This is a genomic window from Pseudomonas citronellolis (genome assembly GCF_029335315.1).
Classification (GTDB): Bacteria; Pseudomonadota; Gammaproteobacteria; order Pseudomonadales; family Pseudomonadaceae; genus Pseudomonas; species Pseudomonas citronellolis_A.
Genome location: NZ_JARJLT010000298.1, coordinates 1 through 57,671, shown reverse-complemented (window position 1 = coordinate 57,671; position 57,671 = coordinate 1). Strand labels below are relative to the sequence as shown.

The 57,671-nt window shown below is 67.8% G+C and carries 44 protein-coding genes, 2 tRNA genes and 1 pseudogene (1 of these 47 running past the window's edge); 40 read left to right on the top strand and 7 right to left on the bottom strand.

Annotated elements, in window-relative coordinates; all coding sequences use genetic code 11:
- The 7 genes from hflX to P3W75_RS22515 all read left to right on the top strand — a co-directional run.
- Window positions 1-352: the end of a ribosome rescue GTPase HflX gene (hflX, locus tag P3W75_RS22545; RefSeq protein ID WP_276229534.1), read on the top strand. It extends 953 nt beyond the left edge of the window; the window shows 352 of its 1,305 coding nt (coding positions 954-1,305); its start codon lies off the left edge, out of view; its stop codon occupies window positions 350-352.
- 94 nt (window positions 353-446) lie between these two features.
- Complete coding sequence (gene hflK, locus P3W75_RS22540; RefSeq protein WP_276229533.1) at window positions 447-1,616, top strand: FtsH protease activity modulator HflK; 1,170 nt, start codon at window positions 447-449, stop codon at window positions 1,614-1,616.
- Window positions 1,616-2,485: a protease modulator HflC gene (hflC, locus tag P3W75_RS22535; protein ID WP_276229532.1), complete on the top strand. Its 870-nt coding sequence runs from the start codon at window positions 1,616-1,618 to the stop codon at window positions 2,483-2,485. Before hflK ends, hflC begins: the two co-directional genes overlap by 1 nt.
- A gap of 106 nt (window positions 2,486-2,591) precedes the next feature.
- Window positions 2,592-2,777 (top strand): DUF2065 domain-containing protein, encoded by a 186-nt coding sequence (locus tag P3W75_RS22530; protein ID WP_009613466.1) that lies wholly within the window; start codon window positions 2,592-2,594, stop codon window positions 2,775-2,777.
- A gap of 35 nt (window positions 2,778-2,812) precedes the next feature.
- A complete protein-coding gene (locus P3W75_RS22525; protein ID WP_276229531.1) occupies window positions 2,813-3,991 on the top strand; it encodes an ATP phosphoribosyltransferase regulatory subunit in 1,179 nt (392 codons plus the stop codon).
- Window positions 3,992-4,064: 73 nt separating this feature from the next.
- On the top strand, window positions 4,065-5,360 hold the full coding sequence (locus P3W75_RS22520; protein ID WP_276229530.1) for an adenylosuccinate synthase: 1,296 nt from the start codon (window positions 4,065-4,067) through the stop codon (window positions 5,358-5,360).
- Between the two features lie 201 nt (window positions 5,361-5,561).
- Complete coding sequence (locus tag P3W75_RS22515) at window positions 5,562-7,496, top strand: methyl-accepting chemotaxis protein (RefSeq protein ID WP_276229529.1); 1,935 nt, start codon at window positions 5,562-5,564, stop codon at window positions 7,494-7,496.
- A gap of 91 nt (window positions 7,497-7,587) precedes the next feature.
- On the opposite strand, the gene P3W75_RS22510 is transcribed toward P3W75_RS22515, so the two are convergent.
- Window positions 7,588-7,674, bottom strand: a tRNA-Leu gene (locus P3W75_RS22510).
- A 137-nt stretch (window positions 7,675-7,811) separates the two neighbouring features.
- A tRNA-Leu gene (locus P3W75_RS22505) sits at window positions 7,812-7,898 on the bottom strand.
- 206 nt (window positions 7,899-8,104) lie between these two features.
- Between P3W75_RS22505 and rnr the strand changes: the two genes are divergently transcribed.
- The 8 genes from rnr (at window position 8,105) to alr (ending at window position 16,861) form a co-directional block, all read left to right on the top strand.
- Complete coding sequence (gene rnr / locus P3W75_RS22500; RefSeq protein WP_276229528.1) at window positions 8,105-10,852, top strand: ribonuclease R; 2,748 nt, start codon at window positions 8,105-8,107, stop codon at window positions 10,850-10,852.
- On the top strand, window positions 10,849-11,601 hold the full coding sequence (gene rlmB, locus P3W75_RS22495) for a 23S rRNA (guanosine(2251)-2'-O)-methyltransferase RlmB (RefSeq protein ID WP_276229527.1): 753 nt from the start codon (window positions 10,849-10,851) through the stop codon (window positions 11,599-11,601). Before rnr ends, rlmB begins: the two co-directional genes overlap by 4 nt.
- A 273-nt stretch (window positions 11,602-11,874) precedes the next feature.
- A complete protein-coding gene (gene rpsF, locus P3W75_RS22490) occupies window positions 11,875-12,291 on the top strand; it encodes a 30S ribosomal protein S6 (RefSeq protein ID WP_276229526.1) in 417 nt (138 codons plus the stop codon).
- Between the two features lie 29 nt (window positions 12,292-12,320).
- Window positions 12,321-12,551, top strand: a complete 231-nt coding sequence (gene rpsR, locus P3W75_RS22485) for a 30S ribosomal protein S18 (RefSeq protein ID WP_003095634.1) — start codon at window positions 12,321-12,323, stop codon at window positions 12,549-12,551.
- Between the two features lie 35 nt (window positions 12,552-12,586).
- The gene (locus tag P3W75_RS22480) at window positions 12,587-13,456 is read left to right on the top strand and encodes a hypothetical protein (RefSeq protein ID WP_276229525.1); all 870 of its coding nucleotides are present in this window, start codon (window positions 12,587-12,589) and stop codon (window positions 13,454-13,456) included.
- Between the two features lie 21 nt (window positions 13,457-13,477).
- On the top strand, window positions 13,478-13,924 hold the full coding sequence (gene rplI, locus P3W75_RS22475) for a 50S ribosomal protein L9 (RefSeq protein WP_276229524.1): 447 nt from the start codon (window positions 13,478-13,480) through the stop codon (window positions 13,922-13,924).
- A gap of 131 nt (window positions 13,925-14,055) precedes the next feature.
- Complete coding sequence (gene dnaB, locus P3W75_RS22470) at window positions 14,056-15,450, top strand: replicative DNA helicase (protein WP_276229523.1); 1,395 nt, start codon at window positions 14,056-14,058, stop codon at window positions 15,448-15,450.
- A gap of 334 nt (window positions 15,451-15,784) precedes the next feature.
- Window positions 15,785-16,861 (top strand): alanine racemase, encoded by a 1,077-nt coding sequence (alr, locus tag P3W75_RS22465; RefSeq protein WP_276229522.1) that lies wholly within the window; start codon window positions 15,785-15,787, stop codon window positions 16,859-16,861.
- Here alr and P3W75_RS22460 read toward each other — a convergent pair.
- Both P3W75_RS22460 and P3W75_RS22455 read right to left on the bottom strand, forming a co-directional pair.
- Window positions 16,858-18,711: a diguanylate cyclase gene (locus tag P3W75_RS22460; protein ID WP_276229540.1), complete on the bottom strand. Its 1,854-nt coding sequence runs from the start codon at window positions 18,709-18,711 to the stop codon at window positions 16,858-16,860. The two genes, alr and P3W75_RS22460, sit on opposite strands and share 4 nt — an antisense overlap.
- A gap of 168 nt (window positions 18,712-18,879) precedes the next feature.
- The gene (locus P3W75_RS22455) at window positions 18,880-21,144 is read right to left on the bottom strand and encodes an OsmC domain/YcaO domain-containing protein (protein ID WP_276229521.1); all 2,265 of its coding nucleotides are present in this window, start codon (window positions 21,142-21,144) and stop codon (window positions 18,880-18,882) included.
- A 147-nt stretch (window positions 21,145-21,291) separates the two neighbouring features.
- Between P3W75_RS22455 and P3W75_RS22450 the strand changes: the two genes are divergently transcribed.
- From P3W75_RS22450 to P3W75_RS22385, 14 genes are all read left to right on the top strand, one after another.
- Complete coding sequence (locus tag P3W75_RS22450) at window positions 21,292-22,527, top strand: NAD(P)/FAD-dependent oxidoreductase (protein ID WP_430765402.1); 1,236 nt, start codon at window positions 21,292-21,294, stop codon at window positions 22,525-22,527.
- A gap of 146 nt (window positions 22,528-22,673) precedes the next feature.
- Complete coding sequence (locus tag P3W75_RS22445; RefSeq protein ID WP_276229519.1) at window positions 22,674-24,926, top strand: YgiQ family radical SAM protein; 2,253 nt, start codon at window positions 22,674-22,676, stop codon at window positions 24,924-24,926.
- Between the two features lie 270 nt (window positions 24,927-25,196).
- Window positions 25,197-26,447 (top strand): parallel beta-helix domain-containing protein, encoded by a 1,251-nt coding sequence (locus tag P3W75_RS22440; protein ID WP_276229518.1) that lies wholly within the window; start codon window positions 25,197-25,199, stop codon window positions 26,445-26,447.
- Window positions 26,444-27,571, top strand: a complete 1,128-nt coding sequence (locus P3W75_RS22435; RefSeq protein WP_276229517.1) for an SO2930 family diheme c-type cytochrome — start codon at window positions 26,444-26,446, stop codon at window positions 27,569-27,571. The genes P3W75_RS22440 and P3W75_RS22435 overlap by 4 nt, the downstream gene beginning before the upstream one ends.
- A 339-nt stretch (window positions 27,572-27,910) precedes the next feature.
- Entirely contained in the window at window positions 27,911-31,195 is a 3,285-nt protein-coding gene (locus P3W75_RS22430) for a DUF2126 domain-containing protein (protein ID WP_276229516.1), read from the top strand.
- Between the two features lie 50 nt (window positions 31,196-31,245).
- Window positions 31,246-33,744: a circularly permuted type 2 ATP-grasp protein gene (locus tag P3W75_RS22425; protein ID WP_276229515.1), complete on the top strand. Its 2,499-nt coding sequence runs from the start codon at window positions 31,246-31,248 to the stop codon at window positions 33,742-33,744.
- The gene (locus P3W75_RS22420; protein ID WP_276229514.1) at window positions 33,744-34,679 is read left to right on the top strand and encodes a transglutaminase family protein; all 936 of its coding nucleotides are present in this window, start codon (window positions 33,744-33,746) and stop codon (window positions 34,677-34,679) included. The genes P3W75_RS22425 and P3W75_RS22420 overlap by 1 nt, the downstream gene beginning before the upstream one ends.
- Before the next feature lie 310 nt (window positions 34,680-34,989).
- Window positions 34,990-35,841 (top strand): mechanosensitive ion channel family protein, encoded by an 852-nt coding sequence (locus tag P3W75_RS22415; protein WP_276229513.1) that lies wholly within the window; start codon window positions 34,990-34,992, stop codon window positions 35,839-35,841.
- Between the two features lie 280 nt (window positions 35,842-36,121).
- On the top strand, window positions 36,122-36,592 hold the full coding sequence (locus P3W75_RS22410; protein ID WP_276229512.1) for a GspH/FimT family pseudopilin: 471 nt from the start codon (window positions 36,122-36,124) through the stop codon (window positions 36,590-36,592).
- Window positions 36,589-37,137 (top strand): type IV pilus modification protein PilV, encoded by a 549-nt coding sequence (pilV, locus tag P3W75_RS22405; protein ID WP_276229511.1) that lies wholly within the window; start codon window positions 36,589-36,591, stop codon window positions 37,135-37,137. Before P3W75_RS22410 ends, pilV begins: the two co-directional genes overlap by 4 nt.
- Before the next feature lies 1 nt (window position 37,138).
- Window positions 37,139-37,861, top strand: coding sequence for a prepilin-type N-terminal cleavage/methylation domain-containing protein (locus P3W75_RS22400; RefSeq protein WP_276229510.1), 723 nt, complete (start codon window positions 37,139-37,141; stop codon window positions 37,859-37,861).
- Complete coding sequence (locus tag P3W75_RS22395; RefSeq protein WP_276229509.1) at window positions 37,858-38,427, top strand: pilus assembly PilX family protein; 570 nt, start codon at window positions 37,858-37,860, stop codon at window positions 38,425-38,427. Before P3W75_RS22400 ends, P3W75_RS22395 begins: the two co-directional genes overlap by 4 nt.
- A gap of 9 nt (window positions 38,428-38,436) precedes the next feature.
- Complete coding sequence (locus P3W75_RS22390; protein WP_276229508.1) at window positions 38,437-42,078, top strand: pilus assembly protein; 3,642 nt, start codon at window positions 38,437-38,439, stop codon at window positions 42,076-42,078.
- A complete protein-coding gene (locus P3W75_RS22385; RefSeq protein WP_276229507.1) occupies window positions 42,075-42,455 on the top strand; it encodes a type IV pilin protein in 381 nt (126 codons plus the stop codon). The genes P3W75_RS22390 and P3W75_RS22385 overlap by 4 nt, the downstream gene beginning before the upstream one ends.
- Here the strand turns inward: P3W75_RS22385 and P3W75_RS22380 are convergent.
- Window positions 42,452-43,039 carry a TIGR00730 family Rossman fold protein gene (locus P3W75_RS22380; RefSeq protein ID WP_276229506.1) on the bottom strand — a complete coding sequence of 196 codons (588 nt, stop codon included), beginning with the start codon at window positions 43,037-43,039 and terminating at the stop codon, window positions 42,452-42,454. The two genes, P3W75_RS22385 and P3W75_RS22380, sit on opposite strands and share 4 nt — an antisense overlap.
- Before the next feature lie 374 nt (window positions 43,040-43,413).
- Between P3W75_RS22380 and azu the strand changes: the two genes are divergently transcribed.
- Window positions 43,414-43,860 carry an azurin gene (azu, locus tag P3W75_RS22375; RefSeq protein ID WP_276229505.1) on the top strand — a complete coding sequence of 149 codons (447 nt, stop codon included), beginning with the start codon at window positions 43,414-43,416 and terminating at the stop codon, window positions 43,858-43,860.
- 102 nt (window positions 43,861-43,962) lie between these two features.
- Complete coding sequence (trhA, locus tag P3W75_RS22370; RefSeq protein ID WP_276229504.1) at window positions 43,963-44,595, top strand: PAQR family membrane homeostasis protein TrhA; 633 nt, start codon at window positions 43,963-43,965, stop codon at window positions 44,593-44,595.
- A gap of 122 nt (window positions 44,596-44,717) precedes the next feature.
- Here trhA and nadE read toward each other — a convergent pair whose 3' ends face one another.
- Both nadE and P3W75_RS22360 read right to left on the bottom strand, forming a co-directional pair.
- Window positions 44,718-45,545, bottom strand: coding sequence for an ammonia-dependent NAD(+) synthetase (gene nadE / locus P3W75_RS22365; RefSeq protein ID WP_276229503.1), 828 nt, complete (start codon window positions 45,543-45,545; stop codon window positions 44,718-44,720).
- A gap of 67 nt (window positions 45,546-45,612) precedes the next feature.
- A pseudogene (locus P3W75_RS22360) lies at window positions 45,613-46,547 on the bottom strand (LysR family transcriptional regulator); the annotation flags it as partial.
- 158 nt (window positions 46,548-46,705) lie between these two features.
- On the opposite strand from P3W75_RS22360, the gene amaB reads away from it, so the two are divergent.
- The 9 genes from amaB (at window position 46,706) to P3W75_RS22315 (ending at window position 57,658) form a co-directional block, all read left to right on the top strand.
- Window positions 46,706-48,196, top strand: a complete 1,491-nt coding sequence (gene amaB / locus P3W75_RS22355; protein WP_276229501.1) for an L-piperidine-6-carboxylate dehydrogenase — start codon at window positions 46,706-46,708, stop codon at window positions 48,194-48,196.
- Window positions 48,197-48,376: 180 nt separating this feature from the next.
- Window positions 48,377-49,660 (top strand): L-pipecolate oxidase, encoded by a 1,284-nt coding sequence (amaA, locus tag P3W75_RS22350; protein WP_276229500.1) that lies wholly within the window; start codon window positions 48,377-48,379, stop codon window positions 49,658-49,660.
- A gap of 391 nt (window positions 49,661-50,051) precedes the next feature.
- Window positions 50,052-51,188, top strand: coding sequence for a branched-chain amino acid ABC transporter substrate-binding protein (locus P3W75_RS22345; RefSeq protein ID WP_276229499.1), 1,137 nt, complete (start codon window positions 50,052-50,054; stop codon window positions 51,186-51,188).
- 143 nt (window positions 51,189-51,331) lie between these two features.
- Window positions 51,332-52,246 (top strand): ABC transporter permease subunit, encoded by a 915-nt coding sequence (locus P3W75_RS22340; protein ID WP_276229498.1) that lies wholly within the window; start codon window positions 51,332-51,334, stop codon window positions 52,244-52,246.
- Window positions 52,247-52,248: 2 nt separating this feature from the next.
- The gene (gene livM / locus P3W75_RS22335) at window positions 52,249-53,538 is read left to right on the top strand and encodes a high-affinity branched-chain amino acid ABC transporter permease LivM (protein ID WP_276229497.1); all 1,290 of its coding nucleotides are present in this window, start codon (window positions 52,249-52,251) and stop codon (window positions 53,536-53,538) included.
- Window positions 53,535-54,407 (top strand): ATP-binding cassette domain-containing protein, encoded by an 873-nt coding sequence (locus P3W75_RS22330; RefSeq protein ID WP_276229496.1) that lies wholly within the window; start codon window positions 53,535-53,537, stop codon window positions 54,405-54,407. The genes livM and P3W75_RS22330 overlap by 4 nt, the downstream gene beginning before the upstream one ends.
- A complete protein-coding gene (locus P3W75_RS22325; protein WP_276229495.1) occupies window positions 54,404-55,120 on the top strand; it encodes an ABC transporter ATP-binding protein in 717 nt (238 codons plus the stop codon). Before P3W75_RS22330 ends, P3W75_RS22325 begins: the two co-directional genes overlap by 4 nt.
- Before the next feature lie 127 nt (window positions 55,121-55,247).
- Window positions 55,248-56,180: an ornithine cyclodeaminase family protein gene (locus tag P3W75_RS22320; RefSeq protein WP_276229494.1), complete on the top strand. Its 933-nt coding sequence runs from the start codon at window positions 55,248-55,250 to the stop codon at window positions 56,178-56,180.
- A gap of 716 nt (window positions 56,181-56,896) precedes the next feature.
- Entirely contained in the window at window positions 56,897-57,658 is a 762-nt protein-coding gene (locus tag P3W75_RS22315) for an SDR family oxidoreductase (protein ID WP_276229493.1), read from the top strand.
- Window positions 57,659-57,671 lie beyond the last annotated feature (13 nt).

Sequence of the window (57,671 nt, the reverse complement as noted above, 5' to 3'; positions counted from 1 at the left end):
CAAGATCGACCTGTTGCCGGACGATTTCGAAGCGCAGATCCAGCGCGACGAGACCGGCAAGCCGGTGCGGGTCTGGCTCTCCGCCCGCGAGGGACGCGGGCTGGACCTGCTGGAAAAGGCGGTGGCCGAGCTGCTGGGCGACGACCTGTTCGTCGGCACGCTCTGCCTGCCGCAGCGCCTGGGCCGGCTGCGCGCGCAGTTCTTCGAACTGGGCGCGGTGCAGGCCGAGGACCATGACGAGCAGGGACGCGCCGTTTTGCAGGTTCGCCTGCCGCGTGTCGAGTTGAACCGCCTGGTCAGCCGCGCAGGATGGCAGCCGGCGGAATTCATTGCGCAACACACTTTGCAATAAAGCCCGGAACGGTGCTTTTGGCACCGCGCGGGGCATTCTGTAGCATGGGTGGCCGCGCCGTAGGCGCGTTTCGCGTTATCAGATGGAGAGCGCTATGGCTTGGAACGAGCCGGGTGACAACTCGAACAAGAATGATCAGGACCCCTGGGGTGGACGCCGTGGTGGCGGCCGCCAGGGCCCTCCGGATCTGGACGAGGCCTTCCGCAAACTGCAGGACAGCCTCAACCGCATCTTCGGCGGCAAGAAATCCCGTGGCGGCAGCCCGGTCGGCGGCAAGGGCGGTGGCCTGGGCCTGTTCGGCATCGGCCTGGCCGTGCTTGCCGTGCTGTGGCTGTACAACGCCATCTACGTGGTGGACGAGCAGGAGCAGGCGGTGATCCTGCGCATGGGCAAATACCACGAGACCGTGGGGCCCGGCCTGAACATCTACTTCCCGCCGATCGACCGCAAGTTCCAGGAGAACGTCACCCGCGAGCGTGCCTACAGCAAGCAGGGGCAGATGCTCACCGAGGACGAGAACATCGTCGAAGTACCGCTCACCGTGCAGTACAAGATCAGCAACCTGAAGGACTTCGTGCTCAACGTCGACCAGCCCGAGGTCAGCCTGCAGCACGCCACCGAAAGCGCCCTGCGCCACGTGGCCGGTTCCACCACCATGGACCAGATCCTCACCGAGGGCCGCGAGCAGATGGCCACCGACGTGCGCGATCGCCTGCAGCGCTTCCTGGACACCTACAAGACCGGCATCACCGTCACCCAGGTGAACATCCAGAGCGCCGCCGCCCCGCGCGAAGTGCAGGAAGCCTTCGACGACGTGATCCGCGCCCGTGAAGACGAGCAGCGCGAGAAGAACCAGGCCGAAGCCTACGCCAATGGCGTGGTGCCGGAAGCCCGTGGCCAGGCGCAGCGCATCATCGAGGAAGCCAACGGCTACCGCGACGAAGTGGTGTCCCGCGCCCAGGGTGAGGCGGATCGCTTCACCAAGCTCGCCACCGAGTACCACAAGGCGCCGGAAGTGACCCGCGAGCGCCTGTACCTGGACAGCATGCAGGACGTCCTGTCGCAGAGCAGCAAGGTGCTGGTCACCGGCCAGCAGGGGCAGAACAACCTGATCTACCTGCCGCTGGACAAGATGATGGATGGCCGTGGCTCGGCGACCCCGAGCGGCAGTGCGCCGAGCACCACGAGCACCCCGTCCGACCTCGGCTCGCGGGTCGCCAGCGACCTGCAGCAACGTGACATGCGCACCAGGGAGAGCCGCTGATGAGTAACCGATCCCTGATCGCCCTGATCGCTGGCGTGGTGGTCGCCGTGGCGCTGTGGAGCAGCATCTACGTGGTGCAGCAGACCGAGCGCGCGGTGCTGCTGCGCTTCGGCCGCGTGGTCGAGCCGGACGTGCAGCCCGGCCTGCACTTCAAGATTCCGTACGTCAACCAGGTGCGCAAGTTCGACGGCCGCCTGCTGACCCTGGACTCGCCGACCCAGCGCTTCCTCACCCTGGAGAAGAAAGCGGTGATGGTCGACGCCTACGCCAAGTGGCGCGTCGCCGACGCCGAGCGCTTCTACACCGCGACCTCGGGCCTCAAGCAGATCGCCGACGAGCGCCTGTCGCGGCGCCTGGAAGCCGGCCTGCGCGACCAGTTCGGCAAGCGCACCCTGCACGAGGTGGTTTCCGGTGAGCGCGACGCGCTGATGGGTGACATCACCGCCTCGCTCAACCGCATGGCGCAGAAGGAGCTGGGCATCGAGGTCATCGACGTGCGCGTCAAGGCCATCGACCTGCCGAAGGAAGTCAACCGCAGCGTGTTCGAGCGGATGAGCACCGAGCGCGAGCGCGAGGCCCGCGAGCACCGTGCCAAGGGCCGCGAGCTGGCCGAAGGCATCCGCGCCGACGCCGATCGCCAGCGCCGCGTGCTGCTGGCCGAGGCCTATCGGCAGTCGGAGGAAACCCGCGGTGATGGCGACGCCAAGGCGGCCGCCATCTACTCCAAGGCCTACGGCCAGGACCCGGAGTTCTACGCCTTCACCCGCAGCCTCAAGGCCTATCGCGACAGCTTCGCCGACAAGAAGGACGTCCTGGTGCTGAGCCCGGACAACGAGTTCTTCCGTTACCTGGAGAAGTCCAAGCCCTGAGTGGGTTCTCCGGCGGGCGGCAGCGCCCGCCGGAGAAAACGTGTTATCATGGGTCAGCCGGGAAATCCCGGCTTTTTTGCGTCCGCGAGATCTATGTACAAGGGCCATGTGGCAGGAATTCGGCAAAGCGTTCTGTCTGTTGCTGGTGCTGGAGGGCATCCTCCCTTTCCTGTATCCGCGTGGCTGGCGTGAGGCCGTCAGTGGGCTCGGTCGACTCGACGACCGCCGTCTGCGGCTCATCGGTCTGGGCAGCATGCTGCTCGGCACCGGCCTTCTTTACTGGATTCACTAGATGAATTGCCGCCCGGCTGAAAGGGGAGAGGCGACATGGCAACGGTAGACCGCTGGCTGCTGCCAGATGGGATCGAAGAAGTGCTGCCACCTGAGGCGGCGCGCGTCGAAGCAGCCCGCCGTCAGGTGTTGGATCTGTTCCAGCGCTGGGGTTACGAGTTCGTCGTCACCCCGCACATCGAATATCTGGAGTCCCTGCTGACCGGTGCCGGCCAGGACCTGGACCTGCGCACCTTCAAGGTTACCGATCCGGCCTCGGGCCGGCTCATGGGCTTCCGCGCGGACATCACCCCGCAAGTGGCGCGCATGGACGCCCACAGCCTGCGCCGCGAAGGGCCGAACCGCCTGTGCTACGCCGGCAGCGTGCTGCATGCGCGGCCGCGGGCGTTGTCCACCTCGCGCAGCCCGATCCAGCTGGGCGCCGAGCTTTACGGCGACGCCAGCCCGGCGAGCGACGTCGAAGTCATCAGCCTGATGCTCGACATGCTGGCCATGGCTGAGGTCCCGGATGTGCACATGGACCTCGGTCATGTCGGCATCTACCGTGGCCTGGCGCGCGCCGCCGGGCTTTCCGGCGAGGCCGAGCAGGCGTTGTTCGACGCCCTGCAGCGCAAGGCCGTCGACGAAGTCGCCGCGCTCACCGAAAACCTGCCGGGCGAACTCGCCGGCATGCTCCGCGCCCTGGCCGAGCTGTGCGGCAGCCGCGATGTGCTGGCCCAGGCCGCCGAAGTGCTGGCCGGCGCGCCGGACGCGGTGAAGGCGGCCCTGGCCGACCTGGTCGCCATCGCCGACGCTCTCGCCCAGCGCTTCCCGCAGCTGCCGCTGTACTTCGACCTCGGCGAGCTGCGCGGCTATCACTATCACACGGGGGTGGTGTTCGCCGCCTTCGTGCCCGGCGTTGGCGAGTCCATCGCCCAGGGTGGTCGCTATGACCACATCGGCGCCGATTTCGGCCGTGCGCGGCCGGCCACCGGCTTCTCCACCGACCTCAAGACCCTGGTAACCCTGGGGCGGGTCGACCTGGACGCGCCGGTCACGGGCATCTGGGCGCCGGCCGAAGGCGCCGGCCTCTGGCAGGCGGTGCAGCAGCTGCGCCGCGACGGGAAACGCGTGGTTCAGGCGTTGCCCGGGCAGGATGCGGCTTCGGCGCGCGAGGCGGGTTGCGACGCGCAACTGCGGCTGAGCGAAGGCAAATGGCAGGTGGCGCCCTTCTGACCCTGCGGGGCGGGCGTCGCGAGATTCCGCCGGCCGAGGCCGGCACCGAATATCCAAGATGGGGACAAGTGTTATGGGTAAGAATGTCGTAGTCCTGGGCACCCAGTGGGGTGATGAGGGCAAAGGCAAGATCGTTGACTTGCTCACCGACCAGGCCGCCGCCGTGGTGCGCTACCAGGGTGGCCACAACGCGGGCCACACCCTGGTGATCGATGGCGAGAAAACCGTGCTGCACCTGATTCCGTCGGGCATCCTGCGCGAAGGCGTGCAGTGCCTGATCGGCAACGGTGTGGTGCTGGCGCCCGACGCGCTGATGCGCGAGATCGTCAAGCTGGAAGAGAAGGGCGTACCGGTGCGCGAGCGCCTGCGCATCAGCCCGTCCTGCCCGCTGATCCTGTCGTTCCACGTCGCCCTCGACCAGGCGCGCGAGCGCGCCCGCGGCGACGCCAAGATCGGCACCACCGGTCGCGGCATCGGTCCGGCCTACGAAGACAAGGTCGCTCGTCGCGGACTGCGCGTCGCCGACCTGTTCCATCGCGAGCGCTTCGCCGCCAAGCTGGGCGAGCTGCTGGACTACCACAACTTCGTCCTGCAGAACTATTACAAGGAGCCGGCCGTCGACTTCCAGAAAACCCTGGAAGAGTGCATGGGCTACGCCGAGCAACTGAAGCCGCTGCTGGCCGACGTCACCTCGACCCTGCACGACCTGCGCCGCGCCGAAGAGAACATCATGTTCGAGGGCGCCCAGGGTTCGCTGCTGGACATCGACCACGGCACCTACCCGTTCGTCACCAGCTCCAACACCACCGCTGGCGGCACCGCCACCGGTTCCGGCTTCGGCCCGCTGTACCTGGACTACATCCTGGGTATCACCAAGGCCTACACCACCCGTGTCGGCTCTGGCCCGTTCCCGACCGAGCTGTTCGACGACATCGGCGCGCACCTGGCCAAGGTTGGTCACGAGTTCGGCGCCACCACCGGCCGCGCCCGTCGTTGCGGCTGGTTCGACGCCGTGATCCTGCGTCGCGCCATCGAGATCAACAGCCTGTCGGGCCTGTGCCTGACCAAGCTGGACGTCCTCGACGGCCTGCAGACCGTGCGCATCTGCACCGGCTACAAGAACGCCGCCGGTGAGCTGCTGACCGACGCGCCGACCGACGCCGACAGCTACATCGGCCTGCAGCCGGTGTACGAAGACCTGCCGGGCTGGAGCGAATCCACCGTCGGCGCCCAGACCCTGGAAGCCCTGCCGGCCAACGCGCGCGCCTACATCAAGCGCATCGAGGAGCTGGTCGGTGCGCCCATCGACATCATCTCCACCGGCCCGGATCGCGTCGAGACCATCGTCCTGCGCCACCCGTTCGCCTGATCCCGCGCGGCATTAGCCGCGCAGGTCACGGAAAGCCGTTTCTCCCGCTGGGGGAAACGGCTTTTTCGTTTGTGCGCGCGGTGCTCTCCTGTCGGTAGCCTTGCGCCCCTGCTGGGAGGCATCGGCTCACGGCACGCCCCTTGCTGGTAATTCGGATCGGCGCATTCCGCGCCAGCAATCCGTTATCCGGGGAGGCACGCCGTGTCCGCCATCCTTTCGCTGTTGCGCAGTCGTTTGCTGCGTCCCGTATTCATCGCTTTGGGCGTGGCGCTGCTGGTGCAGTTGCTGATCGCCCTGTGGCTGACCCGTGCCACCGTCGACCAGTTGGTAACCGACCTGGGCGCGAGCCTCGGCGGCCAGTCGCAACGCCTTGCCGGCGAGCTGGAGCAGGCCGGCGGCGAGCTGAGCTCCGGCCTTGCCGAGCTTTCCGCGCGCACCCGCGAACGCTTGGGCGCCGCGTTGTCGGCTCGCCTGGAAGAGGAGCGCGGCGAGACCCGCCAGAGCCTCGAGCAGAGCCTGCGGCAGTCCGCCGACCAGCTCGCGCAACTGCTGGCCGCCGTGGCGCCCAAGGCCATGTGGGACAACGACGTGCCGACGCTCTCCGAGTACGCCCGGCGCGCGCAGGCCAACCCCAATGTGCTCTTCGTGGTCTATGACGACCCGCAAGGGCAGCACCTGACCCGCTACCTCAATCGCGAGGACCCGCGCATCCAGGCCCTGCTGGCCAAGGGGCAGGGCGAGCGCGCCCTGGACAAGGTGCTCGAGGCGGCGGCGCATGACGATTCGGTGATTCTCGCCAGCGTGCCCATCAGCCCCAATGGCGTGGTGATAGGTACGGTGCGCCTGGGCATTTCCACAGCCGGGGTGGAAAAGCAGGTGGCCGAGCTGGACAAGCGTTTCTCGGCGCTGATCGCCAGTGGCGACCAGTTGGTGGCGGACAGCCTGGCCGGCGCCGCGGCGGACAGCAACAAGGCGCTGGGCGCGCGCCTGCAGGCCGCTCGCCAGGCCGCCAGCGAAATGAGCCGAGGCGCCCAGGGCGCGGTGGAGGCTTCCGCCGGCAGCCTGCGTTGGCGCATCGGGCTGGGCCTGCTCCTGGTCGGTTTCGGCGTGCTGCTGGTGCTGGCCGTGGTGTTGGGTCGCCGGGTCGTGGTGCGCCTGCGCTTGCTGATCGACGCGTTGAACGAACTTGCGGCCGGAGATGGCGACCTGACCCGCCGCGTGCGCCTGGACAGTCGCGACGAGGTCGGCGAGATGGCGACGGCGGTGAACCGTTTCGTCGACAAGTTGCAGCCCATCGTTCGCGAGGCGGGGCAGGTGGCCCAGCGCACCGGCAGCGAGATCGCTGCGCTGGCCAGCCGCAGCGCCAGCGCCGAGGCGGCCGCCGATCGCCAGCGCAATGAGGTGGCCGGTAGCCTGGAGGCGCTCTCCGGCATGGCTTCGGAGGCCCAGCTGGAGAGCCAGGCCATGCAGGAAGCGCTGGAGCGGGTCGCTGCGATTCGTCGCGCGGCGGACGACAACGCCGCCATCGCCCGCCGCGTGGGTGGGCTGATCGAGGAGCTGGAAGCGCGGGTGCAGGGTGGCGCCGAGGTGATCGAAAAACTGGCGCGGCAGAGCGAGCAGATCGAGGTGGTGCTGTCGGTGATCCATGGCATCGCCGAGCAGACCAATCTGCTGGCGTTGAACGCGGCCATCGAGGCGGCGCGGGCGGGTGAGAGCGGTCGCGGTTTCGCCGTGGTGGCCGACGAGGTGCGCGCGCTGGCGAGCAAGACCCAGCAATCCACCGGTGACATCCAGACCCACATCGACGCCCTGCAGCGTGGTGCGCGGGAAGCGGTGACGGCGATCGGCCAGGCCCGCGAGCATGCGGTCCAGGGGCTGGCCGCGTTGCACGATAGCGAACGCTTGCAGCGCGATGTCCAGCGCGCGGTGGAGGAGGTGCATGGCGCCATCGACTCGGCGGCGCGGGCCGCCGAGCAGCAGGTGGCGGGCGCCGTCGCGGTGCGCGGGCGGGTGGAGGTGATCCATGCCGAGGCCGGACGCGCCGCGGAGGCGGTGGCGGCGACCGCCAGCAGCGGGCGGGTGCTCGACGACCTGGCTGCGCAGCTGCGCGCCAGCCTGGGGCAATTCAAGGCGTAAGGCGGGGAGGGCCGGGCGCGATGCCCGGCCCGGTTTTTCCAAACGACGAAAACGAAAAAGCCGAGCAGTGCTCGGCTTTTTCGTTTGAAGATGGTGCCCAGGAGAAGACTCGAACTTCCACGGTGTTGCCACCGCTAGGACCTGAACCTAGTGCGTCTACCAATTCCGCCACCTGGGCATGCTTTTCAGCATGGGGTGCGATGATCGCTCATCGTCTTGCGGTATTGCAACCTTTCGGTCGCTTCGGCGTTTCAATGTTCGGTTTCAGGGTTCCGAACCGCCGCGATACAGCCAGAGGCTCTATCGTTGAATAAGTGGTGCCCAGGAGAAGACTCGAACTTCCACGGTGTTGCCACCGCTAGGACCTGAACCTAGTGCGTCTACCAATTCCGCCACCTGGGCACTGGATGCGATGATTGCTCATCGTTTCCGTGTTACAACGTCTCAGTGACGCTGTGGGCGCGAACTATACGGAGCCCACTTTCGGTTGTAAACCCCTGATGCGATAAAAAATTTATTCTTGGGCCAAAGCTGACCGGCGAGCGGATTTCGCGCTTCAATAAGCAAATGGCGCCCACATCTATAGACGAAAAGGTGATTTCACCCTGATGGCCGATTGGCAAAACCTCGATCCCGAGGCCGCACGCGAAGCGGAAAAATACGAAAACCCCATCCCCAGCCGCGAACTGATCCTGGCGCACCTCGCCGAACGCGGCGCGCCGGCAACCCGCGCGCAACTGCTGGAAGAATTCAAGCTCGCCGACGAGGAGTCGGAAGAGGCCCTGCGCCGTCGCCTGCGCGCCATGGAGCGTGACGGCCAGCTTATCTATACCCGTCGCGGCGCCTACGCCCCGGTGGACAAGCTGGACCTGATCCGTGGCCGCGTCGCCGGCCACCGCGACGGCTTCGGCTTCCTCATTCCCGACGACGGCAGCGACGACCTGTTCCTCAGCCCGACGCAGATGCGCCTGGCGTTCGACGGCGACCGCGCCCTGGCGCGCGTTTCCGGCTTCGACCGTCGCGGCCGTCGCGAAGGCGCCATCGTCGAAGTGATCGAGCGCGCCCACGAGACCCTGGTCGGCCGCTACTTCGAAGAGAGCGGCATCGGCACCGTGGTCGCCGACAACCCGAAGATCCAGCAGGAAGTGCTGATCCCGCCGGGCAAGCACGGCGCGGCCAAGCACAACCAGTTCGTCCAGGTGCGCATCGACCAGTGGCCCAGCGTGCATCGCCAGGCCCAGGGCGAAGTGGTGGAAGTGCTCGGCGACTATATGGCGCCGGGCATGGAGATCGAAGTCGCCCTGCGCAGCTACGACATTCCCCACGTCTGGCCCCAGGGCGTCGAGGTCGAGGCGGCCAAGCTCAAGCCCGAGGTGACCGAGAAGGACAAGGAGAAGCGTGTCGACCTGCGCGCCCTGCCTTTCGTCACCATCGACGGCGAGGACGCCCGCGACTTCGACGACGCCGTCTACGCCGAGAAGCGCAAGGGCGGCGGCTGGAAGCTGTTCGTCGCCATCGCCGACGTCTCCCACTATGTAAAGGTGGGCTCGGCGCTCGACGAGGAGGCGGCCAAGCGCGGCAACTCGGTGTATTTCCCCGAGCGCGTGATTCCCATGCTGCCGGAAGTGCTGTCCAACGGCCTGTGCTCGCTGAACCCGCTGGTCGATCGCCTGGCCATGGTCTGCGAGATGAACCTGTCCAAGGCCGGCAAGATGACCGGCTTCCAGTTCTACGAGGCGGTCATCCACTCCCACGCGCGGCTCACCTACACCAAGGTCAGCCAGTACCTGGAAACCCCGGAAAGCCCGGAGGCCCAGCGCCTGGCCGAGCAGCTGCCGGAGGTGGTGCCGCACCTGCGCACCCTCTATGACCTCTATAAGGTGCTGGTCGCCGCCCGCCACGTGCGTGGCGCGATCGACTTCGAGACCCAGGAAACGCGCATCGTCTTCGGCGCCGACCGCAAGATCTCGGAAATCCGCCCGACCCAGCGCAACGACGCGCACAAGCTGATCGAGGAATGCATGCTGGCCGCCAACGTGGCCACCGCCAAGTTCCTCGAGAAGCTGGAAATCCCCGCGCTGTACCGCGTCCACGACGGCCCGCCGCAGGAGAAGCTGAACAACCTGCGGCAGTTCCTCGGCGAGCTGGGCCTGACCCTGTATCGCGGCAAGGGCGATCCGACCCCTGGCGATTACCAGGCACTGCTCGAATCCATCCAGGGTCGCCCGGACTTCCGGCTGATCCAGACGGTGATGCTGCGTTCGCTGAGCCAGGCGGTGTACAGCCCGGACAACAACGGCCACTTCGGCCTGAACTACGAAGCCTATACCCACTTCACCTCGCCGATCCGCCGTTACCCGGACCTGCTGGTGCACCGCGCCATCCGCAGCGTGATCCGCTCCAAGCGCGAGACCGACCTGGTGCAGCGCGCCGGCGGCACCGCCATGGCCAAGGCGCGCATCTATCCGTACGACGAGCCGCGCCTGGAGCAGCTCGGCGAGCAGTGCTCGGTCACCGAGCGGCGCGCCGACGAGGCCACCCGCGACGTCACCAACTGGCTGAAATGCGAGTACATGCGCGATCGCGTCGGCGAGACCTTCGACGGCGTGATCACCGCGGTCACCGGCTTCGGCATCTTCGTCGAGCTGACCGACATCTATGTCGAGGGCCTGGTCCACGTCACCGCGCTGCCGGGTGACTACTACCACTTCGACGCCGTGCACCACCGCCTGTCCGGCGAGCGCACCGGGCGCAGTTTCCGTCTCGGCGACACGACCACCGTGGTGGTGGCGCGGGTCGACCTGGACGAGCGCAAGATCGACTTCGAGCTGGCCGACAACGTCCTCAGCGCGCCCATCGGCCGCAAGAAGCGTGGCGACAAGGCCGAGACCCAGCCCGCCAAGGCGGCCGCCCCGGCCAAGGCCGGCAAGACCGCCAAGCCGGCCCGCGCCAAGGGCCAGCCGCGCGAGCTGGAGCTGGAAGTGGCGCCGCCGCCGCTGTCTTCGACGCCGCCGCGCAAGCGCAAGGTCGGGGTGGTCCAGGCGCTGCCTTCGGTGGCGCCGGAAATGCTCGCCCAGGCCGACGAGATGCTCGGCAACACCGACGTGAACAGAAGTCGCGCGCTGAAGAAGGCGCTGATCGATGAGTCCAAGGTGGGGGGCAAGCGGCCGCCGGCCAACGCCCAGGGCAAGCCGGCTAAGGACGCCCGTGCCCGCGTCGGCGCCGGTGCTGACAAGCCGCGCAAGCCGTCGAAGCAGAAGGCCAAGGCCGCCAAGCCGAGCAAGCATCGCAAGGGGCCGGCCAAGCCCAAGGCGAGCGGCGCGGCGTCGGCGGGCAAGCGTAAGGCGAAGCCATGAGTCAGTGGGAGAAGGTCTACGGCGTGCACGCCGTGGAAGCGTTGCTGCGTCATCACCCGAAGCGGGTCAAGCAGCTGTGGCTGGCCGAAGGCCGGCATGATCCGCGGGTCCAGGCCCTGGTCGAGCTGGCTGGGCAGGTGCGGGTGCCGGTGGGCACCCGCGAGCGCAAGGAGCTCGACGAGTGGGCCGAGGGCGTGCACCAGGGCGTTGTCGCCGAGGTCAGCCCTAGCCAGGTGTGGGGCGAGAACATGCTCGAGGAACTCCTCGAGCGTACGCCGGGGCCGGCATTGCTGCTGGCCCTGGATGGCGTCACCGACCCGCACAACCTCGGCGCCTGCCTGCGCACCGCCGACGCCGCCGGCGCGCTGGCGGTGATAGTGCCGAAGGACAAGTCGGCGACCCTCAACGCCACCGTGCGCAAGGTCGCCTGCGGCGCCGCCGAGGTGATCCCGCTGGTGGCCGTGACCAACCTCGCGCGCACCCTGGAGAAACTCCAGCAGCGCGGCCTGTGGGTGGTCGGCACGGCCGGCGAGGCGACCCAGATGCTCTACGAGCTGGACCTCACCGGCCCCACCGTGCTGGTCATGGGCGCCGAAGGCAAGGGCATGCGCCGCCTCACCCGCGAGCACTGCGACTACCTGGCCAAGCTACCCATGGGTGGCAGCGTCAGCAGTCTGAACGTGTCAGTGGCCACCGGCGTGTGCCTGTTCGAGGTCGTCCGCCAGCGCCACGCGAAAGCCGGCGTCTAGACGCCTCCTGTGCAGGCGCGAGCTTGCTCGCGAGCCGGGGCGGCGTGGCGCTGGTCCTGTTCGCGAGCAAGCTCGCTCCTGCGAGGGTTCCTCGGCCAGGCGAGCTGTACAAATAATCGTCAATTCGCCTTGCGCCGGCCCATCCCTTTCCCTAGAATGTCGCCCCTTGCCGCCAGGGCGGGCGTTCGCGCGTCCACCCGTCGGCAAGTCACAAAGACATTCACTCCTTGCCTGATCGCATAGTCGGCAGGCTGCAACCCGTAAGGAGCATTTATGCGTCATTACGAAATCGTGTTCCTGGTTCACCCGGACCAGAGCGAACAAGTCGGTGGCATGGTAGAGCGTTACACCAAAGTCATCGAAGAAGACGGTGGCAAGGTTCACCGCCTGGAAGACTGGGGCCGTCGTCAGCTGGCTTACGCCATCAACAACGTGCACAAGGCTCACTACGTTCTGCTGAACGTCGAGTGCACCGCCAAGGCCCTGGCCGAGCTGGAAGACAACTTCCGCTACAACGACGCCGTCATCCGTAACCTGGTGATCCGTCGCGACGAAGCCGTTACCGGCCAGTCCGAAATGCTGAAGGCCGAAGAGAGCCGCAACGAGCGCCGTGAGCGTCGTGAGCGTCCTGACGCCAACGAAAACGAGTCCGCTGACGGCGATGACAGCCGCGACAGCGCCGACGAGTAATCCCGGAACAGTATTGAGGAGCCGATAACATGGCACGTTTCTTCCGTCGTCGTAAGTTCTGCCGTTTCACCGCTGAAGGCGTCAAGGAGATCGATTACAAAGATCTCAACACCCTGAAGGCCTACGTTTCCGAAACCGGCAAGATCGTTCCGAGCCGCATCACCGGCACCAAGGCCAAGTACCAGCGTCAGCTGGCGACCGCCATCAAACGCGCTCGCTACCTGGCCCTGCTTCCCTACACCGACAGCCACGGCCGTTGATCGGGCAGTCGACGAAGCTTTGATGGATAGATCGCATGCGCGCATTGGCTGATTTCGTCATGCGAGGCCGCATGCAGGCGACCCTGGTGGTCGTCGCAGCCGCGGTACTGCAGCCGTTCTTCTGGCTCGGTGCCGCCGCCGGCAGCCTGGTGCTGCTGCGTCGGGGAACCAGCGATGCCATTGGCATCCTGGCCTGGGCGCTGCTCCCGGCCCTGGCCTGGTGGTACCTGGGCGACCCTACGGTCACCCTGGTGATGCTGGGTTCGGCGGCTCTGGCGCAGGTGTTGCGCACCAGCATGTCCTGGAATCGGGTCATGCTGGCCAGCGTGGTGTTGGGCGTGTTCTACGTGTTGCTGTTGAGCACGGTGTCCGCGGGGCTGGTTGAAGGCCTGGCGGAGGCGTTTGGCAAGGTGCTGCCACAGGTACTGTCGGAAGCGAAGCTTTCGGCGGACCAGCAGGCCGAGCTGCAAGCGGGACTGCTGCCGGCCGTAACCGGTCTGCTGGCGGCCTCGATGCAGGTGATCAGCCTGTTGTGCCTGATGCTGGCGCGTTACTGGCAAGCGGCGCTGTACAACCCGCAAGGGTTCAGCCGCGAGTTCCGCGCCTTGCGCCTGTCGGCGCCGGTGGCCATCGCGCTGCTGCTGGGTGTGCTGGTGGTGCCGTTGTTCGGCCCGCAGTTCGCCGTGGTAGCGCCGCTGTGCGCCGTACCGCTGCTGTTCGCCGGGCTCGCGCTCGGCCACGGGCTGGTTGCGCTGAAACGCCTGCCGGGGTTCTGGCTGGTGCTGTTGTACGGCCTGGCCCTGGTGCTGGGAAATGTGATCTGTCTGGTTGCTGTCGTCGATAGTCTGTTCGATTTTCGTGGTCGCCTGGTTCGTCGCCAGGGCTCCACGAACGGTGAAGGTTAAAAGTTAAGAGGTAAGACTCAAATGGAAGTCATCCTGCTGGAAAAGATCGCCAAACTGGGCAACCTGGGCGACAAACTGAACGTCAAGGGCGGTTACGCCCGTAACTACCTGCTGCCGCAGGGCAAGGCAACTGCCGCCACCCCGGCCAACGTCGCTGCTTTCGAAGAGCGCCGCGCCGAGCTGGAAAAGGCTGCTGCCGACAAGCGTGCTGATGCTGAAGCCCGCGCTGCCCAGCTGGCCGAACTGATCGTTACCATCGGCGCCCACGCTGGCGACGAAGGCAAACTGTTCGGTTCGATCGGCACCCGCGACATCGCTGACGCCGTTTCCGCTGCCGGCTACCCGCTGGAGAAGTCGGAAGTGCGTCTGCCCAACGGCGCCCTGCGCACCGTCGGCGAATACGACATCGAAGTGCAACTGCACACCGACGTCGAAGCGACCCTGCACGTGGTCGTTGTCGCCGGCTAAGCGCTCCGTCGCTGCGACTTCGCGTGCACCTTGCGTGCGCGCGGCAGTCGGCTAACATCGGGCACGGTATCGTCTGACGGTACCGTGCCCTTTGTTTTTTCCGCTTCCCCTGATTTCTGCACAGCGAGCCCATGAACGACATCACCGTCCCCGAGCAGTACGACCTGCAAACGGCAGCCCTCAAGGTGCCGCCGCATTCGATCGAAGCCGAGCAGGCGGTGCTGGGTGGCCTGATGCTCGACAACAACGCCTGGGAGCGGGTGTCGGACGCGGTGTCCGACGGCGATTTCTATCGCCACGACCATCGCCTGATCTTCCGCGCGGTGTACAAGCTCGCCGAAGGCAACCAGCCGATCGACGTGGTGACCCTGTCCGAGCTGCTGGAGCGCGAAGGCCAACTGTCGCAGATCGGCGGCCTGGCCTACCTGGCCGAGCTGGCGAAGAACACCCCGTCGGTGGCGAACATCAAGGCCTACGCGCAGATCATTCGCGAGCGCGCCACCCTGCGCCAGCTGATCGGCATCAGCAGCGACATCGCCGACAGCGCCTTCAACCCCGAGGGCCGCAGCGCCAACGAGGTGCTCGACGAAGCCGAGCGGAAGATCTTCGAGATCGCCGAGGCGCGCCCGAAGACCGGCGGCCCGGTGGGCATCGGCGACATCCTGGCGAAGACCATCGACCGCATCGACCACCTGTTCAACACCGACGAGGCGCTGACCGGTATCTCCACCGGCTTCACCGACCTCGATGAAAAGACCAGCGGCCTGCAGCCGGCCGACCTGGTCATCGTCGCCGGCCGTCCGTCCATGGGTAAGACCACCTTCGCCATGAACCTGGTGGAGAACGCCCTGATGCGCAGCGACAAGGCGATCCTGGTGTACTCCCTGGAGATGCCCTCCGACTCCATCGTGATGCGTATGCTCGCGTCGCTGGGGCGCATCGACCAGACCAAGGTCCGTTCGGGCAAGCTGGACGACGACGATTGGCCACGCCTGACCTCGGCGGTGAACCTGCTCAACGACCGCAAGCTGTTCATCGACGACACCGCCGGCATCTCGCCGTCGGAGATGCGCGCGCGTACCCGTCGCCTGTCCCGCGAGCACGGCGAAATCGGCCTGATCATGGTGGACTACCTGCAGTTGATGCAGATCCCCGGTTCCTCCGGCGACAACCGGACCAACGAGATCTCCGAGATCTCCCGCTCGCTCAAGGCGCTGGCCAAGGAATTCAACTGCCCGGTGGTGGCGCTGTCGCAGCTCAACCGCTCGCTGGAACAGCGTCCGAACAAGCGCCCGGTGAACTCCGACCTCCGCGAATCCGGGGCGATCGAGCAGGACGCCGACGTGATCATGTTCGTCTACCGCGACGAGGTGTATCACCCGGAGACCGAGTTCAAGGGCGTCGCCGAAATCATCATCGGCAAGCAGCGTAACGGCCCCATCGGCACGGTGCGCGTGGCCTTCCTCGGCAAGTACAGCCGCTTCGACAACCTCGCGCCGGGCATGTACAACTTCGAAGACGAATAAGCCGCTCCCGCGAGGTGCGGTGTCCACGTCGCTGGATCCCCGCGTTCGCGGGGACGACGCTGGTATAGTCCGCACCCAGGCCAAACCCGTCACTCCCGCGAACGCGGGAGCCCAGCGACTCCGATGATAGGGGCCTCGCGGAGGGCCGGACGTCAGTCGTACTCATGAGCGGGTGCCACGCCCAGCGGAGGAGCGAGCTTGCTCGCGCATGCCTCCAGGCTTCCCCTCTTTCCTGCGCAAGCAACCCACAGATACAGCCGCGTTTTTCCTGCCACGGTGGCGGCGGTGCGGTTATGCTCCCCGCTCTTCGCCCGCAGCCTGAAGCCGGAATCCCATGCGCCCTCTCGTCGCCCATATTGACCTTTCCGCCCTCCAGCACAACTACGCCCTGGCCAAGCGCTGCGCGCCGGGCCGCGAGGCCTTCGCCGTGGTCAAGGCCAACGCCTACGGGCACGGCGTGCGCGAGGTGGTCACCGCGCTGCGCGATGACGCCGACGGTTTCGCCGTGGCTTGCCTGGAAGAGGCCGCCGAGGTCCGCGCATTGCACGCCCACGCGCGAATCCTGCTGCTGGAGGGCTGCTTCGAGCCGAGCGAGTTCCTGGTCGCCGCCCAACTGCGCCTGGATGTTGCCGTGCAGGGGCCGGAACAACTCGCCAACCTGCTCGCCAGCCAGCTGCCGGCGCCGCTCAACGTCTGGCTCAAGCTGGATTCGGGAATGCATCGCCTGGGCTTCTCCGCCGCCGCCGTGCGCGCCGCCTTCGCTGCGCAGCGCAGCGCGCCGCAGGTCGCCGAGCTGAACCTGATGAGCCACTTCGCCTGCGCCGACGAGCGCGGCCATACGCTGACCGAAGACCAACTGGAATGCTTCCTCGGCCTGCTCGACCTGGACTTCGACCAGCGCTCGCTGGCCAACTCCGCCGCCGTGCTGGGCATTCCCGCCGCGCACATGGACTGGATTCGCCCGGGCATCATGCTCTACGGCGCCTCGCCCTTCGCCGACCTGGGCGCGACCGAGATGGGCCTGCGCCCGGTCATGAGCCTGCGCGCGCAGGTCATGGCGGTGCGCGAGGTGGCTGCGGGGGAGAGCGTGGGCTACGGCGCCACCTGGGTGGCCGCGCGGCCGTCGCGCATCGGTACGATCAGTTGCGGCTATGCCGACGGCTACCCGCGCCACGCGCCCAGCGGCACGCCGGTGCTGGTCGACGGTCGCCGCGCGCCCCTGGCCGGGCGGGTGTCGATGGACATGCTGGCGGTGGACCTCACCGACCTGCCGGAGGTCGGCGTCGGCGCCGCCGTCGAGCTGTGGGGCGCGCACTTGCCGGTCGACGAAGTGGCGACCCACGCCGGCACCATCGGCTACGAGCTGCTGACCAAGGTCACCGCGCGCGTCCCGCGCCGCTACCAGTCCTAGACCAGGCGGTCCGACGCCTTCAGCGTCTCCAGCCAGGAATCGCCCTCGTCGTCGCCGGCCAGCGCGTAGCTGGCCCGGCCGCTGCCCTTCACCTCGTACAGCGCCTGGTCCGCCGCCTTGTACAGCTTGGCGAACTGCAGCGCGTGCCGCGGGTAGATCGCCACGCCGATACTCGGGGTGATGCGCAGCTCCAGTTGCTCGAACTGCACCGGCCGCGACAGTTCGCTGAGCAGGCGCACGGCGATCTCGCGGGCGTGGCCCTCGGCGTCGGGACCGGCGATCAGCGCGGCGAACTCGTCGCCGCCCAGGCGCGACACGCAGTCGCTGGAACGCACGCACTGGCGCAGGCGATGGCCGACGTGCTGCAGCATGAAGTCACCGGCATCGTGGCCGTAGGTGTCGTTGATCGGCTTGAAGTGATCGAGGTCGATGAGCATCAGCGCCAGGCTTTCGGCGTGCTGCTGGGCGTGCTGCAGCGCCTGCTCGGCGTGCTCCACCAGGTAGCGCCGGTTGGGCAGGCCGGTGAGCGGGTCGTAATGCGCGGCGTGGCGTAGCTGGGCCTCGCGCTCCAGCAGCAGCTGGTTGGATTCGGTCAGCTCGGCAGTGCGCGCCGCCACCGCCTGGGCCAGATCGGTCTGGGCGCTTTGCAGCAGGGTCATGCGCGCGCTCTTCTCGCGAATCGCCTGTTCCTGGGCCAGGGCTTTTTCGCGCTTGAGTTCCTGGATGCGCGAGGTCAGGGCGAAGGAGAACAGGATGGACTCCATGGCCACCGAGACCGGGAACAGGTAGGCGGTGGTCGGCGACGGTTGCACCACGCCGAGCGCGCGCATCACCGAGATGCTGACGCTGGACAGCACCAGGCCGAAGCCCACCAGGTACAGGCGCGCCGGGAACGAGCCCTGCAACGAGCGGGTGACGGCCGCGCCGAGCGCCGCCGGGACGCCGACCAGGGTGGTGACGGCCAGGACCAGGCCGGCTTCGTAGCGGCCGACAAAGGCGTTGAGCAGCACCGAGGCGACGTAGATGGAGCAGTTCAGAGTCAGCATGTGGTGCGCCCAGGGCACGTTGCGCCGGGTCTGCAGCAGGGTCTGGGTGAAGCGGGTGACGCACAGGCCCCACAGCGAGGGCAGGGTGATGCGGTTCAGCCACCAGGGCACGGCGTCGCCGGGCCAGAGGTACTCGAAGGCGTGGCCGGTCATGCCCATGCTGAACAGCAGGGCGAAGCCGGTGGTGAGCACGTACCAGAGGTAGGCGCGGTCGCGCAGGCTGACCAGGATGAACAGGTTGTACAGCAGCAGCGCAGCGATCAGGCCGTAGACCACGCCGAGGAACAGGTTGGTCTCCGCGCGGTGATCCTGCAGGCCGTCCAGCGACCAGATGCGCAGCGGGAAGGAGTTGCCGGCCGGGTCCTGCGCGCGCAGGTAGAGGCGCAGCGGCCCCGTACCTTCCGGAAGGCGGAATACCGGGCGCCGGTAGGTGCGGTCGCGGCCCTCGGCGAAGGGCTCGGCCTCGCCCGAGCGCAGCTCGCGATAGCCGCCGTGGCCATCGGGCAGGTACAGGCTCAACTGCTGCAGGTTGACCGCATCCACCTCCAGCCACCAGCCACCCTCGGGCGTGGCGCGCCGCTCCAGGTCAAGGCGCAGCCACCAGGGGTTGGGGCTCTGGCCGACGCTGGTGCGACCGTTGGCGGGTTGGAAGTCATCGTCATGGGCGCGCACCTGATCGAGATCGAGGTGCTGGCCGCGATCCTCCAGCAGCACGACGGCATCGTTCAGCGAGCTCCCGCTGGAAGCCTCGTCGAGCGCCAGAGGCTGGGCCCAAACCTGCGCGAGCGGCCACAACAGCAGCATCACTACAACCGATAGCCAGCGCACGACGCACACTCCCTGTGTCCGGCTGAGTGGCCGGGACTTTGTTTTTAGTGGACGCAGTATAGCCACTGGCCACTTCCCTGTGCGCGCCATTCACCGCTTTGTGCGCGGCCGGCCTGGCGTGGGCGCCGGGCCGGCCGGTGAGGCTCACTTCGGCCTGCGAATCGCCAGGCGGCGTGGCTTCAGGCCGGCGCCGGCTTGGGCTTCGCTGCCCTGCGTGGGTACCATCCGGGCCCGCGCCGCGTGCAGCTTCTTGTAGCTTTCCAGCAGGCGCAGGTGCCGGTCGAGGCCTTCCAGCTGCAGGTTGGTCGGGGTCAGGCCATAGAAGCGCACGCTGCCGTCCAGCGAGCCCAGCGCGGCGTCCATGCGCTCGTCGCCGAACATGCGGCGGAAGTTGGCCTCGTAGTCGGCGATTTCCAGGTCGTCATCCAGCTGCACCTCCAGCACCAGGTTCAGGGCCTGGTAGAAGAGGCCGCGCTCGACGGTGTTGTCGTTGTACTGGAGGAACATCTCCACCCGCTCCTTGGCCTCGTCGAAGCGCTCCAGGGCGAGGCAGATCAGCAGCTTGAGTTCGAGCAGGGTCAGTTGGCCCCAGACGGTGTTGTCGTCGAACTCCACGCCGATCAGCGTGGTGATGTCGGTGTAGTCGTCCACCTCGCAGCCTTCCAGGCGCTCCAGCAGCGCTTCCAGGCGGGCGTCGTCCAGGCGGTGCAGGTTGAGGATGTCCTCGCGGAACGCCAGGGCCTTGTTGGTGTTGTCCCAGATCAGGTCCTCGACCGGATAGATTTCCGAGTAGCCCGGCACCAGGATGCGGCAGGCTTTGGCGCCCAGGTGCTCGTAGACCGCCATGTAGGCTTCCTTGCCGATGTTGGCGAGGATGCCGAACAGGGTCTGGGCCTCTTGCAGGTTGGAGTCCTCTCCTTGGCCGGAGAAGTCCCACTCGACGAACTCGAAGTCGGATTTTGCGCTGAAGAAGCGCCACGACACCACGCCGCTGGAGTCGATGAAGTGCTCGACGAAGTTGTTCGGCTCGGTCAGCGCGGCGCTCTCGAAGGTCGGCTGCGGCAGGTCGTTCAGGCCTTCGAAGCTGCGGCCCTGGAGCAGCTCGGTGAGGCTGCGCTCCAGCGCCACCTCGAAGCTCGGGTGGGCGCCGAAGGAGGCGAACACGCCGCCGGTGCGCGGGTTCATCAGGGTCACGCACATGACCGGGAATTCGCCGCCCAGCGAGGCGTCCTTGACCAGCACCGGGAAGCCCTGTTCTTCCAGGCCGCGGATGCCGGCGAGGATGCCGGGGTACTTGGCCAGCACTTCCTGCGGCACGTCTGGCAGGGCCAGTTCGTTCTCGAGGATTTCGCGCTTCACCGCGCGCTCGAAGATTTCCGACAGGCACTGTACCTGGGCTTCGGCCAGGGTGTTGCCGGCGCTCATGCCGTTGCTGAGGTAGAGGTTCTCGATCAGGTTCGACGGGAAGTACACCACCTTGCCGTCGGACTGGCGCACGAACGGCAGCGAGCAGATGCCGCGCTGTACGTTGCCCGAGTTGGTGTCGTAGAGGTGCGAGCCGCGCAGCTCGCCGTCCGGGTTGTAGATCGCCAGGCAGTGCTCGTCGAGGATTTCCGCCGGCAGCTCGTCCTGGCGGCTGGGCTTGAACCAGCGCTCGTCCGGGTAGTGCACGAAGGGCGCGTTGGCGATCTCCTCGCCCCAGAACTGGTCGTTGTAGAAGAAGTTGCAGTTCAGCCGTTCGATGAACTCGCCCAGCGCCGAGGCCAGCGCGCTTTCCTTGGTCGCGCCCTTGCCGTTGGTGAAGCACAGCGGCGACTGCGCGTCGCGGATGTGCAGCGACCAGACGTTCGGCACGATGTTGCGCCAGGAGGCGATCTCGATCTTCATGCCCAGGCCGGCGAGGATGCCCGACATGTTGGCGATGGTCTGTTCCAGCGGCAGGTCCTTGCCCGGGATGTAGGTGCTGGCGCCGGCGTCGGTGTCGAGCATCAGCAGCGCCTGGGCGTCGGCGTCGAGGTTTTCCACTTCCTCGATGACGAAGTCCGGCCCCGTCTGCACGACCTTCTTCACCGTGCAGCGCTCGATGGAGCGCAGGATGCCCAGGCGGTCCTTCTCGGAGATGTCCGCCGGCAGTTCCACCTGGATCTTGAAGACCTGCTTGTAGCGGTTCTCCGGGTCGACGATGTTGTTCTGCGACAGGCGGATATTGTCGGTGGGGATGTCGCGGGTCTGGCAGTACAACTTCACGAAGTAGGCCGCGCACAGCGCCGAGGAGGCGAGGAAGTAGTCGAACGGACCGGGCGCCGAGCCATCGCCCTTGTAGCGGATGGGCTGGTCGGCGATCACGGTGAAGTCGTCGAACTTGGCTTCCAGGCGAAGGTTGTCGAGAAAGTTGACCTTGATTTCCATGCGGACTTACCAGGATAAAAAATGAAAAGCGTAATGCCCGCCATTATCCGGGCAAACGCGCCCCGGTGATATCCCGGCCGGCGATCCGCGCCCGGCGCCGACGTGCGGCGCGCCGGGAACGCAAACCGCCCCCGCCGTTGGGGTAACATGCGCCGCTTTGTGCGGCCTGCCAGGCCCAACGCTCGCGAGGAAATCACCGTGCTCACGTCCCAGGTCATCATCATCGGCGCCGGCGCCGCCGGGCTGATGTGCGCCATGAGCGCCGCCGCGCGCGGTCGCCAGGTGCTGCTGATCGACCACGCCAACAAGGCCGGCAAGAAAATCCTCATGTCCGGCGGTGGGCGCTGCAACTTCACCAACCTGTACTGCGAGCCGAGCAACTTCCTCTCGCAGAATCCGCACTTCTGCAAGTCGGCGCTGGCGCGCTTCACCCAGTGGGACTTCATCGCCCTGGTGGCCAAGCATGGCGTGCCGTACCACGAGAAGAAGCTCGGCCAACTGTTCTGCGACCACAAGTCCAGCGACATCCTCGAGATGCTGCTGGCGGAGTGCGAGCAGGTGGGCGTGGACCTGCGCCTGAACACCTCGGTCAGCGAGATCGCCCGCGTCGACGGCGGCTACCAGCTGCAGACCAGCCTCGGCATGGCCCGCTGCGAATCGCTGGTGATCGCCACCGGCGGGCTGTCCATCCCGACCCTGGGCGCCACCGGCTTCGGTTACCAGGTGGCCCGCCAGTTCGGCCACGAACTGCTGCCGACCCGCGCCGGGCTGGTGCCGTTCACCATTACCGACCCGCAGCTGAAAACCCTGTGCACGGAGCTGTCCGGCACCTCGGTGGAGGACTGCCGGGTGAGCTGCAACGGCCAGAGCTTCGTCGAGAACATCCTGTTCACCCACCGTGGCATCAGCGGCCCGGCGATCCTGCAGATTTCCTCCTACTGGCAGCCCGGCGACACCATCAGCATCGACCTGCTGCCGGCGCTCGACCTGCCGAGCTGGCTCGCCGAACAGCAGCGCGAGCGCCCCAACAGTGAGCTGAAGACGCTGCTCGCCGACCTCTTCACCAAGAAGATGGCCGGCCTGCTGGCCGAGCAGTGGTTCGTTTCCAAACCGATGAAGCAGTACACCCCGGCCGAGCTCAAGGCCATCGCCGAGCGCCTGGGCGACTGGCAACTGGTGCCGGCGGGCACCGAGGGCTACCGCACCGCGGAGGTCACCCTGGGCGGCGTGGATACCCGCGAGGTGTCGTCCAAGACCCTGGAGTCGCTGAAATCCCCCGGCCTGTACTTCGTCGGCGAGGTGCTGGACGTGACCGGCCACCTGGGCGGCTTCAACTTCCAGTGGGCCTGGGCTTCGGGCTACGCGGCCGCACAGTTCGTGTAGGCCGGGCCGGCCTCGCCAGGGGCCGCCGCGCGGGTCCCGTCACGGCCCAGAATTCCCAGCGCGGGAGTCGGAATTGCTCAAAATTTGTGCTATATTCCGCGCCCGCGTTTTTCCGCGTCCATTATTCGAGATTCCCGGTGCCCGTGATGCAAGCCGCCAAGCCGCTGTTCGACTATCCCAAGTTCTGGGCCGAGTGTTTCGGCCCGGCGCCCTTCCTGCCGATGAGCCGGGAAGAGATGGATCAGCTGGGCTGGGATTCCTGCGACATCATCATCGTCACCGGTGACGCCTACGTCGACCATCCGTCGTTCGGCATGGCCATCATCGGCCGCCTGCTGGAGGCCCAGGGCTTCCGCGTGGGCATCATCGCCCAGCCGGACTGGCGCTCGAAGGACGACTTCATGAAGCTCGGCCAGCCGAACCTGTTCTTCGGCGTGGCGGCGGGCAACATGGACTCGATGATCAACCGCTACACCGCGGACAAGAAAATCCGCAGCGACGACGCCTACACCCCCGGCGGCCTCGCCGGCAAGCGCCCGGACCGCGCCAGCCTGGTCTACAGCCAGCGCTGCAAGGAAGCCTACAGCCAGACCCCGGTGGTCCTCGGCGGCATCGAGGCCTCGCTGCGCCGCATCGCCCACTACGACTACTGGCAGGACAAGGTGCGCCGCTCCATCCTGATGGACGCCACCGCCGATATCCTGCTGTACGGCAACGCCGAGCGCGCCGTGGTGGAGATCGCCCAGCGCATGTCCGCCGGCGAGCCGATCGAGCAGATCACCGACGTGCGCGGCACCGCGTTCATTCGCCGCGACACCCCGGAAGGCTGGTTCGAGGTCGACTCCACGCGGATCGATCGTCCGGGCAAGGTCGACAAGATCATCAACCCGTACGTGAACACCCAGGACACCGCCGCCTGCGCCATCGAGCAGGAGAAGGGTGCACAGGAAGACCCGAACGAAGCCAAGGTCGTGCAGCTGCTGTCGCACCCGCGCCTGGAGCGCGAGCGCACGGTGATCCGCCTGCCGTCCTTCGAGAAGGTGCGCAACGACTCGGTGCTCTACGCCCACGCCAACCGCGTGCTGCACCTGGAGACCAACCCGGGCAACGCCCGCGCCCTGGTGCAGAAGCATGGCGAGGTGGACGTGTGGTTCAATCCGCCGCCCATCCCGATGAGCACCGAGGAAATGGACTACGTGTTCGGCATGCCCTATGCGCGCGTGCCGCACCCGGTGTACGGCAAGGAGAAGATCCCGGCCTACGAGATGATCCGCTTCTCGGTGAACATCATGCGTGGCTGCTTCGGCGGCTGCACCTTCTGCTCGATCACCGAGCATGAGGGGCGGATCATCCAGAACCGCTCGCACGAGTCGATCCTCGCCGAGATCGAGGGGATGAAGAAGGTGCCGGGCTTCACCGGCGTGGTCTCCGACCTCGGCGGCCCGACCGCGAACATGTACCGCATCGCCTGCAAGGACCCGGAGATCGAGCGTCACTGCCGCAAGCCGTCCTGTGTGTGGCCGGGCATCTGCGAGAACCTGAACACCGACCACTCCTCGCTGATCGAGCTGTACCGCAAGGCGCGCGCGCTGCCGGGGGTGAAGAAGATCCTGATCGCCTCCGGCCTGCGCTACGACCTGGCGGTGGAGTCCCCGGAATACGTCAAGGAGCTGGTGACCCATCACGTCGGCGGCTACCTGAAGATCGCCCCGGAGCACACCGAGGAAGGCCCGCTGTCGAAGATGATGAAGCCGGGCATCGGCACCTACGACGCCTTCAAGCGGATGTTCGAGAAGTTCTCCAAGGAGGCGGGCAAGGAGCAGTACCTGATCCCGTACTTCATCGCCGCGCACCCGGGCACCACCGACGAGGACATGATGAACCTCGCCCTGTGGCTCAAGCGCAACGGCTTCCGCGCCGACCAGGTGCAGGCGTTCTACCCCTCGCCCATGGCCAGCGCCACGGCGATGTACCACTCGGGCAAGAACCCGCTGCGCAAGGTCACCTACAAGAGCGACGGCGTGACCATCGTCAAGAGCGAGCAGCAGCGCCGCCTGCACAAGGCCTTCCTGCGCTACCACGACCCCAAGGGCTGGCCGCTGCTGCGCGAGGCGCTGGAGCGCATGGGCCGCGCCGACCTGATCGGCAACGGCAAGCACCACCTGATCCCCACCTACCAGCCCGAGGGCGACGGTGGCTACCAGAGCGCCCGCCGGAAGAACTCCACGCCGGTGGACAGCAAGAAGGCCGGCAAGCCGCTGCTGACCCAGCACACCGGCCTGCCGCCGCGCGCCAGCGACGGCTCCAAGCCGTGGAACAAGGCTGAAGAAGGCAAGGCGACCGGCTACGCCAAGGGCAAGAAACGCACGCCCAAGCGCCAGCCGAACATACCGCGCTGAGTGATCAGACCGACGGGGCCGCAAGGCCCCGTTTTCGTTTCCGCGCGGGACCAGGGCGAGCGCAGACGCTTTTGTAGGAGCGAGCTTGCTCGCGAATGGATTCCGCAGCGGAGCGTTCGCGAGCAAGCTCACTTCCTGCAGGCTCACCCTTCCCACCCTCGTAGGAGCGGACTCCGTCCGCTATAGCCGCCCGCCACCATGGGGCTATTCACGGAAACATTTTGGCACTATAGTTCCAGAATCATAAGAACAACATCCGGAGACCCCGCCATGCGCCGCGCCGCCACCCTGTCGCTTCTCAGTCTCGCCGTGCTCCTGGCCGCCTGCGGCCAGCAGGACAAACCCACCGCCGCGGTCAGCGCGGACTTCCAGAAGGACCTGCAGGAGCGCCTGATCAAGGCCAAGCCCGGCGCGGTCATCGAGATTCCCGCCGGCACCTACCACCTCGACCGCGGCCTCAGCCTCAAGGTCGACGGCGTGACCATCCGCGGCGCCGGCATGGACAAGACCATCCTCAGCTTCAAGAACCAGAAGGCCGGCGCCGAGGGCCTGCTGGTGGACGCCTCGGACTTCACCGTGGAGAACCTGGCGATCGAGGACAGCAAGGGCGACGCGCTCAAGGTGCTGGGCGGCAAGAACATCGTGATCCGCAACGTGCGCACCGAATGGACCGGTGGCCCGTCCACCGACAACGGCGCCTACGGCCTGTACCCGGTGCAGACCGAGAACGTGCTGCTGGAAGGCAACGTCTCCATCGGCGCGTCCGACGCCGGCATCTACGTCGGCCAGTCGCGCAACGTGGTGGTGCGCAAGAACCGCGCCGAGCGCAACGTCGCCGGCATCGAGATCGAGAACACCATCGGCGCCGACGTCTACGACAACGTGGCCACCGACAACACCGGCGGCATCCTCGTCTTCAACATGCCCAACCTGCAGCAGCCGGGGCGCGGCACCCGCGTCTACAACAACGACGTGCAGGGCAACAACCACGACAACTTCGGCCACAAGGGCACGCCGGTGGCCAGCGTGCCGGCCGGCTCCGGGGTGGTGGTGAACTCCAACGACGACGTGGAAATCTTCGACAACAAGATCGGCAACCACAAGACCGCCAACGTCATCATCAGCAGCTACTACAGCACCAACTATTCGGACAAGGCCACCCAGGCGAGCTTCGACCCCTACCCCGAAGGCATCTACATCCACGGCAACACCTTCGGGCCGGGCGGCGACAGCCCCGACCACCTGGAGCTGAAGGCCCTGAAAATCTCCCAGTTCGGCCTCAACGGGCGCCTGCCGGACATCCTCTGGGATGGTTACTTCAATCAGAAGAAACTGGTCGACGGCAAGCTGCCCGAGGCCCTGGCCATCTGCATCGACAACGGCGACGCCGGCATCGTCAACGTCGACGCCCCCAACGGCTACAAGCACATCAGCACCGACATCAGCAGCCACCGCTGCAAGCTGCAGCCGCTGCCGAAGATCGAGCAGGCCGGCCTCGGCGAGAAGGGAGGCAAGGCATGACCCGAGCCGCCTGCGCCTGGATGTCGCTCGCCCTGGCCGTTGCGCTGGCCGGGTGCGGGCAGGAGGCGAAGCCGCGCTACCAGCCCGAGGGCGACGACTACCCGCAGACCCTCAGCGGCTGGGGCATGTTGCACCTGGGCGACGGCCATCTCGCGCCGGCGCCCGAGGTGCTGCCGTATGACCTCAACACCCCGCTGTTCACCGACTACGCCCACAAGCTGCGCACCATCTGGATGCCCGAGGGGCAGTCGGCGAAGTATGCCGACGACCACTTCGACTACCCGCTGGGCACGGTGCTGACCAAGACCTTCTACTACCCCACCGACGGTAATGGCCAGCTACTGGAGAACGCCCAGGACGACCGCGACCCGCGGCAGGGCCTGGAGCTGAAGAAGGTGCGCCTGGTCGAGACCCGCGTGCTGGTCAAGCAGAAGGACGGCTGGATGGCGCTGCCCTACGTGTGGGACGCCGAGCAGAAGGAAGCGCGCCTGGAGCTGGCCGGCGACAGCCAGGCCCTGGAACTGCAGGATGCGGCCGGGCAGAAGGTGGCCTTCACCTATATGGTGCCGGACGCCAACCAGTGTTCCGAATGCCACGCCGAGCACAAGGGCGGCGGCATCGCCCCGCTGGGGCCGAAGGCGCGGCACCTGAACAAGGACTTCGCCTATGCCGAGGGCAGCGACAACCAGCTCCGCCACTGGCAGGCGCGCGGCTTCCTGCAGGGCCTGCCGGAGCTGGCGCAGGTGCCGCAGAGCGCCCTCTGGGGCCACCCGCGCGCCGGCGAGAGCCTGGAAAAGCAGGCGCGCAGCTACCTCGACGCCAACTGCGGCCACTGCCACAACCCCAAGGGCGCGGCGCGCACCTCGGGGCTGTACATCGACGCCAGCGCCCAGCTGGGGGTCAACTTCGGCTTCTGCAAGCAACCGGTGGCGGCCGGCGGCGGCACCGGCGGGCGCCGCGAGGATATCCACCCGGGCCACCCGGAACTGTCCGTGCTGACCTACCGCGTCGGCAGCGACAAGCCCGGCGAGATGATGCCGGAACTGGGCCGCGCGCTGGTGCACAAGGAAGGCCTGGAAGTGCTGGAGCGCTGGATCGCCGAGTTGCCGGGGAGTTGTACCTGAGGCCTGCGGCGGATAACCGCGAACGGTTATCCGCCCTACGGCGCAGCGACTTCGCTTCCGGCTGACGCCGTGGTCTCCACTTCTGCCCAACGGTCTCCCTTCGCGAGCAAGCTCGCTCCTACGAAAGACCTCCGTTCTCCTGCCTGTCACGCAGCACGGTCTAGGCTATGCCGGCCGGCTCCCGCGTCGCGCCCCAAATTCGTGCGCACCCGCGCCCGGCGTGCAGGCCGGGCCCCGCTATGGTGCCTGGCGTCCTCGCGCAGCCCGTCCCACGGCCCCTGCGGGCTGGCACGGGACTTGCGCGGAAGCTGTGTCGCCCAGGCCCGCAGGAGGCCCGCCGTGTCGATTCATGTCGCCTTGCAGCATGTCACCCACTATCGCTACGACCGCGCGGTGAACCTCGGCCCGCAACTGGTGCGCCTGCGCCCGGCGCCGCACAGCCGCACGCGGATCCTCGGCTATTCGCTGAAGGTCGCGCCGGGCAAACACTTCATCAACTGGCAGCAGGACCCGCAGGGCAACTACCTGGCGCGCCTGGTGTTCCCGGAGAAGACCGAGGAACTGCGGGTGGAGGTCGACCTGGTCGCCGAGATGGCGGTGTTCAACCCCTTCGACTTCTTCCTCGAGCCCTACGCCGAGCAGTTCCCCTTCAGTTACGGCGTGGATGAGCAGCGCGAGCTGGCGCCGTACCTGGCGCGTCAGCCGGCCAGCCCGCTGTTCGCCGAGTATGTCGCCGAGGTGCCGCTGGAGCCGCGCGCCAGCGTGGATTTCCTGGTCGAAGTGAACCAGCGCCTGGCGCGCGACGTGCGCTACCTGATCCGCATGGAGCCCGGCGTGCAGACGCCCGAACAGACCCTGCAGCTGGCCTCCGGCTCCTGCCGCGACTCGGCCTGGCTGCTGGTGCAGGTGCTGCGCCACCTGGGCCTGGCGGCGCGCTTCGTCTCCGGCTACCTGATCCAGCTCAGCGCCGACCAGAAGTCCCTCGACGGCCCCAGCGGCACCGAAGTCGACTTCACCGACCTGCACGCCTGGTGCGAGGTCTACCTGCCCGGCGCCGGCTGGATCGGCCTGGACCCCACCTCCGGGCTGTTCGCCGGCGAAGGCCACATCCCCCTGGCCTGCAGCCCCGAGCCATCCTCGGCGGCGCCCATCACCGGCGCGCTGGAAGCGTGCGAGGTGAGCTTCAGCCACGAGATGCGCGTCGAGCGCGTGTGGGAAGCGCCGCGGGTGACCAAGCCCTACAGCGAGGAACAGTGGCAGGCGATCCGCGAGCTGGGCGCGCGCGTCGACGCCGACCTGCTCGCCCAGGACGTGCGCCTGACCATGGGCGGCGAGCCGACCTTCGTCGCCATCGACTACCCCGACGACCCCGAGTGGAACACCGCGGCGCTGGGCCCGAACAAGCGCCGCCTGGCCGCCGAGCTGTTCCACCGCCTGCGCCGCCACTACGCGCCCAAGGGCCTGGTGCACTTCGGCCAGGGCAAGTGGTACCCCGGCGAGCAGCTGCCGCGCTGGTCGCTGAACTGCTACTGGCGGCGCGACGGCGAGCCGCTGTGGAGCAACCCGATGCTCTACGCCGAGGAAAGTCGCAGCTATGGCGCCGACGCGGCGCTGGCCGCGCGCTTCCTGCGTCGCCTGGCCGGGCGCCTGGGGCTGACCGGCGACACCCTGTTCGCCGCCTACGAGGACTGGTTCTACTACCTCTGGCGCGAACGCCGGCTGCCGGCCAACGTCACGCCCGAGGACGCGCGCCTGGCCGACCCGCTGGAGCGCGAGCGCCTGCGCAAGGTCTTCGAGCGCGGCCTGGGCGAAGCGGTCGGCCACGTGTTGCCATTGGCCCGCAGCGCCGCCGGCGACGCCTGGGAGAGCGGCCGCTGGTACCTGCGCGACGAGCATTGCCGGCTGGTACCCGGCGACTCGCCGCTGGGCTACCGCCTGCCGCTGGAATCGCAACCCTGGGTCAGCGAGGCCGACTACCCCTACGTCAACCCGGCCGACCCGAGCCAGCCGCGCCCGCCGCTGCGTCGCGCCGCGCAGATGCAGCAGGCCCGCGAGCGCATGCCCGGCGGCCCGGACGCCACGCGCCAGCCGCAGATGCACCAGTCCGCCGGCTGGATCACCCGCACCGCGCTGTGCGCCGAGCCGCGCGAAGGCCGGCTGTACCTGTTCATGCCGCCGCTGGCGGAGCTGGAGGCCTACCTGGAGCTGGTCGCCGCCGTCGAGGCCACCGCCGGCGAGCTGGGCTGCCCGGTGCTGCTGGAGGGCTACGAGCCGCCGGCCGACCCGCGCCTTGCCAGCTTCCGCGTGACCCCCGACCCCGGCGTGATCGAAGTGAACATCCACCCCTCGGCGAGCTGGGACGAACTGGTCGAGCGCACCGAGTTCCTCTACGAGGCGGCGCGGCAGACGCGCCTGTCCAGCGAGAAGTTCATGGTCGACGGCCGCCACGTCGGCACCGGCGGCGGCAACCACTTCGTCCTCGGCGGCGCCACGCCCGGCGACTCGCCGTTCCTGCGGCGCCCGGACCTGCTGCGCAGCCTGGTCAGCTACTGGCACAACCACCCGTCGCTGTCCTACCTGTTCTCCGGCCTGTTCATCGGCCCGACCTCGCAGGCGCCGCGGGTGGACGAGGCGCGCAACGATGCCCTCTACGAACTGGAAGTGGCCTTCGCGCAGATGCCCGAGCCGGGCGCGCAGTGCCCGCCCTGGCTGGTCGACCGGCTGCTGCGCAACCTGCTGGTGGACGTCACCGGCAACACCCACCGCGCCGAATTCTGCATCGACAAGCTGTACTCGCCGGACAGCGCCAGCGGGCGCCTCGGCCTGCTCGAACTGCGCGCCTTCGAGATGCCGCCCCACGCGCGCATGAGCCTGGCCCAGCAGCTGCTGTTGCGCAGCCTGGTGGCGCGCTTCTGGCGCGAGCCCTACGCGCCGCCGAAGCTGGTGCGCTGGGGCACCGAGCTGCACGACCGCTTCCTGCTGCCGCACTTCGTCGAGCAGGACTTCGCCGACGTGGTCCACGACCTCAACGCCTGTGGCTACCCGCTGCGCAGCGACTGGTTCGCCCCGCACTTCGAATTCCGCTTCCCGAAATACGGCGACTACGCGGTGAAGGGTATCGACCTGGAGCTGCGCCAGGCCCTGGAACCCTGGCACGTGCTGGGCGAGGAGGGCGCCAGCGGCGGCACCGTGCGCTACGTGGACTCGTCCCTGGAGCGCGTGCAGCTGAAGGTCGCCGGCATGGCCCCGGACCGCTACGTGGTCACCTGCAATGGCCGCCCGGTGCCGCTGCGGCCCACCGGCCAGGTCGGCGAATACGTCGCCGCCGTGCGCTACCGCGCCTGGCAGCCGGCGTCCTGCCTGCAGCCAACCATCGGGGTACAGGCGCCGCTGGTCTTCGACATCGTCGACACCTGGATGCAGCGCTCCCTCGGCGGCTGCCAGTACCACGTCAGCCACCCCGGCGGGCGCAGCTACGAGAGCTTCCCGGTGAACGCCTACGAGGCCGAGAGCCGGCGCCTGGCGCGCTTCTTCCGCCACGGCCACACGCCCGGCAAGCTCAGCGTGGAGGCGCCGCGCGTCGACCCCGAGATGCCGATGACCCTCGACCTGCGGCGGACATGAGCGCCGCCGCCCGCTAAAGTGAACAGGCAGCCTTGCACGCCGAGTCCCTGATGTCCGAGTTGCTCGCCCATTACCCGCTGTCCGCCACGGCGTACCACGAATTGCTGGACGCCGAGGGCGGCGTGCGCCCGCACTGGCAGCGCATGGTGCAGCGCCTGGAGCGCGCCAGCCCGGCCCAGCTGGAGCAGCGCCAGGCCCTGCTGGCGCGGCAGATCCAGGAAAACGGTGTGACCTACAACGTCTACGCCGACCCCAAGGGCGCCGACCGCCCCTGGGAGCTGGACCTGCTGCCCAACCTGCTGTCCGCCGAGGAATGGGCCGGTATCGCCGCCGGCGTGGCGCAGCGCGGGCGGGTGCTCAACGCGGTGCTGGCCGACCTCTACGGCGAACAGCGCCTGCTCGCCGAAGGCGTGCTGCCCAGCGAGCTGGTCTATGGCCACCCCAACTTTCTCTGGCCGTGCAGCGGCCTGGCGGTGCCCGGCGGCATCTATCTGCACAGCTATGCCGTCGACCTGGCGCGCGACGCCGACGGCCGCTGGCACGTGCTCGCCGACCGCACCCAGGCCCCGTCCGGCGCCGGCTACGCCCTGGAGAACCGGCAGATCATCTCCCGCGCCCTGCCCGAGCTGTACCGCGAACTGCGCGTGCAGTACCTGGCCGGCTACTTCCGCACCCTGCAGGAAACCCTCGCGCATTGCGCCCCGGCCGACGGCGAGACGCCGCTGGTGGTGCTGCTGACGCCGGGGCGCTTCAACGAAACCTACTTCGAGCACCTGTACCTGGCGCGCCAGCTCGGCTTCCCGCTGGTGGAAGGCCACGACCTGACGGTGCGCGACGCCACCCTGTACCTGAAGACCCTCGGCGGCCTGAAGCGCGTGCACGCGGTGCTGCGACGCCTGGACGACGATTTCTGCGACCCGCTGGAGCTGCGCACCGACTCCGCCCTCGGCGTGCCCGGCCTGCTCGACGCCGTGCGGCGCGGGCGGGTGCTGGTGGCCAACGCGCTGGGCAGCGGCGTGCTGGAGTCGCCGGGGCTGCTCGGCTTCCTGCCGGCGGCCAGCCGCCGGCTGTTCGGCGAGGAACTGCTGCTGCCGGCGGTGCAGACCCGCTGGTGCGGCGAAGCGGGTGCCGCGGAGGCGGCGCTGGATGAGCTGGATCACCTGGTGATCAAGCCGGCCTTCCCCTCGCAGAGTTTCGAACCCCTGTTCGGCCACACCCTGGGCCCGGCGGCCCGCGCCGAACTGCGCCAGCGCCTGGCCCGGCAGCCCCACGCCTACGTGGCGCAGCGCCAGGCGCAGCTGTCCCAGGCGCCGGTCTGGCAGGAGCGTGGCGCGCGCGGCGAGCTGCAATCCCGCGCCATCGGCATGCGCGTGTTCGCCGTGGCCGGCAGCGACGGCAGCTACTGGGTGATGCCCGGCGGCCTGACCCGCGTGGCCTCGGCGGCGGACGCCGAAGTAGTGTCGATGCAGCGCGGCGGCGCCAGCAAGGACACCTGGGTGCTGGCTGATCGCCCGGTCCACGGCGAGCCGCTGCGGCCGCGCAGCATCGGCGCGCGCGACCTGATCCGGCAGGACCCGTACCTGCCCTCGCGGGTGGTGGAAAACCTCTACTGGTTCGGCCGCTACGCCGAGCGCTGCGACGACAACGCGCGACTGCTGCGCGTGGTGCTGTCGCGCTACGTGGACGCCGACGGCGACGAACAGGCGCTACGCAGCGCCCACGACCTGGCCGCGGCCATGGGCCTGATCCCGCAGGGCGAGGCGCCGCTGGAGCAGCGCCTGCTGGCGGCGCTGCTCGACGACAACTGGGGCAACAGCCTCAGCGCCAACCTGCGCCGCCTGCACTGGGCCGCGGCCCAGGTGCGCGGGCGGCTGTCGCGGGAGAACTGGCTGGCGCTGATGGAGCTGCAACGCGACCTGCAGGCGCTGGACGCGCGCGACACCGAGCTGGGCGACGCCCTGGACTTCCTCAACCGCCTGCTGATGTCGCTGGCGGCGCTGTCCGGCTTCGCCCTCGACGACATGACCCGCGACGACGGCTGGCGCTTCCTGATGATCGGCCGGCGCATCGAACGCATCCAGTTCTTCGCCGACGCCATCGCCGGTTTCCTCGAAGGCGGCGCGGCCTGGGAGGCGGGCGCCCTCGAATGGCTGCTGGAGCTGGGCAACAGCACCATCACCTACCGCTCGCGCTACCTCGCCGGGCCGCAGCTGATTCCGGTGCTCGACCTGCTCCTGCTGCACGAGCAGAACCCCCATGCCCTGTACTTCCAGCTGCAGGCCCTGGAACGCTCGCTGGAACGCCTGCACCAGGAATTCGGCATGCCCCGCGAACAGCAACTGACCCTGCTCACCGCGCGCCTGCTGGCCTTCGACTTCGCCACCCTGGAGAACCCGCTGTTCGGCAGCGCCGGGCAGGACGAAGTGCTCGCCGGCCTGGCCCGCCTGCTGCGCGAGCTGGCGCATGGCGTCGGCCAGGCATCCGACCGCCTGGGCCTGCGCTACTTCGCCCACGTCGACGACATCAGCCAGCGCACGGTGTCCACCTGATGGCCGAAGCCCTGCTGTCCTCCGCCCCCGCGCACGTGGCGCGCTACCAGGTGTTCCACGACACCCTCTACCACTATGCCGCGCCGGTCTCGCTGTCGCAGCAGCTGCTGCACCTGTGGCCGCGCGAATGCCCCTGGCAGCGCTGCCTGGGCCGCGAACTGCAGATCGAGCCGCTGCCCACGCAGCGCAGCGATGGCTTCGACGTGTTCGGCAACCCGCTGACCCGCCTGGCCTTCGAGCGCCCCCACGATGCCTTGCAGGTGAACGCGCGCCTGCAGCTCGAGGTGCTGCCGCGTCCGCCGCTGATGCTGAGCGCCTCGCCGGCCTGGGAGCGGGTGGTAGCGAGCCTGGCCTACAGCGGCCGCGCGCTGGGCGCGGAGGCGCTGGACGCCTGCCGGTTCCGCATGGAGTCGCCCTACGTGCGCATCAAGCGCCAGTTCAGCGAGTTCGGCGACGACTGTTTCCCGCCCGGCCGGCCGCTGCTGGAAGGCGCCACGGCACTGATGCGGAAGATCTTCAGCGAGTTCGCCTTCGACGCCGAAGCCACCCAGGTGGCGACGCCGCTGATCGAGGTGCTGGAGCGCCGTCGCGGGGTCTGCCAGGACTTCGCCCACCTGATGCTCGCCTGCCTGCGCTCGCGCGGCCTGGCGGCGCGCTATGTCAGCGGCTACCTGCTGACCCGGCCGCCACCCGGCCAGCCGCGCCTGATCGGCGCCGACGCCTCGCACGCCTGGGTCGCGCTGTACTGCCCGGACAACGGCTGGGTGGACTTCGACCCGACCAACAACATGCTCCCGGCGCTGGAACACATCACCCTGGCCTGGGGCCGCGACTTCGCCGACGTCTCGCCGCTGCGCGGGGTGATCCTCGGCGGCGGCAGCCACGACCCCGAGGTGCGGGTGACGGTGATGCCGCACTGGGAGCTGGCCGTGTAACGGAGCGGCCAAGGCCCTGCGTTTGCCGGAGGGTAGGGCGGATAACCGTTCGCGGTTATCCGCCGCAGGCCCATGCACCGAAGCCCCAGGCAAACGGCGGATAACGCTGTAGGCGTTATGCGCCCTACGGGCTGCAGCGCAGGCTCGATCGTAGGAGCGCCCCATGGCGCGAATCGTGGGCATGGCCCACTCCTACGCGATCCTGCCGGCAGTCGCGGGCCGCCACTCTGCCGCAACGCCCGCCGGGCAAGCCGCCAACGGCGTGCTAGCTTTTCTCTGGTCAATTCCCGATCAACGGATGGGCTAGGCAATGGGCGACACGAACATCGTCAACGTGGGTACGGAGAAGTTCAACGAAATCTGGTCGCTGGTGCAGCAGTACGCCCTGGCCTTCGGCATCAAGATTCTCGCCGCCATCGCCTTCTGGGTGATCGGCCGCTGGCTGATCAGCCTGGCGGTGGGCATGGTCCAGCGCGCCCTCGGCCGACAGAGCGTCGACCCGACGCTGTTGCGCTACGTCGGCTCGTTCATCACCGTGACCCTCAACATCGTCCTGGTGATCGGCATCCTCGGCTACTTCGGCGTGCAGACCACCAGCCTGGCGGCGCTGATCGCCGCGGCCGGCGTGGCCATCGGCATGGCCTGGTCGGGGCTGCTGGCCAACCTCGCCGCCGGCGGCTTCATCATCGTCCTGCGGCCGTTCAAGGTCGGCGACTTCATCACCGCCGCCGGGGTCACCGGCACGGTCAAGGAGATCGGCCTGTTCGTCACCGCGATCAACACCCCGGACAACGTGCTGACCCTGGTGGGCAACAACAAGATCTTCAGCGACACCATCCAGAACTACAGCCACAACGAGTTCCGCCGCGTCGAGCTCAAGGCCCAGCTGTCCGGCGCCGCCGACTACGTGGCGGCCGCCGCCGCGCTCAAGGAACGCATCGCGCAGATCCCCAACGTGCTCAGCGAGCCGCCGGTGGACGTGGAAATCCTCGAGTTCAACCTGGTCGGCCCGGTGCTGGCGGTGCGTCCGTACTGCCACAACGACAACTACTGGCAGGTCTACTTCGACACCAACCGCACCATCAAGGAGGCCCTGGGCAGCGGCGGCTTCCCGGCGCCGATGCCGGCGCAGACGGTGATCGTGCAGCAGGCCGGCGGCTGATCCCGCGCGGGTTCGCGGAAGGGGCGCCAGGAGGCGCCCCTTTTCGTTTCCTGCGCAGCATTCCTACGTTACTCGGGATGAGCGGTTGTCCATGCGGGATGGCTGGTCATGGGGAAGGACATTTCCTCGCGTGACGGGAAATATCCCCTGATTTCTGTTGAGCGATACCCCTGCGTCTGGCGATCCCTCCTGCATATTCTCCTCAAGCTGGTGGGCATCCTGAAAGGACACCGACCGGCGCCTCCCGCGCCGGTCCCTGCTGTCCGACTTCGGGGGCTCCATGCCACGCCACTCCCACCTGGCCGCCTTCAGCCTGATCGAGCTGCTGGTGATCCTGGCGATCCTCGCCATCGCCGCCAGCATCGCCGTACCCGGCTTCACCCAGTTGATGCGCGACCAGCAGGTGCAAGCCGCCGCCGACGAGCTGCGCGGGCTGCTGCTCTACACCCGTGGCGAGGCCGCCACGCGCGGCGCCAAGGTGTTGCTCAAGGCCGAAGGCAGCGGGCTCTGGGCGGGTGTGTTGCGCGTCAGCCAGGGTGAGCGAGTGCTGCGCCAGCGCGAACCGCTGGGCAATCTCGCCATCAGTGCGAACCGCGCCTCGCTGGGCTTCCACGGCGACGGCCGCCAGGTCGAATCCACGGCCACCTGCATCAGCGTTTGCCCGGTGGGCGCGCAAGGCGGCTGCCAGCAAATCCAGGTGCAACCCAGCGGGCGCGTGCTGGCGCCGGCCGCCGGGAGTTGCGCGAATTGAACGGGGTAAACGTGATGCGCGGCTTCAGCATGATCGAGGTGCTGGTGGCCCTGCTGGTGATCGCCACCGGAACCCTCGGCATGTTCGCCCTGCAGGCCCAGGCGCTGCGGCATACCCTGGACGCCAACCTGCGGGGCAACGCGGTGATGCTCGCCGACGACCTGCTGGAGCTGATGCGCAGCAATCGCGGCGCGCTACTCGACGCCAGCGGCGCACTGCCTGCCGACGAGTCCGCGTACTACAAGGCGAAAGGCCAAGGCTTCCCCTCCGCACCAACGAGCTGCGGCAATCGCCAGCGTGGCGCTGGCGGCAGCGGAGTGGCCGGGGGCGATCTCGGCTGCTGGGCACAGCAGGTGCGCACATCGCTGCCCGTCGACGACAAGCTGCTGCAGGACTACCGGATCTGCCGCAGCGCCGCGCCGGGCACCTGTTCGCAGGGGGCGGGCAGCGCGGTAATGATCGAGCTGTTCTGGTCCGACCCGCGCGCCGACGCGGCACTGTGCGCCAACCAGCAATGCAGCTACACGCTGCGGGCGGAGCTCTGATATGGCTGGCTGGCAGAAGGGTCTGTCGCTGGTCGAGCTGATGGTGGCATTGCTGCTGAGCTGCTTCCTGGTGCTGGGCGTCACCCAGGTGTTTCTCGACAACAAGCGCAACTACCTGTTCCAGCAGGGCCAGGTGAGCAACCAGGAGAACGCCCGTTTCGCCGCGCTGGCCATCCAGCGCCTGGCCGCGCGGGCCGGTTACCGCGTGTGGCCGCATCGCCAGTTGCCGGAAGAAGCCTTCCCGGCGCAGGGGGCCAGCGCCGAATGCCCGGCGTTCGCCGCGGGGCAGAGCATCGCCCTCGCGGTCGACAGCGCCGGCGCCGACCTCTGCGTGCGCTACCAGCGCGGGGTGGAACAGCACGAAAGCGACTGCAGCGGGAACTCGCTGGATTACTCCAACACCCCGCTCACCGTCGTGGCGCGTCTGAACCTGGACGCCGCCAAGGGGCAACTCTCCTGCGCTGCCGGTGGCAAGGCCAGCGTGCTGGTCGACGGCCTGCTCGACTTCAGCCTGCAGCCGCTGGCCACCTCCAGCCAGGAGGTGCAGATGGTTTCCGTCCACTTGCTGTTCGCCAGCCCGACCGGCCAGGCCGGGGGCACCCGCAGCGATGTTCTGGCGCGCTGGAAAACCCTGACCGGACGCCAGCCCGCCCTCGACCCCGCCGAGCAGCGTTTGCTGCAGATCGGCAGCGCCAACGTTGCCTTGCGGAGCCTGATGCCATGACCTGTACGCGTGAACGTGGGGCCGTGCTGCTGGTGGCGCTGGTCATGCTGCTGCTGATGACCGTGCTGGCCTTGGCGGGCATTGGCAACAGCCAGCTGGAGAACCGCCTGGCCGGCAATCGCGCGGAATACCGGCGCGTCTTCAATGCCACCGAGTCAGGCCTGCGCGAGGTGGAACGGCGCCTGGCGCGCTTGCGCGGCGTCGAGGACGGCCAGACCACCAGTTGCGCAGGGCGGGCGCAGCTGTGCGTGCTGGATCTGGGGCAGGTGCGCACGGAGACGGGCAGCGGCTGGACGTGGCAGTGGGCGTCGGATCCCGCGAGCTGGTGGAAGTCCGGGAGCAACGCAGTGGCCTATCAGGGCTCGGACGACCTCACGAGCTTCTCTCCCGCGCCCCGCCAGCACGCCGCCTACCTCGCCAGCGACGGCGATGGCCTGAACCTGGGCAACATCGGCGAGTCGCGGCTGCGCACCGACTTCTATTACGTCAACGCGTACGCCAGCGGTGACGCCGGACGCGCGCCGGTGCTGCTGCAAACCGTATTCGCCCGGCGTTACGCGAACTAAGGGAACCCAATGAACCATTGTCGTCACTTCTCCAGCGCCGTCGCCGGCCTGCTGACCCCCTTGCTGGTTGCCACGGCGGCCGCTGACCAGCTGAGCGTCAGCCAGCAGCCGTTGTTCCTTACCGAGTCGGTGGCGCCGAACCTGATCCTGACGATGGACAGCTCCGGCAGCATGCGGTACGCCTACGTTCCCGACAACATCGAAAGGCAGGCTGATACCCGTCGGACCAAGGCGGCCAGCTACAACGCCATGTACTACAACCCTCGGCTGACCTACCGGGTGCCGAAGCAGGTCAAGTTCAGCAACGGCCAGCTGATAGTGAGTGAATACCCGGTCAGCAAGGGCGGCGGCTTCGATTTCACCCAGGTCAGGCGTAACGGTTTCGATGAACGACGCCAGACGATCGACCTGGCCAATGAGTACCAGGTGACCTGGAGTTATTCCCCGGACGCGTCGAGCGATTCCGAAGTGGCGAGGCATCCCGAGAAGGACTTCAAGCGCAGTGTTTCGCTGTCCTCCAACGGGCAGACCTGGGAGGGTGACCTCGCTCCCGGTCTGAGGCTGAAGATCAAGCGTACGGGGCGGGATTCATGCGAGGCCCATCTCGATGGCAGGAAGGTCGCCTGTTCCGGACGCAGGTCGAGCTACACGGTGGACCTGACCAACAAGGGAGTGCCGGCCTACTACTACGGATTCAACCCGACGTGGGCTGGCTGCTCGGCATCCTCGACCGACAACGACAACTGCTACGGACTGGTCAAGGTCAGCGCGAGCTCCGGCCCGAATGGGAAGGACGAGCGGCAGAACTTCGCCATCTGGTACGCCTTCTACCGTAACCGTGCCCTGGCCACGCAGAGCTCCGCCAACCTGGCCTTCAACAGCCTGCCCGAGTCCATCCGGCTGACCTGGCAGGATCTGGGGCAGTGCAGCCAGCTCGATGGGCAGTGGGGGTGCAACGGCATCAGTTACAGCGGTGGCAATCCGCTCCGCCCATTCGCCAAGAAGCACCGCGCGGATTTCTTTCACTGGCTGTCGAGCGTCAGCTTCCGCGGCGGCACGCCCCTGCGCCAGGCGCTGGACCGGGCCGGCCGATTCATCGGCGATGGCCAGGGCCCGGCCTATGACTTCGAACCCGGAGGCAAGAAGGAGCCGAAATTCACCTGCCGCCCCAGCTACCACCTGATGATGACCGATGGGCTGTGGAACGGCAGGGCCAGCTCCGTGGGCGGCAACATCGATGGCAATGGCAGGACGCTGCCGGATGGCACTCGCTACGCGCCCCGTTCACCCTTCAAGGATGGGACGAGCAATACCTTGGCCGACCTGGCCTTCCACTATTGGGCCACCGATGCGCGCACCGACCTCGCCAATGAGCTGAAGCCCTACGTTGCCTTCGCCCAGGCGGACGCTACCAGGCAGTACTGGGACCCGCGCAACAACCCGGCGACCTGGCAGCACCTGGTGACCTTCACCATGGGTCTGGGGCTGGGGTCGTCGCTGGTCAACCCGAAATGGGCGGGCGGCACCTTCGAGGGGGCCGGTTACCTGGGGCTGCTGAATGGCGGCATCGAGTGGCCCGCGGCCAGGTCGGACAGCGACAACAACGTCTACGACCTCTGGCACGCGGCGATCAACGCCCGTGGCGAATTCTTCAGCGCCGATGACCCGCAGCAGCTGATCGACGCCTTCGCCGCCATCCTCTCGCGCATCGCCAGCCGCGACGCTTCGGCCGCGCGCCCGGCGCTGGAGGGGGGCTCGGCGGGGGAGGACGATCAGCTGTACCAGGCCGAATTCTCCAGCTCCGACTGGAGCGGTGACCTGGTCAAGTACCGCCTGGACAATGCGGCCGGCCGGGTCCAGTTGTGGAGCGCCGAGGCGCGCCTGAGTGGCCGCCAGACGCCGCGTCGAGTACTGATGGCGAGAGCCGGCGGCTTGCAGCCATTCGCCTGGGGGAATCTCGATGCCCGCCAGCGGACGGCGCTGAATCGCAATCTGCTGGGGGACGCCGACAGCCTTGGGGAGAAGCGCGTGGCGTTCCTGCGGGGTGAGCGGGGCGAGGAGGGAACGCTGTTCCGCAAGCGCGCCAAGCTGCTGGGCGACATCGTCAACTCCGCGCCCCTGGTGGTCACGGCGCCGGCGGGTCGCAGCCAGGCCCTGGACCGCCTGGAAAACCCTGCGAATGGCGGGCTTGGCGATGGCGCACAGACCTACAGCGATTTCAAGGCGGCCCAGGCCAAGCGGCCCACGGTGGTCTACGTCGGCGCCAACGACGGCATGCTGCACGCCTTCGACGGGCAGAGCGGCGAGGAGCTCTTCGCCTTCGTGCCCAGCGCGGTGATCGACAACCTGCATCGCCTGAGCGACCCACGCTATGTCGCCGGCGAGCATCGCTACTTCGTCGATGGCCCGCTGGTGGCCGAGGACGTGTTCTTCGGCGGCGCCTGGCGTACGGTGCTGGTCGGCGGCCTGGGCGCCGGTGGCCGTGGGCTGTTCGCGCTGGACGTGACCAACCCGCGCGAGCCGGGCCTGCTCTGGGAAATCGAAGGTGGCGCCGGCCCGTTCGCGCGCCTCGGCCATAGCCTGCCGCGGCCGGCGCTGGCGCGGTTGCACAGTGGGCAATGGGCGGTGCTGGCCGGCAACGGCTACGACGGTATGCAGGATCAGGCGCTGCTGTACCTGATCGACATCGGCAGTGGCGAGCTGATTCGCGAACTCAACGTGAGCAAGGGGGGCGACGCCGCCAACGGCCTGTCCAGCCCGCGCGCGGCGGATATGGACGGCGATGGCATCGTCGATTTCGCCTACGCCGGCGACCTGCTCGGCAACCTGTGGCGCTTCGACCTCTACAAGCCGACCAGCCAGGGCGGCCATGGCGGCCCGCAGTCCGCCAGCGCCTCGGACTACCGGGTAGGCCTGGCCGGCCAGCCGCTGTTCCGTGGTCCGGACGCCGTGGCCGCCAGGCAGCCGATCACCACCACGCCCTGGCTGGTCCGCCATCCCTCCGGCCAGGGTGTGCTCGCTCTGCTGGGCACCGGCAAGTACTTCGAGGTCCAGGACGCCCAGGCCGACACCAGCAAGGCCATGAGCCTGTATGGCATCTGGGATCGCCAGGTCGCCAACGACAGACCCGGGCCGGTACGTCGCGAGCATCTGCAGCAGCAGAAATTCATAGTCGACAAGGCCGAGTACCGAACGCTCAGCGACAACCCGGTGGGCTGGGCCGCCGCCAGTTCCCAGCCGGGCGGCAGCGGCAGGCATGGCTGGTACCTGGACCTGCCGCCCAGCGGCGAGCGAGTTATCGCCGATCCGGGCGGTAGCGGCCGCCTGGCGTTGTTCACCACCCTGACGCCGGATGTCGACCCCTGCGTCGCCGAGGTCAGCAACTGGCTGCTCGCGCTGAATCCGTTGACCGGCGGGGCGCCGCTGGCCAATGCCCTGGACTACAACCGCGACGGAGTGGTCGACGACGCCGACCGGGTCAAGGGCGACAAGGTCGCCGGCCTGCAGTTCCCCGGCGGGCCGGGTGGCGCGGCCTTCGGCTTCGATCCGGAAAGCGGCCTGGGCGTGGCCTATGGCGACGACGAGCAGCGCTTCTTCGACGGCATCCGTCCGGGCCGGCAGAGCTGGCGCCAACTGGAGGGCGCCCAATGAGCCGCGGTTTCACGCTGCTGGAACTGATGGTGGTGCTGGCCATCGTCGGCATCCTCGCCTCGGTGGCCTATCCCAGCTACCTGGAGCAGGTGCGCCGCGCCAATCGCGCCGAGGGCCAGGCGCTGCTGCAGGATGCGGCGGCGCGCCAGGAGCGCTTCTACGCGCAGAACAACCGCTATGCTGCCAAGCTCGACGACTTGGGGCTGCAGGAGCTTTCGCGCGCCGGGCTCTACAAGTTGGCGGTGAGTTCCGGCGGAGACGGTGATGGCGGCTACCTGCTGAGTGTCGAACCGCAGCGCGAAGACCCGCGTTGCGGCACCATGACGCTCAACGCCCTCGGCCAGCGCAGCCCAGCGAGCGTGGATTGCTGGCGCTAGGTCGGCGTGCGATCGACCCACTTGGGCGCGGCGAGCGGCCGCCAGGCCTCCAGGGCGTCCAGCAACTCGGCGGGGCTGGCGCCGCGTTGCAGCATCTGGCGGTGCGGTTCGCGGACGAAGCGCTCCTGCACCAGGTGGTCGAGGAAGGTCAGCAGAGGGTCATAGAAACCGTTCACTTCCAGCAGGCCCAGGGGCTTGGCGTGGTAGCCAAGCTGGCCCCAGGTCCACACCTCGAACAACTCTTCCAGGGTGCCGAGGCCGCCGGGCAGGGCGATGAAGGCGTCGCTCAGCTCGGCCATGCGCGCCTTGCGCGCGTGCATGCCGTCCACCACTTCCAGGCGGGTCAGGCCGCTGTGGCCGACCTCGGCGTCCTTCAGACTCTGCGGGATGATCCCCACCACCTCGCCGCCGGCGGCCAGGGCGGCGTCGGCCACCATGCCCATCAGGCCTACCGCGCCCCCGCCGTAGACCAGGCGCAGGCCGCGCTCGGCGAGATGCCGGCCAAGGTTTTCGGCGGCTTCCTGGTAGACGGGACTGGCGCCGGGGCTGGCGCCGCAGAACACGCAGACGGAACGCAGGGTCATTTGCTGGGAACTCCGAGACCGACAACTGGGTCGTCAGGGTAACCGCTGCGAGCGTGACGACCAAGCCATACGGCGCGGCCTAGCCGGCGCAGACGCCCTGGGCGTAGCATGCGAGGACTTGCTGGAAAATTGTATACATGTTTGTATTCGATTTGGCGTGCATGAAGACGCTCCCGGTTCGTTGGCGGTAGCGGTCTATGCTGGACGGGGCGCGCTGATTTGCCTCGTTGAAAGTTCGTATCGACCTGATAGAACTGCGCAGTGGCAAAACGCTGGCGTCGCCGGCACGAATTGACCTGGGTCAGCAGGCGCTCCCCGACGATCGGGCAGTCTGCTGCTCCGGATTCTCCGCCCAACCTGCCTAGGAGGCTCGTATGTTCCGCAAACTCGCTGCTGTCACCCTGCTTGGTCTGGCCAGTACTCCGCTGCTGGCTGCCGAATGCTCGGTGGACATCCAGGGCAACGACCAGATGCAGTTCAGCACCAACGCCATCAGCGTGGACAAGAGCTGCAAGACCTTCACCGTCAACCTGTCCCACCCCGGCGCCCTGGCGAAGAACATCATGGGCCACAACTGGGTGCTGACCACTGCCGCCGACATGCAGGGCGTGGTCACCGACGGCATGGCCGCCGGCCTGGACAAGAACTACCTGAAGGACGGCGACACCCGCGTCATCGCCCACACCAAGATCATCGGCTCCGGCGAGAAGGACTCGGTGAGCTTCGACGTGTCCAAGCTCAAGGACGGCGAGCAGTACATGTTCTTCTGCAGCTTCCCTGGCCACTCGGCGATGATGAAGGGCACCCTGACCCTGAAGTGAGTTCGTCGCTTCGAACGAAAGCCCGGCTCACCGCCGGGCTTTTTCGTTCTACCTTATCCCGGTGCGCCATCGGCGCAGTGACACTGTTTTCCGGGGGCAAACATGTATCACGGTGAAAGATTCAACGCCTGGACGCACCTGGTCGGCGCCTTGGCGGCGCTGGTCGGCGGCGTCTGGATGGTGGTGGCGAGCAGCCTGATCGGCGAGCCGCTGAAGATCGTCGGGGTGACCATCTACAGCGCCACCCTGCTGTTGCTGTACAGCATTTCCACGGTGTACCACAGCGTGCGTGGCCGGGCGAAGACGATCATGCGCAAGCTCGATCACCTGTCGATCTACCTGCTGATCGCCGGCAGCTACACGCCGTTCTGCCTGGTCACCCTGAAGGGGGCCTGGGGCTGGACGCTGTTCGGCATCGTCTGGGGCATGGCGGTGATCGGCATGGCTCAGGAGATCAAGCCACGCTCGGAGGCGCGGGTGCTGTCGATCATCATCTACGCGGTGATGGGCTGGATCGTGCTGATCGCCGTCGGCCCGCTGTACCGCGCGCTGGGTGGCGCCGGCTTCGCCTGGCTGGTCGGCGGCGGGGCCTTCTACACCATCGGCATCGTCTTCTTCGCCTACGACAGCCGCTTCCGCCACTGGCACGGCATCTGGCACCTGTTCGTGATCGCCGGCAGCGTGCTGCACTTCATCGCCATCTGGTTCTACGTGATTCCGGCACGGGTGACCTAGGGCCGGCTCACCGAAAAACGGCGGATAACCGCGAACGGTTATTCGCCCTACGTCGAGGGTAGGCTGGGTGTAGGGCGGATAACGTTCGACGTTATCCGCCGCTGTCCCGCGCAGGTGCTGGCTTACGGCGCCTTCGGCAGCTGGCGCTTGTGGTGGGTCTTCTCGTAGGTGCGCTTGATGATCTCGAAGGCTTCCGGGCTCACCGGCTGGCCGTGCAGGAAGGCGTCGATCTCCTTGTAGCTGACGCCGTGGGCGTGCTCGTCGGGCTTGCCCGGGGCGAGGTCCTCGAGGTCGGCGGTGGGCACTTTCTCCACCAGGAACTCCGGGGCGCCCAGGCTGCGGGCGATGCTGCGCACCTGGTGCTTCACCAGGCCGGTCAGCGGGGCGATGTCGCAGGCGCCGTCGCCGAACTTGGTGAAGAAGCCCATCACCGCCTCGGCGCCGTGGTCGGTGCCGACCACCAGGCCCTGGCGGGCGTTGGCGATGGTGTACTGGGCGACCATGCGCATGCGCGCCTTGGTGTTGCCCAGGGCGAAGTCGGCGGTGCCCGCCGGCAGGCCGTCGAGGGCGCGGGTCTGTTCGGCCAGGGCCTGTACCGCCGGGCCGATGTTCACCGTGTGGCGTTCGTCCGGGGCGATGCAATCCACCGATGCCTGGGCGTCGGCTTCGTCGCCCTGCACGTTGTAGGGCAGGCGCACCGCGATGAAGCGGTAGTCCGGGTTGCCGGTCTCGGCGCGCAGACCTTCCACCGCGCGCTGGCAGAGCATGCCGGCGGTGAGTGAGTCGACGCCGCCGCTGATGCCCAGCACCAGGGTCTTCATGCCGGATTCGCGCAGGCTGTCCTGGATGAAGCGGATGCGCCGCTGGATTTCCGCCTGCAGTTCGGCGTCGGACTGGAAGGGCGGCTGCACGTTGAGGTCTTTGGCGATGGCGTCTTGGGTGGCTTTCATGGGGTCCTCGATCCTGCGGTGGACGGGGGCGGCCCGTCGGATGCGGAGAAAATACCAGCCCGCGACGCGCCGGGCGATGCCCGGATGGTCGCGGACGCGGGTTCAGGGCCGCTGCGCCAGGTGCTCGCCGATCCATTCGACGAAGGCGCGCACCTTGGGCACCGCGGCGGCGTGCTCGGGGTAGGCGAGGTAATAGGCGCTGCGGCTGCGCAAGGCGTGCGGCCAGGCGATCACCAGCTTGCCTTCATGCAATTCCTCTTCCACCAGGAAACGCGGCAGCAGCGCCACGCCGCAACCGGCCTGGGCGGCACGGATGCACATGTAGAAGGTGTCGAAGCGCGGCCCGTGGAAACTGTGCTCGCTGCGCCGCTCCAGGCTGGCGAACCACTCGTGCCAGGCCTCCGGCCGGGTGGCGTTCTGCAGCAGCACCAGGTCGTTGAGCTGCAGCGGGTCGCTCAGCGGCTGCGCCGGGAGGATGCCCGGGGCGCACACCGGCACCACCTCCTCGCCGAACAGGTGCACGCATTCGGCGCCGGGCAGGGTGCCGGGGCCGAAATAGAACGCCAGGTCGCAACGCGATTGCTGCAGGTCGCCGGGCTCCAGCTCCTGGCGCAGGTCCAGGTGGATGTTCGGGTGGCGGTGGCGCCAGCCGTTGAGCAGCGGGATCAGCCAGCGCGCGCCGAAGGTTGGCGGGGTGGACACGCGCAGCACCTCGGTCTCGCCGCCGTAGGACAGCAGGTACTGGGTGGACACCTCGACCTGGCTGAGGATCTTGCGCACCTCCTGCAGGTACAGCTCGCCCGCCGGAGTCAGCTGCAGGCGCCGGCGCACGCGGCGGAACAGCAGGTGCTGGAGCATTTCCTCGAGCTGCGCCACCTGCTTGCTCACCGCGCTCTGGGTGAGCGCCAGCTCCTCCGAGGCGCGGGTGAAGCTCAGGTGGCGGGCCACCGCTTCGAAGCACTGCAGCGCGGTCATGGATGGCAGGTGGCGTTTGTTGAGCATGGGCGTGATCGGCTCTGTGAATGCCCCAGGGACGCACAGCCGCCCCTGGCATGAATTTACGGAATGATGTGCAGAGGAAACGTTGTTTGTTGGCTGTTGGCAAGCCGGTTATTACTGCTTGCATTCCAATGGCTTAACCGACCGGCTCAGGAGACGCGATGATTTCCGCACTGCTCGAGAAACTGGGAGTCGATTCCTCCCTCTACTCCAACGGCGACCATGTCATCCACAGCCCCATCGACGGCAGTCGTCTGGGCGCGGTGCGCCTGGAAAGCGCCGCCGAGGTGGAACAGAAGATCGGCCGCGCGGCCCAGGCCTTCGTCGCCTGGCGCGCGGTGCCGGCGCCGCGTCGCGGCGAGCTGGTGCGTCTGTTCGGCGAAGAACTGCGCGCGCACAAGGCCGCGCTCGGCGAGCTGGTGTCCTGGGAAGCCGGCAAGATCACCCAGGAAGGCCAGGGCGAAGTGCAGGAAATGATCGACATCTGCGACTTCGCCGTCGGCCTGTCGCGCCAGCTCTACGGCCTGACCATCGCCTCCGAGCGTCCGGGCCACCACATGCGCGAGACCTGGCAGCCGTTGGGCGTGGTCGGGGTGATCAGCGCGTTCAACTTCCCGGTCGCCGTGTGGTCGTGGAACACCGCGCTGGCGCTGGTCTGCGGCAACCCGGTGGTGTGGAAACCGTCGGAGAAGACCCCGCTCACCGCGCTGGCCTGCCAGGCCCTGTTCGACAAGGCCCTGGCACGCTTCGGCGACGCCCCGGCGCACCTCAGCCAGGTGCTGATCGGCGACCGCGTCGCCGGCGAAGCCCTGGTGGACGACCCGCGCGTGGCCCTGGTCAGCGCCACCGGCAGCACCCGCATGGGCCGTGAAGTGGGCCCGCGCGTCGCGGCGCGCTTCGCCCGCAGCATCCTCGAACTGGGCGGCAATAACGCCATGATCCTGGCCCCCAGCGCCGACCTCGACATGGCCGTGCGCGCCATCCTCTTCAGCGCCGTCGGCACCGCCGGCCAGCGCTGCACCACGCTGCGCCGGCTGATCGCCCACGAGTCGGTGAAGGACGAGATCGTCGCGCGGCTCAAGGCGGCCTATTCGAAGGTGCGCATCGGCCACCCGCTACAGGGCAACCTGGTCGGCCCGCTGATCGACGAGCGCAGCTTCCTGGCCATGCAGGGCGCCCTGGAACAGGCGCGCGGCGAAGGCGGCGTGGTGTTCGGCGGCGAACGCCAGCTGCAGGCCGAGTTCCCCGATGCCTACTACGTGTCGCCGGCCATCGTGGAAATGCCCGAGCAGAGCGACGTGGTGCGCCACGAGACCTTCGCGCCGATCCTCTACGTGATCCCCTACCAGGACTTCGACGAGGCCGTGGCGCTGAACAACGCCGTGCCCCAGGGCCTGTCGTCCTGCGTGTTCACCACCGACGTGCGCGAGGCCGAGGGCTTCATGTCGGCGATCGGCAGCGACTGCGGCATCGCCAACGTCAACATCGGCCCCAGCGGCGCCGAGATCGGCGGCGCCTTCGGCGGCGAGAAGGAAACCGGCGGTGGCCGTGAGTCCGGCTCCGACGCCTGGAAGGCCTACATGCGCCGGCAGACCAACACCGTGAACTGGTCGCGGGAGTTGCCGCTGGCCCAGGGCATAGTGTTCGATTGAGGCCTGCAGCCCGGAGGTGACCCCGCTTTTCGTAGGATCGAGGGGGACGCCTAGTCCTTGCTCGCGAACGGGCCCCGCAGCGGAGTCGGTTCGCGAGCAAGCTCGCTCCTACAGGGGGCACGCCGGGCCGCCAACCGCCGTACAGAGTCATTCACAAGGTTCGCGTAGAAGGATCGCTGGATGTCGCTTCGCCAAGAGTGTCTGTGGGAATACCTGACCCCCGAGCGGCCGAACGCGCCGTCGTTGCAGGGGGAACGCAAGGCCGATGTGTGCGTCATCGGCGCCGGCTTCACCGGGCTCTCGGCGGCCCTGCACCTGCTGGAGGAGGGCCAGCGCGTCTGCGTGCTGGAGGCCCACCGCGCCGGCCACGGCGGCGCCGGGCGCAACGTCGGGCTGGTCAACGCCGGGCTGTGGATCGCGCCGGACGACATCGAGGCGGGCATGGGCAGCGACGTGGGCGGGCGCCTCAATCGCATGCTCGGCGGCGCACCGTCGCTGGTCTTCTCGCTGATCGACAAGTACGCCATCGATTGCCAGGCGCGCCGCGAAGGCACCCTGCACATGGCGCACAACCTGCGCGGCCTGGATGACCTGCGCAGCCGCTGCGAACAGTGGCAGCGGCGTGGCGCGCCGGTGGAGCTGCTGACCGGCGCGGCCTGCGCCGAGGCCTGCGGCACCGACAAGATCGCCGGCGCGCTGCTCGACCGCCGCGCCGGCACGCTCAACCCCATGGCCTACGTCAGCGGCCTGGCCCGTGCCGTGGTCGGCCTGGGCGGCGAGCTGTTCCACCATTCGGCGGTGACCTCGCTGCGCCGCGAAGGCGACGCCTGGCGGGTCACCACGGCGGCCGGCAGCGTGCTGGCGCCGAAGGTGGTGATCGCCTCCAGCGCCTACACCGAAGGCGAGTGGACCGAACTGCGCCGCACCTTCTTCCCCGGCTACTACTACCAGGTCGCCTCGCGACCGCTGGAAGGCGCCGAGGCCGCGCGCATCCTGCCCGGCGGCCAGGGTTCCTGGGACACCCGCCAGGTGCTCAGCAGTATCCGCCGTGACGCCGACGGCCGCCTGCTGCTCGGCAGCCTGGGCAAGGGCACCGGCAAGCCGGAGTGGTTCATCCGCAGCTGGGCAGACCGCGTGCAGCAGCACTACTTCCCGCGCCTGGGCAAGGTGGAGTGGGAGTTCACCTGGACCGGCTGCATCGACTTCACCCCCGACCACCTGATGCGCCTGTTCGAGCCGGCGCCTGGGCTGCTCGCCATGAGCGGCTACAACGGCCGCGGGGTCACCACCGGCACGGTGGTCGGCAAGGCCTTCGCCGACTTCCTCCTGCGTGGCGACGCCAGCGCGCTGCCCATGCCCCTGCGGCCGCTGGAGGAGATCTCAGCGGTGGGCCTGCGCAGTTGCCTGTACGAGGCGGGCTTTTCGCTCTACCACGCCGGCCAGTGCCTGCGGGTAGTGATCTAGCGGTGAGTCCGGCGGACGGAGTCGCCCGGCTGCGTCCCGCCCTCTCCTGGCCCCTTCTGCACTTTGGTCTAGCCTTTTTGGTGCGTTACCTCGATGGGCGCGCACCGGGAATGTGCAGTTAGGTGACAGTGATGGTTACCTCTCGGGTTGCGCCCGTGGCTGCTGGTTGTTGCAGCCCTCGGGAAGGTGGGTTGCGCCCTGCGAATAGTCGGGTTGCACCTTTTCTAATCCGGGGTTGCACGCGCCAAGAGCCGTTTTCTGCCAGCCCTGTCTGGTTCTGCTGTCTGACTTTGCAAATAACAAAAACGAATGGCACGTAGCTTGCTGTTGGGAAATTGCCAACATCTGGTGTTTCGCGCGTCATCACAAAAAACCTCAGGAGCAAAACTCCATGTCGCAGAAGATTTTCAGAAAAGGCTTTCTGGCCCTGGCGGTGACCACCGCGATGGGCATGACTTCTCTCGCCCAGGCCGACGTCGTGATCGGTGTCGCCGGCCCGCACACCGGGGCCAACGCCTCTTTCGGCGAGCAATACTGGCGCGGAGCATCCCAGGCCGCCGAGGACATCAACGCCGCCGGCGGCGTTAACGGCGAGAAGATCAAGCTGGTGAAGGCGGACGACGCCTGCGAGCCGAAACAGGCCGTGGCCGTGGCCAACCGCCTGGTCGACGAAGACAAGGCGGTGGCGGTGGTCGGCCACTTCTGCTCCTCCTCGACCATCCCCGCCTCCGAGGTCTACGACGAGGCCGGCATCATCGCCATCACCCCCGGCTCGACCAACCCGCAGGTCACCGAGCGCGGCCTCTCCGGCATGTTCCGCATGTGCGGCCGCGACGACCAGCAGGGCGTGGTCGCCGGCGACTACATCGTCGACGTGCTCAAGGCCAAGAAGGTCGCGGTCATCCACGACAAGGACACCTACGGCCAGGGCCTGGCCGACGCCACCCGTGCGCAGCTGAACAAGCGCGGCGTGAAGGAAGTCCTGTACGAAGGCCTGACCCGTGGCGAGAAGGACTTCAACGCCCTGGTCACCAAGATCCGCGCTTCCGGCGCCGAGGTCGTCTACTTCGGCGGCCTGCACCCCGAGGCCGGCCCGCTGGTACGGCAGATGCGCGAGCAGGGCCTGACCGCCAAGTTCATGTCCGACGACGGCATCGTCACCGACGAACTGGTCACCACCGCCGGCGGCCCGCAGTACGTCAAGGGCGTGCTGATGACCTTCGGCGCCGACCCGCGCCTGATCCCCGATGGCAAGGCCGTGGTCGAGAAGTTCCGCGCCAACGGCTTCGAGCCCGAAGGCTACACCCTCTACGCCTACGCTTCGGTGCAGGCCCTGGCGGCCGGCTTCAACGGCGCCGGCAAGACCGACCCGGCGGCCGCCTCCAAGTGGCTGAAGTCGCACCCGGTGCCGACCGTGATGGGCAAGAAGGAATGGGACCAGAAGGGCGACCTGAAAGTCTCCGACTACGTCGTCTACGAGTGGGACGACAAGGGCAAGTACCACCAGCTGGACGCTTTCAAGAAGTGATCCCGGCCTGATCCGCCGCCTGCCGGCGCCGCCACGAGCGGCGTCGGCATCCCTCCGGGTCGACCTCGCCCGCCGGCGGTCACGAGCCGCACCGGTCGCGTTGCGTCAGCCTTTCCCTGCCCCGCTTGTGTGAGTACCCAATCGTGGATGGCATCTTTCTCCAGCAAATGATCAACGGGCTGACCCTCGGGTCGGTCTACGGCCTGATCGCCATCGGCTACACCATGGTCTACGGCATCATTGGCATGATCAACTTCGCCCACGGCGAGGTTTACATGGTCTCGGCCTACCTCTCGGCCATCGGCCTGGCGCTGCTGGCCTTCTTCGGCCTGCACTCCTTCCCGCTGCTGATCCTCGGCACGCTGATCTTCACCATCTTCGTCACCGGCGTGTACGGCTGGGCGATCGAGCGCATCGCCTACAAGCCGCTGCGCAACTCCACGCGCCTGGCGCCGCTGATCAGCGCCATCGGCATGTCGCTGATCCTGCAGAACTACGTGCAGCTGTCCCAGGGGCCGCGCCAGCAGGGCGTACCGACGCTGCTCGAAGGCGCCTTCAAGTTCCACATCGGCGAAGGCTGGGTGCAGCTGACCTACACCAAGCTGTTCATCCTCATCGCCTCGTTCGCCGGCATGGCCGTGCTCACCTACGTGATCCGCTACACCAAGCTCGGGCGCATGTGCCGCGCCACCCAGCAGGACCGCAAGATGGCCTCGATCCTGGGCATCAACACCGACCGGGTGATCTCCTACGTGTTCGTCATCGGCGCCGCCATGGCCGCCCTGGCCGGCGTGCTGATCACCATGAACTACGGCACCTTCGACTTCTACGCCGGCTTCGTCATCGGCATCAAGGCGTTCACCGCCGCGGTGCTCGGCGGCATCGGCTCGCTGCCCGGGGCCATGCTCGGCGGGCTCATCCTCGGCGTCGCCGAGGCGCAGTTCTCGGGCATGGTCAACACCGACTACAAGGACGTGTTCGCCTTCGGCCTGCTGGTGACCATCCTCATCTTCCGACCGCAAGGACTCCTGGGCCGGCCCCAGGTGGCGAAGGTGTGAGCATGACCACAGTGACCGCTTCCGCCCCGCGTCTCGACCTCAAGCAGAGCCTGCTGGACACCGTCCTCGCCGGCCTGGTCGCCCTGATCGTGTTCGGCCCCATCGTCGGCATCGTGCTCGACGGCTACAGCTTCACCCTGCAACCGGTACGCCTGGCCTGGATGGTCGGCGCGGTGATGGCCGGGCGCCTGCTGCTCAGCCTGTTCCTGCAGACCGCCGCCGGCGGCCGCGTGCTCGAACGCTTCGAGGGCTCCGACTCCGGCATCAGCGTGCTGCCGCCGGGCTACAAGACCCGCCTGCGCTGGATAGTCCCGCTGCTGGTGGTGGCCGCCGTGGCCCTGCCGTTCTTCGCCAACAAGTACCTGCTCACCGTGGTCATCCTCGGGCTGATCTACGTGCTGCTGGGCCTGGGCCTGAACATAGTGGTCGGCCTCGCCGGCCTGCTCGACCTCGGCTACGTGGCCTTCTACGCCATCGGCGCCTACGGCCTGGCGCTGGGCTACCAGTACCTCGGCCTGGGCTTCTGGAGCGTGCTGCCGCTGGCCGCCGTCATCGCCGCGCTGGCCGGCGCGCTGCTCGGCTTCCCGGTGTTGCGAATGCACGGTGACTACCTGGCGATCGTGACCCTGGGCTTCGGCGAGATCATCCGCCTGATCCTCAACAACTGGCTGTCCTTCACCGGCGGCCCGAACGGCATGCCGGTGCCCGCGCCGACCTTCTTCGGCCTGGAGTTCGGCCGCCGCGCCAAGGAAGGGGGCACGCCGATCCACGAGTTCCTCGGCATCGACTACAACCAGAACCTCAAGTTCGTGTTCATCTACGCGGTGCTGTTCCTGGTGGTGCTGCTGGTGCTGTACATCAAGCACCGACTGACCCGCATGCCGGTCGGGCGCGCCTGGGAAGCGCTGCGCGAGGACGAGATCGCCTGCCGCTCGCTGGGCCTGAACCACGTGCTGGTGAAGCTCTCGGCGTTCATGCTCGGCGCGTCCACCGCCGGCCTGGCCGGGGTGTTCTTCGCCAGCTACCAGGGCTTCGTCAACCCGTCCTCGTTCACCTTCTTCGAGTCGGCGCTGATCCTCGCCATCGTCGTGCTCGGCGGCATGGGCTCGACCCTCGGCGTGGTCATCGCGGCCTTCGTGCTGACCGTGACCCCGGAGCTGCTGCGCAGCTTCGCCGACTACCGCGTGCTGCTGTTCGGCATGCTCATGGTGCTGATGATGATCTGGCGCCCGCGCGGGCTCATCCGTATCAACCGTCGCGGCTTCGCCGTACGCAAGGGGGTGGCGCCATGAGCGACAAGATCCTCAGCGTCGAGCACCTGATGATGCACTTCGGTGGCATCAAGGCGCTCAACGACGTCAACCTGGACGTGGAGCGCGGTTCCATCACCGCGCTGATCGGCCCCAACGGCGCCGGCAAGACCACGGTGTTCAACTGCCTGACCGGCTTCTACAAGGCCACCGGCGGGAAGATCCTGCTCAACGCCCAGGGCGGCACCACCGACGTCATCAAGATCCTCGGCCAGCCGTTCCAGGGCGGCGACTTCGTCAACCCGGCGCAGTTCGCCAACCGCCTGTACTACAAGATGTTCGGCGGCACCCACCTGGTGAACCGCGCGGGCCTGGCGCGCACCTTCCAGAACATCCGCCTGTTCCGCGAAATGTCGGTGGTGGAGAACCTGCTGGTGGCGCAGCACATGTACGTCAACCGCAACCTGGTCGCCGGCATCCTCAACACCCCCGGCTACCGCCGTGCGGAAAGCGAGGCGCTGGACCACGCCTTCTACTGGCTGGAAGTGGTCGACCTGGTGGACTGCGCCAACCGCCTGGCCGGCGAGATGTCCTACGGCCAGCAGCGCCGCCTGGAGATCGCCCGGGCCATGTGCACGCGCCCGGAAATCATCTGCCTGGACGAACCGGCCGCCGGCCTCAACCCGGCCGAGACCCAGGCGCTGAGCCGCATCGTGCGCTACCTGCGCGACCACCACGGGATCACCGTGCTGCTCATCGAACACGACATGGGCATGGTGATGAACATTTCCGACCACATCATCGTGCTCGACCATGGCGACGTGATCGCTCGCGGCCTGCCGGCGGAAATCCGCAGCAACGAGAAGGTCATCGCCGCCTACCTGGGCGCAGACGAAGAGGAGCTCGCATGACGGCGCCGATTCTGGAATTCCGTGATGTGGATGTTTTCTACGGGCCGATCCAGGCGCTGAAGAAGGTTTCCCTGAGCGTCAACGAAGGCGAGACGGTGGCGCTGATCGGCGCCAACGGCGCCGGCAAGTCCACCCTTTTGATGTCCATCTTCGGCCAGCCGCGCGCGGCGGCCGGGCAGATCCTCTACCGCGGCCAGGACATCGCCCGGCGCTCGGCGCACTACGTGGCCTCCAACGGCATCGCGCAGTCACCGGAAGGGCGCCGGGTGTTCCCCGACATGAGCGTGGAGGAGAACCTGCTGATGGGCACCATCCCCATCGGCACGGATCACGTGCAGGAAGACATGCAGCGCATGTTCGACCTCTTCCCGCGCCTGAAGGAGCGGCGCAACCAGCGCGCCATGACCATGTCCGGCGGCGAGCAGCAGATGCTCGCCATCGCCCGTGCGCTGATGAGCCGGCCCAAGGTGCTGCTGCTCGACGAACCCTCGCTGGGCCTGGCGCCCATCGTGGTCAAGCAGATCTTCCAGATCCTCCGCGAACTGGCCAAGGGCGGCATGACCCTGTTCCTCGTCGAACAAAACGCCAACCACGCCCTGAAGCTCTCCGACCGTGGCTACGTGATGGTCAACGGCGAGATCCGCATGACCGGCACCGGCGCCGAGCTGCTGGGCAACCAGGAGGTGCGCGACGCCTATCTGGGTGGGCACTGACCGCACATCTGCTCTTCGTAGGAGCGAGCTTGCTCGCGAACCCTTCTCGCCGGAAAAGCTTCGCGAGCAAGAACTAGGCGTCCCCCTCGCTCCTACAAGGGCTCACCTGACTTTATGGGGAGTCTCCATGCACGATGTTCGCTTCCTCACCAACGCCGACGTCGCCGAGCGGCTGGCTTATCCACAACTGATCGAAGCCTTGCGCGAAGGCCTGGCCGGCGCCTGCGAAGCGCCGGTGCGTGGCTGCCACGCGCTGCCCGACGACGCCTCGCTGCTGAGCATGCCGGTGTGGCGGCCGGGCAAGGACATCGGCGTCAAGCTGGTCACCGTGTTCCCCGGCAACGGCGCGCGCGGGCTGCCGGCGGTGGCCGCGCTGTTCTGCCTGTTCGATGGCGTCGACGGCCGCCCGCTGGCGCTGCTCGAAGCCTCCGAGCTGACCGCCAGGCGCACCGCCTGCACCTCGGCGCTGGCCGCCGACCACCTGGTGCGGCGCGACGCCGAGCGCCTGCTGATCGTCGGCAGCGGCACCCTGGCGCCGCACATGGTCCGCGCCCACACGGCGGTGCGTGACTACACCGACATCGCCATCTGGGGCCGGCACCCGTCGAAGGTCGCCGCGCTGGTCGAGCGCCTGGCCGGCGAAGGCTACCCGGTACGCGCCTGCGCCGACCTCGCCGAAGGCGTCGCAGCCGCCGACACCGTCAGTTGCGTGACCACCTCGCGCGAGCCGCTGGTGCGCGGCGAATGGCTGAGCCCGGGCACTCACCTCGACCTGGTCGGGGCCTTCCTGCCGAGCATGCGCGAGACCGACAGCGAAGCCGTGCGCCGCGCGCGGATCGTCGTCGACACCCGCGAAGGCGCACTGGAAGAAGCCGGCGACCTGCTGATCCCGCTGGCCGAAGGCGTCATTGCCGAATCGGCCATCCACACCCAGCTCGGCGATCTGCTGCAAGGCCACGGGCTGCGCCGCGACGACCAGGAAATCACCCTGTTCAAGTCGGTCGGCTACGCCCTGGAAGACCTCATCGCCGCGCGCCTGTTGGTCGCACAGCACGACTGAACGGGTTATCCAGCGAAACTGTGGAAAGTACTGTGGATAAGGTTGGGGCAGCTGCCTGCGAGCAGCGCCCCGGCCGGCCCGCGAGGCATCGCCGGTTTTTTCGCCAGCCCGCGCAAAGCCCTGTATATACAGCCAGTTGAGCCCGATGGAGGGCGTTTGCGCGGGCGCCGGGGTTGTCCACGGAATCTGTTGGGTAATCTGTGGATAAGCTTGGGAAAGCTGGCGCCGGGCCAGGCCCCTGGCGGGCTGCGCGGCATTGTCCGGTTTTTCGCCGGGCCGTCGAGGAAAAAACGCCCGCGTGCGGGCGCCGGGATTATCCCCGGCTTCTGTTGAACAGCCTGTGGAAAACGTGGGGGAAGAATGCCCCGGGCCAGTGCCGCCGGGGCCTCGGTGCGGCTGCCTGATTCCTGACCAATGCTGTCGTACAAGCCGCGCCAGCCGTGGCTTATCACTGGCCTGGCGGAGATTCGCCGGATGTTCCAGGCGACCCTGCCGGGTTGTGGGCCAAACAGTGGAAAAGCTGTGGAGAAACTGGGGGAGAACTTCCCCTGGCCGCGCGCCAGGGCGGCTGCGGGAACTGTGTCGGTGCTGTGCATCGCGGCTGTAGCGTGGAGACGCGGGAGAGGGCTGTTATCCTCCAGGGTCCGACAGAAAACCCGCCAGACTCATGGCTACGGCGAAGCGCCGTGGCCCCTGGCCCAGCAGAGGAGTTGGCCATGTCTTCCACCCTGTTCATCACCGGTGCCACATCCGGCTTCGGCGAAGCCTGCGCCCGTCGCTTCGCCCGCGACGGCTGGTCGCTGGTGATCACCGGCCGCCGCGGGGACCGCCTGCAGGCCCTCGCCGAGGAACTCTCCAGCCAGACCCAGGTGCTGCCGCTGGTGCTCGACGTGCGCGACCGCGCCGCCGTGACCGCGGCGGTGGACAACCTGCCGGCCGGCTTCGACAAGCTGCGCGGGCTGATCAACAACGCCGGCCTGGCGCTGGGCGCGGACCCGGCGCAGAACTGCGACCTGGACGACTGGGACACCATGGTCGACACCAACATCAAGGGCCTGATGTACTGCACCCGCCTGCTGCTGCCCCGGCTGATCGCCCACGGTCGCGGCGCGAGCATCCTCAACCTCGGCTCGGTGGCCGGCCAGTGGCCCTATCCGGGCAGCCACGTCTACGGCGCCACCAAGGCCTTCGTCGAACAGTTCTCGCTGAGCCTGCGCTGCGACCTGCAAGGCACCGGCGTGCGCGTCACCAACCTGGAGCCGGGCCTGTGCGAAAGCGAATTCTCCCTGGTGCGCTTCGGCGGCGACCAGGCGCGCTACGACAAGACCTACGCCGGCACCGAGGCGCTGCAACCGGAAGACATCGCCGAGACCATCCACTGGATTCTCAACCAGCCGGCCCACGTCAACATCAACAGCCTGGAAATCATGCCGGTGAGCCAGGCCTGGGCCGGCTTCTCGGTGCACCGCAAGGAGTGAGGGCGCGGGCGCC

What these genes read in the sequence shown, in the direction of transcription:
- trhA (WP_276229504.1), top strand. Translation starts at nt 43,963, where the DNA reads ATGTATCACGGTGAAAGATTCAACGCCTGGACGCACCTGGTCGGCGCC.
- P3W75_RS22445 (WP_276229519.1), top strand. Translation starts at nt 22,674, where the DNA reads ATGCAAGCCGCCAAGCCGCTGTTCGACTATCCCAAGTTCTGGGCCGAG.
- P3W75_RS22395 (WP_276229509.1), top strand. Translation starts at nt 37,858, where the DNA reads ATGACCTGTACGCGTGAACGTGGGGCCGTGCTGCTGGTGGCGCTGGTC.
- hflK (WP_276229533.1), top strand. Translation starts at nt 447, where the DNA reads ATGGCTTGGAACGAGCCGGGTGACAACTCGAACAAGAATGATCAGGAC.
- dnaB (WP_276229523.1), top strand. Translation starts at nt 14,056, where the DNA reads ATGAACGACATCACCGTCCCCGAGCAGTACGACCTGCAAACGGCAGCC.
- rnr (WP_276229528.1), top strand. Translation starts at nt 8,105, where the DNA reads ATGGCCGATTGGCAAAACCTCGATCCCGAGGCCGCACGCGAAGCGGAA.
- amaA (WP_276229500.1), top strand. Translation starts at nt 48,377, where the DNA reads ATGTCGCTTCGCCAAGAGTGTCTGTGGGAATACCTGACCCCCGAGCGG.
- P3W75_RS22450 (WP_430765402.1), top strand. Translation starts at nt 21,292, where the DNA reads ATGCGCCGCTTTGTGCGGCCTGCCAGGCCCAACGCTCGCGAGGAAATC.
- P3W75_RS22410 (WP_276229512.1), top strand. Translation starts at nt 36,122, where the DNA reads ATGCCACGCCACTCCCACCTGGCCGCCTTCAGCCTGATCGAGCTGCTG.
- P3W75_RS22435 (WP_276229517.1), top strand. Translation starts at nt 26,444, where the DNA reads ATGACCCGAGCCGCCTGCGCCTGGATGTCGCTCGCCCTGGCCGTTGCG.
- P3W75_RS22380 (WP_276229506.1), bottom strand. Translation starts at nt 43,039, where the DNA reads ATGACCCTGCGTTCCGTCTGCGTGTTCTGCGGCGCCAGCCCCGGCGCC.
- P3W75_RS22390 (WP_276229508.1), top strand. Translation starts at nt 38,437, where the DNA reads ATGAACCATTGTCGTCACTTCTCCAGCGCCGTCGCCGGCCTGCTGACC.
- P3W75_RS22330 (WP_276229496.1), top strand. Translation starts at nt 53,535, where the DNA reads ATGAGCGACAAGATCCTCAGCGTCGAGCACCTGATGATGCACTTCGGT.
- rpsF (WP_276229526.1), top strand. Translation starts at nt 11,875, where the DNA reads ATGCGTCATTACGAAATCGTGTTCCTGGTTCACCCGGACCAGAGCGAA.
- hflC (WP_276229532.1), top strand. Translation starts at nt 1,616, where the DNA reads ATGAGTAACCGATCCCTGATCGCCCTGATCGCTGGCGTGGTGGTCGCC.
- P3W75_RS22315 (WP_276229493.1), top strand. Translation starts at nt 56,897, where the DNA reads ATGTCTTCCACCCTGTTCATCACCGGTGCCACATCCGGCTTCGGCGAA.
- P3W75_RS22460 (WP_276229540.1), bottom strand. Translation starts at nt 18,711, where the DNA reads ATGCTGCTGTTGTGGCCGCTCGCGCAGGTTTGGGCCCAGCCTCTGGCG.
- P3W75_RS22480 (WP_276229525.1), top strand. Translation starts at nt 12,587, where the DNA reads ATGCGCGCATTGGCTGATTTCGTCATGCGAGGCCGCATGCAGGCGACC.
- P3W75_RS22345 (WP_276229499.1), top strand. Translation starts at nt 50,052, where the DNA reads ATGTCGCAGAAGATTTTCAGAAAAGGCTTTCTGGCCCTGGCGGTGACC.
- P3W75_RS22440 (WP_276229518.1), top strand. Translation starts at nt 25,197, where the DNA reads ATGCGCCGCGCCGCCACCCTGTCGCTTCTCAGTCTCGCCGTGCTCCTG.
- P3W75_RS22425 (WP_276229515.1), top strand. Translation starts at nt 31,246, where the DNA reads ATGTCCGAGTTGCTCGCCCATTACCCGCTGTCCGCCACGGCGTACCAC.
- P3W75_RS22530 (WP_009613466.1), top strand. Translation starts at nt 2,592, where the DNA reads ATGTGGCAGGAATTCGGCAAAGCGTTCTGTCTGTTGCTGGTGCTGGAG.
- P3W75_RS22520 (WP_276229530.1), top strand. Translation starts at nt 4,065, where the DNA reads ATGGGTAAGAATGTCGTAGTCCTGGGCACCCAGTGGGGTGATGAGGGC.
- rlmB (WP_276229527.1), top strand. Translation starts at nt 10,849, where the DNA reads ATGAGTCAGTGGGAGAAGGTCTACGGCGTGCACGCCGTGGAAGCGTTG.
- P3W75_RS22420 (WP_276229514.1), top strand. Translation starts at nt 33,744, where the DNA reads ATGGCCGAAGCCCTGCTGTCCTCCGCCCCCGCGCACGTGGCGCGCTAC.
- azu (WP_276229505.1), top strand. Translation starts at nt 43,414, where the DNA reads ATGTTCCGCAAACTCGCTGCTGTCACCCTGCTTGGTCTGGCCAGTACT.
- amaB (WP_276229501.1), top strand. Translation starts at nt 46,706, where the DNA reads ATGATTTCCGCACTGCTCGAGAAACTGGGAGTCGATTCCTCCCTCTAC.
- P3W75_RS22325 (WP_276229495.1), top strand. Translation starts at nt 54,404, where the DNA reads ATGACGGCGCCGATTCTGGAATTCCGTGATGTGGATGTTTTCTACGGG.
- livM (WP_276229497.1), top strand. Translation starts at nt 52,249, where the DNA reads ATGACCACAGTGACCGCTTCCGCCCCGCGTCTCGACCTCAAGCAGAGC.
- P3W75_RS22415 (WP_276229513.1), top strand. Translation starts at nt 34,990, where the DNA reads ATGGGCGACACGAACATCGTCAACGTGGGTACGGAGAAGTTCAACGAA.
- alr (WP_276229522.1), top strand. Translation starts at nt 15,785, where the DNA reads ATGCGCCCTCTCGTCGCCCATATTGACCTTTCCGCCCTCCAGCACAAC.
- rplI (WP_276229524.1), top strand. Translation starts at nt 13,478, where the DNA reads ATGGAAGTCATCCTGCTGGAAAAGATCGCCAAACTGGGCAACCTGGGC.
- rpsR (WP_003095634.1), top strand. Translation starts at nt 12,321, where the DNA reads ATGGCACGTTTCTTCCGTCGTCGTAAGTTCTGCCGTTTCACCGCTGAA.
- P3W75_RS22525 (WP_276229531.1), top strand. Translation starts at nt 2,813, where the DNA reads ATGGCAACGGTAGACCGCTGGCTGCTGCCAGATGGGATCGAAGAAGTG.
- P3W75_RS22320 (WP_276229494.1), top strand. Translation starts at nt 55,248, where the DNA reads ATGCACGATGTTCGCTTCCTCACCAACGCCGACGTCGCCGAGCGGCTG.
- nadE (WP_276229503.1), bottom strand. Translation starts at nt 45,545, where the DNA reads ATGAAAGCCACCCAAGACGCCATCGCCAAAGACCTCAACGTGCAGCCG.
- P3W75_RS22385 (WP_276229507.1), top strand. Translation starts at nt 42,075, where the DNA reads ATGAGCCGCGGTTTCACGCTGCTGGAACTGATGGTGGTGCTGGCCATC.
- P3W75_RS22455 (WP_276229521.1), bottom strand. Translation starts at nt 21,144, where the DNA reads ATGGAAATCAAGGTCAACTTTCTCGACAACCTTCGCCTGGAAGCCAAG.
- P3W75_RS22400 (WP_276229510.1), top strand. Translation starts at nt 37,139, where the DNA reads ATGGCTGGCTGGCAGAAGGGTCTGTCGCTGGTCGAGCTGATGGTGGCA.